The following is a 55236-nucleotide window of genomic DNA, read 5'->3' on the forward strand; positions in this document are numbered from 1 at the left end:
CTTCAGGAGCTGATTGATCGTGGCGCGGGCGTTCAAATAGCGGCGGCGCTCCTCGGTGTCGCCGAGCGTCAAAAGCACCTGGCCGGCGACGATCGCGTCGGCCGAAAGGCTTTCCGACCAGGCGCGCGCAAGCGCGATCTGGCCGACGGCCGCAGCCGCCTGGCTTTCTTCAAGCTTCAAGGCGCCCGCCGGCAGCTTCAATACGGTTCGGCCAAGCGCGATGGCGCCGGAGGAGACGACGAGAACGTCGGCGCCCTTGGCTCTGAGGGCGGCGATGTCGGCGCACATGGCATCGAGCCAGGCCTTTTTCAGCCCGGTCGCGCGGTCGACCAACAGGGCCGACCCGATCTTGATGACGACCCGGCGATACTTTTGAAGCGGCTTGCGGGTCTTCGTCATGTCAGACGTTCTCTTCTCCGGACTTTGCCGCGACAATGACGGTGCGCAGCGCCCGCAGTGCTTCGGTCATGCCCTTGCTGGTGACGGCCGAAAGCAGAAGGGGCTGCTCGCCGCAGGCCTTTGCCAGGGCCTTGGCTTTCACCTTCAGTTCGTCCTCGTCGAGCACGTCGATCTGCGCCAGCGCGACGATCTCGGGCTTGTCTTCGAGCCCGCCGCCATAGGCTTCGAGCTCGTGCTTCACGGTCTTGTAGGCCTTGGCGACGTCTTCTTCCTGGGCGGAGACGAGATGCAGCAGCACGCGCGTGCGCTCGACATGGCCGAGGAAACGGTCGCCGATGCCCACGCCTTCATGCGCGCCTTCGATCAGGCCAGGAATGTCGGCGATGATGAACTCGTTGCCGTCGATGGTGGCGACGCCGAGGTTCGGGTGCAGCGTGGTGAAGGGATAGTTGGCGATCTTCGGTCGCGCCCGGGTACAGGCGGCAAGGAAGGTCGATTTTCCGGCATTGGGCAGGCCGACGAGGCCGGCGTCGGCGATCAGCTTCAGCCGCAGCCAGATGGTCTTTTCTTCGCCTTCGAGGCCAGGATTGGCCCAGCTCGGCGCCTGGTTGGTGGCGGACTTGAAGTGGGCGTTGCCGAAGCCGCCATTGCCGCCGGCGGCAAGCCGGTAGCGCTGGCCCTCGGCGACCATGTCGACGATCAGCGTCTCGCTGTCTTCCTCGAAGATCTGGGTGCCGACCGGAACCTTCAGCGTCACATCGGCGCCGCCGGCGCCCGTGCGGTTGCGGCCCATGCCGTGCGTACCGGTCTTGGCCTTGAAGTGCTGCTGGTAGCGGAAATCGATCAGGGTGTTGAGGCCGTTGACCGCCTCGACCCAGACGTCGCCGCCGCGGCCGCCGTCACCGCCGTCCGGTCCACCGAATTCGATGAACTTTTCGCGACGGAACGACACGGCGCCTGCGCCGCCGTCGCCGGAGCGTATGTAGACTTTCGTTTCGTCGAGAAATTTCATTGGGCTGCCATCTGTTCGGTGTATTCGCGCGGTCGTATTTTGCCGCCATCGATATAGGCGGTTCATCCGGAGGTCAAAGAATATCGTGCGGTTTGCCAGCTACAACATCCAATACGGCATCGGTCTTGACGGTCAGTTTGACCTCGAGCGCATCGCGGCAACGCTCGACGGCGCCGACGTCATCGCGCTGCAGGAAGTGACGCGCGGTTTTCACCGCAATGGCCACGTCGATCTGGTTGCCCGTTTCGAGGCGCATTTCCCCGGTCATTTCGTTGCCTTCCACGCGCCTTGCGACATCGATATCGGCTCGACGGTCGAAGACGGGCGCGCCGTCAGCCGGCGCTTCCAGTTCGGCAACATGATCCTGTCGCGCTGGCCGATCCTGTCGGCCCGGATGATTTCTCTTCCCCGCACCCGGACCATCAGCCCGATGAACCTGCAGCGCGGTGCGACGGAGGCACTGATCGCCACTCCGGACGGGCCGCTGCGCGTCTATTCCGTGCATCTCGACCATGTGCTTCCCGCCGAGCGCATCGCCCAGATCCGATTTCTCAAGGAGCGGCTGCTCGGCTATCCGCTCGAAGGCGGCGGCATCACCGGTGCTGCGGATTTCGGCTTTGCCGAGCCGCCGCATCCGGAGGATTTCGTCGTCATGGGCGATTTCAACATGGAGCCGGAAACGCCTGAATATTGCGAGATGACCGGCTCCCGCGACGCCTATTATGGACGCTCGCTGAGGCTTGAAAACCCGGTCGATGCGCTCGCCCATCTCGGTCGGCTGACGCCGGAAAGCTATAGCTGGGTTCATCCCGACGATCCTCAAAGGCGCATGCATCTCGACTATTGCTTCATCAGCGCCGGCCTGGTGCCGCGTCTGAACGACGCCTGGACCGACTATGACGCCAAGGGGTCCGATCATCTTCCGATCGGCTTCGAACTCGAATGACAAAAGCCCCCCCCCCCCGCGAAGGCATGCTTCGCGGGGGGAGTTTCTTTTTCAACCATGTCTTTATCGCAAAACCGCTTCACGCTTTTGCGAGACCTGCTTCAGTGCGGCCGACGCAAATCCGCCGCGGTCAACCGCGTTTCGATATGCGCGACCATGGCATTGCGGGCGAGCGCATAGATCTGGCTGCATCCGGTGATCTGGAAGCCGAGCTTTTCCTGGACCTTGAGCGATCCCGGATTGTCCGCGAAGACGCCGGAATGCAAGGTCGTTTCCGGCATCCGCCGGAAGAAGCGCTCGATCGCGGCATAGGCGGCTTCGCTTGCCAGGCCCTTGCTCCAGTAGAACCGGTTCAGCCAGTAACCGACATGCCATTGCCCGTGCCTGAGCTCGATGCCGATGCAGCCGATATGCACGTCGTCGCCGGTGGTGATCGCCAGCGTCCAGTCGGGGGTCAGCCCCGAGGTCTGGCTCGCCAGCCAATCGAGCGCGTCCTGCTGATCGTAGGGAGCGGGCACGCGCGAAAGCATGCGCGCCACCTGGAAATCGCCGAGCGACTGGGCGATCGCCTCGGCATCGCTGCGTCGATGGGGTCGCAGCACCAGACGCCTGGTCTCGATGACCGGGCAGGGCCCGGGGCCGGGTTGGACGACGGTGCGCAACCGTTCGGAAGCAAGCGCGTTCATCGCATGCCTCCCCAGCTTCTCAGCGAAACCCAGGTCTTGCGGTCGAGCCGGTACCATTCGACGGCGATCGATCCGCCGAGCGCCAGGCTGCCGACCATGCCGCTGCCCTGGAACTGGAAGCCGCACTTCTGGATGACCCGGCGTGATGCCAGGTTCATGACCCGGCAGCGCGCATCGATCTGGTCGATGTCGCGGGTGCGGAAGGCCATGTCGGTCAGGGCCTGGGCAGCCTCGGTGGCATAACCCTGGTTCCAATAGGGTTCGCCCAGCCAGTAGCCGAGTTCTGCCGTCTTGCCATCGGGATGCGGCTCGATACCGCAGCAACCGAGGAATGCGCCATTATCCGCTTTCGTAATCGCGTAGACGCACTTGCCAATCGTGCCGGCTTTGGCGCGTCGCACGAAATCGGCGGCATCGGCCGTCGTATACGGGTGCGGCATGCGCGAAACCATGGTGGCGACATTGGCATTGTTGGCAAGATGGGCAAGGGCGTCGATATCGTCTTCATGGGGGGCACGCAGGACGAGCCGGGGTGACAACAATATCGGGCAATCGGTCCTTGACCGTTGGGGCCTCAGCCTTTGTTCGGGAGACCGTGATTGGTCTTCCCTCAGTAGCTCGGTTTGCATGGTTCGTCCTCCAGAAACGAAAAAAAGGGGAGTTGGGTATTGCCCCATCTCCCCTTTTTAGGTCTGGCTTGGAACCGTTAGGTGCGTCAGCCGGGTCGATGAGACGCCGGCTGTTTTAGAGCGCTACCGGCTTATTCCGCTGCTTCCGCTTTCGGCATTACAGACACGTACACGCGGCCATTGGCCTTCGTACGGAAGTCCACGTTACCTGCCGTAAGCGCAAAAATCGTATGGTCCTTGCCGAGGCCGACATTGGCGCCCGGATGCCACTTGGTGCCGCGCTGACGCACGATGATGTTGCCGGCGATGACGTTCTCGCCGCCGAACTTCTTCACGCCAAGGCGCTTGGACTCAGAATCGCGACCGTTGCGCGACGAACCGCCAGCTTTTTTGTGTGCCATTGGTGTTCTCCTTTAAACCTTCGATCCCAAAACTCAGTTTGCAGCTTCAGCGGCGGCTTCAGACTTCTTGGAAGCCTTCTTTGCCTTGCCACCGGCAGCAGCGATGTCCAGGATGCGGACGGTCGTCTGGTGCTGGCGGTGACCGCGCGAGCGCTTGGAGTTCTGGCGGCGACGCTTCTTGAAGGCGATGACCTTCTTGGCGCGGCCCTGTTCAACGACTTCGGCGCTAACAACGGCACCTTCGACAAACGGAGCGCCGATGGTTGCATCGGCGCCGACGCCGACCATCAGGATCTCGGTGAATTCAATCTTGTCGCCTGCAACGCCTTCCAGCTTTTCGATGGTTACGACGTCGTTGGCTGCCACGCGGTACTGCTTACCGCCGGTCTTGATGACTGCGAACATTCTTTATCCTTTCATGTTCGGGCCGGCTCTTTGCCCGTGGGCAAGGCCGTCTTTTTGTCAGTCGACATTTTGAGCAGAATTCCGGGATCATTCCCGAGGCCCTGCCGGTGAATGGGCGCAAATCACACCCGCTGCGGTGAGGGCAAGCCACACCACTTCATTGCGCGAATTACGGGAAACGCTGCCGTCTGTCAAGAAGAAGGCATTCGCCTCATTGGATATTCTTCAACGAGGCACTTGCCAGCACCCGAATCTGCCGCTATGAACCCGACCGCGCCGAACAAGCGCCGACCGACTATGCGGAGAGGTGGCAGAGTGGTCGAATGCACCGCACTCGAAATGCGGCATACCTGCAAGGGTATCGTGGGTTCAAATCCCACCCTCTCCGCCATTGGCTCTTTATTGCCTCGATAGTTGCAATCACATTGCAGTTCGTCAAACAGACCAAAGACGGCGTTGCGAATTTCGCAAGGACGGCGATGGCCCGATTGACGGTGTGTCTTGTTCCAGCGGTGCGGCCGCTGCGCTAAGCGACTTTCAACGCCGCCGATATTTCCGACAGGGTTGCCTTCTCCGCCTCGCTCACCGCGACCCCGCCGAAACCCATGAAGCCACCTTCCTTGGCGGCTTCCGCGACACGCTGGCTGATCTGGTAAAGCCATGCGGTAAAGGCGCCGGCGTCGGTCGGCGCCTTGGTCTCGACGACCGTTCGGGCCTGCTGCAGTGTTTCGATGCATCTGGCCTTCATGTCCTCAGGCTTGGCGCCCTTGAGCTTTGCCTGCAGGCCGTCGCGTGCGGCTGCACGCCCTTCCGAGGTTTCGAAGTCGCCGACGAGCGCTTTGACAAGCGGATTTGCAGTGGCGTCGGTTTTTGCCTGCAGCAGCGCGCTGCTGTTGGCGAGGCCCTCCTTGAGCATGCCCCACAGGCCGCTCGGCTCCGCCGCGGTCACGGCAATGCCGGCCATCATCACGCTCTCCAGAAGCAACGTCCATTCTTCCGGGGTGAATGTCGATTTGTCAGCCATGGCCGACCCTCCTTCGTTCGATTTCTTGACCAAGACAGGTATTGCCGATCCCCCGAGGGGCGCCGGCTGCCAGCGATTGCTCGCAACGTCAGGAAGACAGGGCCGTCAGCTTCGTCTTCAACGCATCGATCGTGGGTTTCAGGATTTCGGAAACGCCGGGGATGGCCAAAGCCTTGTCGAACAACCCATTGAGCGTCGACATCATCGGTGTGATCAGGGCGGTGAGTGCTGCCTTTTGCCCGGCTGATAATTGCCCGGCGACACCGCTGACCTTGTCGAGCTGGCTCGCGACGTCTTCCAGCTTCGGCAGGGCTGCCGTGGCGGAGGCGGCATCGGTAATGCCGGTCAGTGTCGTCTGCAGGCTGGCCATGCTGTCCTTGATCTGCTGGCCGATATCAAGCCCGCCAACCGTCAAGCTCTGTTCTGGCGTGCCGGCCTGCGGCGCGACCTGTTCGCTTTGTCTACCGAACAGGTAGAAAAGCACGCCTGCAAGCACGAGGGCGGCAATCACCCAATAGAGCCAATTGCGCGATGAGGTAGGAACGGTGGCTGCGGCTGCGCGTTGGCCGGCACCGCCGACCGTGGAGGCCGTCGCCGCAGCGCTGCGGGCGGCTTGGCTGGCGGAGGCTGCAGCGGCTTGCGCCGAAGCGCCGAGCGAGCCGAGCAGGCCCGTGCCGGCAAGCAGGTCCCTGACGCCGGACGGCAATGCGGCGGCGATGTTGTCCTTCTGACTGGCGAGCAATCCGGCGATGCCGTTGGCGCTCAGGTCTCCACCGCTTTGCCGGGCAAGACCGCCCATGACAAGTGGAGTAAGCGTTGCAAGCAGCGAGCCGCTCGCCCTTTGATCCATGCCGGAAACCCCGCCTATGGCACTTGCCAGCGCACTGCCGTCCTTGGCTCCAAACAGCGATGAGATGATCTGTGACCCGTTCTGGGCAAGCGATGGCTGGTCGCCGCCCGCCAGCATTCCCATGAGATTGTCGAGCGATCCGCTCTGTTGCTTGGCAGTGTCGGCGATCCTTTGGGCGCCGCCCGGTTGCGCGGCGATGCCGGCCAGTCCCGCCAGGACTGCGGGGACTGCTGCGCCGACAGCGCTCTGCACCTTGCCGCTATCGAGGCCCAGTGCCGAAGCGATGCGTGCGATCATGTCAGGGGTAAGCATCTGCGCGATGTAGGAAACAAGATTGCTGGCCATTGGCTTTTCCTCCACGTTGATGTCGTCGAAAAACGACTCTGCTCGTCGAGCGGGGCTCGACGGCGCGGCAATTGGCTGCAAGCAATTCGCGTTATCTGATTATCGACTGCGAGATTTGTTCGCCAGGAACCCTAGGCGCCAAAATATTAGCACCTGTGGATGTATTGCGCCAGTCTTGGCAACCTTTGGAAACAATGGTGCCGGGTTGGCTGCAGCCGGGAACGGAAAGGCAATGGCCGACCCAGCCAGGAACGCCGTCGTGCACCGATGCCTGAACAAGGCGACAGAGCGATGCTTCAGTCAGTCTTCATGCGTGCGTAGCCACGCCTCCAGTCCGGCAATCACCGCAAGTCTCAGGCTTGCATTCTTGGCAAGCGCACGGGCGAGAGACTGCCCATCGGACGAGAAGCCCATTTCGAGCATGACATCGCCAGGTTTCAGCCGGCGCTTGACCATGACCGCCCTGATGCGGGTAATTGTGGAAGGAAGCAGGTAGCGGCCGCTGGCAATGGCAGTGCCTGCAGGCAAGGGCTCGGGAGAGAGGGCTGTGGCGGACGATGGTGCCGAGGCGATGGGCAGCGCGCCCGTTATCGTCAACCAGGTCAGAAAACCGTCGCGCTCGCCGGGCGTTGCCTTCGCCCACGAATTCTTGAGTTTTTCGAGGCGGGTTCGCTGCGGCTTCAGGCCGGCGATGACCAGAGCCTTGCGCAGGGAGGAGATCCTGCCGGCGAGCACATCGCCGTAGACGTCCGGGAACTCCGCCTTCAATCGCTGCTCATAATGGGCGTTATCGCGTTTCGGCTTCTTCGACATTTTCAGTTCCGACGTTCATCTCCCACGTCCTCTAACCTGCCGAGCGGGCAAGGGCGAGCAAAAAGGCGAGGACGCCGCGCTGTGCATATCGGGCCACCTGTTTCGAGAGGGCGAGGCCCGAACGAAGCGGAAAGTGGCCGGGATGCGGGAGACCACGCCGCGACAAGAGTGTCATGTGCGGTTTGTCCGTCAAGCTTTGCGCAAGTCGGCCTTTATACCATCGCGCCAAGAGCCGGGATGTGACGCGGCGAACAAAGGACGATGATATGTCAAACGATGTCGAGCACTATGCCGATCCGCAGGATAAGGCCGTTGCCCTCTTCCTCATGAACAACGACGGTGAAGAGCTGACCAATGTGCTGGTGGCAGCACTCGAGGATGCGTTCCGCATTCTTCGCGACGAAATTTCCGGCGAAACGATGCATTGAGGCGGGTCAGCGAAGCCCCCGTTCGCCACGAAGGCGTACTCATGTGCTTTGCCGGTGGAAACGGGCCGCAACGCCGTTCGATTCGCCAGCCACATTTCATGGCCATACGACATGGGCGCCCCGATGCGGAGCGCTCGAGACGGTTCAGATTTTGGGGCTGCACCGATCGAACTTGGGTGTGGTCTGCCGCCTCAGTTGTCCCGCAACAGCGCCTCCACCGATGCGGCAACCGCCAACAGCGTTTTGTCCATTCCGTTTCTCCCCACCAACATGAGGCCCGCGGGGCGCGTCTGTCCCGGCATCGGCAGGGTGATGGCGGTCAGGTCGAACTGATTGGCGACCTGGCAGTTGCGCAGCAGCAGACCCTCGACACGATCGTACTCCGCCTCATCCGCCTCCACGGAAACGATAGGGACTGCGGCGATCGGCGTCGTCGGCAAGACGATAAGGTCGTAGGCGGAGAGCCGTGCGTCCATGTCGCCGACCAAGCCTGCTCTCGTCTCCAGCAGCGCATCGAGTGCAGTCTGCGGCGTCAGCATGCGACGCCGGAGCGTCGATGAAACCCTGACGTCCACCGGCGCATCCTGGTCCGAAAGCCAGTCGGCATGCAGACGGCTTGCCTCGAGGCCGGCGATCGAACCGATAGCGGTCGCCTCCCTCAAGCGGTCGATCAGATCGTCGATGGTGCAATCGACAAGGACGGCGCCGGCAGCAGTGAGGCGGTCGAGACTGGCTGAAAAGGCTGCGGCAATCTCGGCAGAGAGCTCGGCTAGAAGCTGGCCGCGTGGCACCCCGATGCGCAGGCCGGCAACCGGGCGTGGCGCCAGTGTCGTTGCCGGCTCGCCAGCCAAAACCGCATCGGCAAGCGCGCAGTCGCTGACCGTGTGGGCGAGCGGGCCGATCGAATCGAGGCTCGGCGCAAGCGCAAAGGCGCCGTCGAGGGGCACGCGACGGGCGGTCGGCTTGAAGCCGACAAGGCCGTTCAGCGCCGCCGGGATGCGCACGGAACCGCCGGTGTCGGAGCCGATGGCGATGTCGCAGGTGCCTTCGGCCGCCGACACCGCCGCGCCCGAGGACGAGCCGCCGGGGATCAGGCTCTCATCCGTGGCATTGCCGGGCACCGGATAATGGGGATTGAGGCCGACCGCGGTGAAGGCGAATTCGGTCATATGGGTCTTGCCGACGATCACGGCGCCGGCGGCGCGCAATCTCTTGACGACGACGGCGTCCTGTTCCGGCACGGCCGCCGTGCGCTTGATGATCGAGCCGGCGAGCGTTGGTTCTCCGGCAACGTCGAAAAGATCCTTGATCGAAACGATCTTGCCGTCGAGCGGTCCCAGCGTGGCGCCGATCTGCCGGCGGCGATCGGCAGCATCGGCCTCGATACGGGCACTCTCGGCGTAGAGCCTGACATAGGCCTTCTCGTTGTCCCGGCGGGCATCGAGCCGGCTCAGGATCTGTTCGAGGTGATCACGCGCGGGAGTGTTCGATTGGGACACGTTGAGGGACCTGCCGATATCTGACGTCGCCGGGCGGCGAGATGAAGCGTTTCGTCCGTCGCCGGGCGCGAAGGTCGCTGTCGGCAAAGACGGCAATCTTCATAGCAGGGCTATCGGCAAATGCCATCAGGTCGGATCCGGTGCGCACCTCGGTGCAACATGGCCATTCAGACGGGTTTATGTGCGCAGAGAATGAAGCGGCGATAGGCGAGGTGCGCAGGCAGTTTCGCAGGTTTGCGGTTTTTCGCTGTGCGGCGGCGATCGGTTGGTGGGGCGTCTGCTCGATGGTCTCGAAGCCGGCAGCCTGTTCCCTATTAATCCCCGTCGGAGTCATCCTTCGGGGAACCGTCGCCGCTACCCTTACTGCATAATTCCTTAAATCGGGATCGATTTAAGGAATTATGCAGTAACTCAAAGTGTTACAGCGACCTTTGCGCGTCTAAATAGACGCGCGGCGCTGTAGTGTCCCGGTCGGCCCGGCGTCAAGCCGACAGGTTGCGGAAACAGCACTGCTGCGATCGCGCGGGGCGGCTTACCGTAAAGCGTGCGAAGGCGCTCTATTCACCGAACTGTCGCGAAACCGTTCAAATAGTTTCACGCCGCTGTTAAGTCGCTGACATGCGAATAACCAAAGGTCCGGCACGCGAAATCCCGCTTTCGCAGGGCTCGAACCGGAGGCTTGTTTGGCCGAAATCCTCACCACGCTGTCCCGCCGTTCCTTCCTTCTGTCTGCCGGCGCCGCCGGCCTTGTCGCGTCCTCCGGCCTTGCAACGCCGTTTTATGCCCGCGGCCACGGTCGGCCGGAATTCATCCATGGCGTGCAGTCGGGCGATGTCGACACAAGTTCCGGCATGGTGTGGACGCGGGTCGACAGGCCGTCGCGGGTGACGCTCGACTATTCGACGACCGAGAGCTTTTCCAATCCGGTTCGCCTTGCCGATCTTACCGCGACGCCGCAGACGGATTGTGCGGTGAAATGTTCGCTTGAGGATCTGCTGCCCGATCAGGACATCTTCTATCGCTTCACCGCGGCCGATCTTTACGACGTCAATCGGGTGTCGGAACCGGTGATCGGCCGGTTTCGCACCGCGCCCTTGCGCAGGCGCTCGGTCCGCTTCGTCTGGTCCGGCGACACGGCCGGCCAGGGCTGGGGCATCGACGATGTCGGCATGAAGACCTATTCCACCATGCGCCTGCATGAGCCGGACTTCTTCATCCATTCCGGCGACACGATCTACGCCGACAATCCCATTCCCGACGAGATCACATTGCGCGACGGCGGCATCTGGAAGAACCGGGTGGTGACGCATGAGAAGCGCGACGTGGCGCGCACGCTCGAGGAGTATCGCGGCCAATGGAAGTACAATCTGCTCGATGAGCATGTCCGTGACCTCAATGCCGTCTGTCCGACCTTCTATCAATGGGATGACCACGAAGTTCTGAACAACTGGTCGGCCTCGACGGACCTGAGCGACGATCCGCGCTATCCGGAAAAAAATGTCGCGGTCTACGCCGCGCGCGCGGCGCGGGCGTTCAATGAGATGACGCCGATCCGCACGCCGCCGACGCAGCCCGGCCGCATCTTCCGCAAGATCGCTTACGGCCCGCTGCTTGATGTCTTCTTCGTCGATCTCAGATCCTATCGCGGTCCCAACCAGGGAGAGGGGGATAACGGCCTGTTCGGCTGGCGACAGGCGGACTGGCTGAAGCGGGAGCTGGCGTCTTCGCGCGCCGTCTGGAAGGTGATCGCCTGCGACATGCCGATCGGTCTCGTCGTCTGGGACGATTATGCCAACAGGCGCGGCTCCGATGCCATCGCCGATGGCGACAACGGCCCGCCGACCGGGCGCGAGACGGAATTTGCCGACCTGCTCCGCTTCATCAGGGACAATGCCATCGACAACCTCGTCTGGCTGACGGCGGACGTGCATTACACGGCGGCGCACCACTACGATCCGTCGCGGGCGGCTTTCAAGGATTTCCTGCCGTTCTGGGAGTTCGTTTCCGGTCCCTTGCATTCCGGCACCTATGGTCCGAAGGAGCTGGACATGACCTTCGGCCCGGACGTGCGCTTCATCAAGGCGTCGGGCGGAGGCGTCGACAGCAACCTGCCGCCTTCTGCCGGCCTGCAGTTCTTCGGCATCGTCGATATCAACGGACAGACGAAGCAGATGACCGTGCGGCTGATGGATCGGCAGGACCAGGAACTGTGGCGGGTGACGCTCGATCCGGCGGCGATCGCATGAGCATTCTGGCCGTGGCCGATACCTTTCCAGAGCTAGCTGGCGGGACCCTTCCCGGTTGCAAACCCATGGCCTGTCGGGGCTTTGGCGTCGGGCTCTTGCGCGCGCCCCCCTTTCGCAATCGCAAAAAAACCTGTATGAGCGCGACCATTGAAAAAGCGGCGTGGCCCATTGGGGCGTGCCCTAAACCTTCCGAGACGAAAAATGAGCATTCGTAACATCGCGATTATCGCGCACGTCGACCATGGGAAAACGACCCTCGTCGACGAGCTTCTGAAGCAGTCGGGCTCGTTCCGCGAAAACCAGCGCGTTGCCGAACGCGTCATGGACTCCAACGACATCGAAAAAGAGCGCGGCATCACCATTCTTGCCAAGGCGACGTCGGTCGAGTGGAAGGGAACGCGCATCAACATCGTCGACACCCCCGGCCACGCCGACTTCGGCGGCGAAGTCGAGCGCATCCTGTCGATGGTGGACGGCGCCATTGTTCTCGTCGATGCCTCCGAAGGCCCGATGCCGCAGACGAAGTTCGTCGTCGGCAAGGCGCTGAAGGTCGGCCTGAAGCCGATCGTCGCGATCAACAAGATCGACCGTCCGGACGGCCGCCACGAAGAAGTCATCAACGAGGTCTTCGACCTTTTTGCAAACCTCGACGCCAGCGATGAGCAGCTCGACTTCCCGATCCTCTACGGTTCGGGCCGTGACGGCTGGATGAACGTTGCGCCTGAAGGTCCGAAGGACCAGGGCATGGCGCCGCTTCTCGACCTCGTGCTCAAGCATGTTCCCGAGCCGACGGTTGCCGAAGGCCCGTTCCGCATGATCGGCACGATCCTCGAAGCCAACCCCTTCCTCGGCCGCATCATCACCGGCCGCGTTCATTCCGGCTCGGTCAAGCCGAACCAGGCCGTCAAGGTCCTCGGCCAGGACGGCAAGCTGCTCGAAACCGGCCGTATCTCGAAGATCCTCGCCTTCCGCGGCATCGAGCGTCAGCCGATCGAAGAAGCGCAAGCAGGTGATATCGTCGCCATCGCCGGCCTGACCAAGGGCACCGTCGCCGACACCTTCTGCGACCCGTCGGTCTCCGAAGCGCTGACCGCACAGCCGATCGACCCGCCGACCGTCACCATGTCCTTCATCGTCAACGACAGCCCGCTTGCCGGCACCGAAGGCGACAAGGTGACGAGCCGCGTCATCCGCGACCGTCTGTTCAAGGAAGCCGAAGGCAACGTTGCGCTGAAGATCGAGGAATCCTCCGAGAAGGATTCGTTCTTCGTGTCGGGCCGTGGCGAATTGCAGCTCGCGGTTCTGATCGAAACCATGCGCCGCGAAGGCTTCGAACTGGCCGTCTCGCGTCCGCGCGTCGTCATGCACAAGGATGACAACGGCCAGCTGCTCGAGCCGATCGAAGAAGTGGTCATCGACGTTGACGAGGAGCATTCCGGCGTCGTCGTTCAGAAGATGTCCGAACGCAAGGCCGAGATGGTCGAGCTTCGTCCTTCCGGCGGCAATCGCGTCCGTCTGGTGTTCTTCGCTCCGACCCGCGGCCTGATCGGCTACCAGTCGGAACTGCTGACGGATACGCGCGGCACGGCGGTCATGAACCGTCTGTTCCACGCCTACCAGCCGTACAAGGGCGAGATCGGTGGCCGCGTCAACGGCGTGCTGCTTTCCAACGACGCCGGCGAGTCGGTCGCCTATGCCATGTTCAACCTGGAAGACCGCGGCCCGATGATCATCGATGCCGGCGAGAAGGTCTATGCCGGCATGATCATCGGCATCCACACGCGCGACAACGATCTCGAAGTCAACGTGTTGAAGGGCAAGAAGCTCACCAACATGCGCGCTTCCGGCAAGGACGAAGCCGTCAAGCTGACGCCGCCGATCCGCATGACGCTCGAGCGCGCACTGTCCTGGATCCAGGACGACGAGCTCGTCGAAGTGACGCCGAAGTCGATCCGGTTGCGCAAGCTTTACCTCGACTCGAACGACCGCAAGCGCTTCGAGAAGTCGCGTACGGCCGGCGCCGCTTAAACGTCAGCCGACAAAAGCAGGCAGTTTGCGAAACCCCGGAGCAATCCGGGGTTTTTTGCTGTGTGTGCCAGCAGGGGGCGGCTTGCGGATAAAGTTAAAAAGGCGTTAACCTTCCATAGGATGCCGTTAAAGTTGCCTGTGGGTTAACGCGACGCGGCTCCCGGGCGGGATTCCTGTTCGCCCTGTGTGTGTTTAGAGTCGTGAGTCATGAAGACTGTTTCGATCGAGGTCAGGCCTGGAGAACCGCAAGAGGCGGCGGCGATTGCCGACGTGCATCGCGTTTCATGGCTGCAGGCCTATGGCGGCATCATTCCGCACCGCCCCCTGATCCAGATGGTCAATCGTCGAGACGAGGTCTGGTGGCGCAAGGCGACGCGGGGTCCGGCGACGTTGCTGGTCGTCGACGTGGCGGGAACGATTGCCGGCTATGCGACGCTTGGCCTTAGCCGCGCCAAGGCGCTGCCGCAGGAAGGCGAAATCTACGAGATCTACCTGCGTCCGGAATATCAGGGCGTCGGCCTGGGGCGGGTTCTCTTCGGCGAAGCCAAGAGCCTGCTGCGGTCGCTCGGCTGCAGGGGGCTGGTCGTCTGGTGCCTCGAAGACAGCGATCACGCCTATCATTTCTTCCAGGGCGCCGGCGGCAGCGATATCGCCGAAGGCATGGAAGATTTCGGCGACAAGCACCTCAAGAAGGTCGGCTTTGCCTGGAACTGACGCCTGCTGCCATCCAGGTCTTCTCTGGTTGTTGCGGTAGCCGCAGCCAGCCTTCCCGAAATCACTCCATTCGGCAACGACAAAAACGCCCGGTTGAATCTGTGCTGCGGACGAAAGTTATATTGCATCGCGGCATGTTTCCCTTTATCCGACGGGCAAACTTCCAAACTGACCCTGGAGTAGTCCATGCGCATTGACGCGATTTCCATCGGAAAGAATCCACCAGAAGATGTCAACGTGATCGTTGAGGTTCCCGTTGGCGGCCATCCCATCAAGTACGAGATGGACAAGGAAGCCGGCACGCTGGTCGTCGACCGTTTCCTCTACACGCCGATGACCTATCCGGGGAACTACGGCTTCGTGCCGCACACGCTTTCCGACGATGGCGATCCGATCGACGTTCTGATCTGCAACACCCGTCCGCTCGTTCCGGGCTGCGTCATCAATGTCCGCCCGATCGGCGTGATGATGATGGAGGACAACTCCGGCCAGGACGAAAAGATCATCGCGGTTCCGTCGGGTCACCTGACGCAGCGCTACGACAAGGTGCATGAGTACACCGACCTGCCGGAAATCACGCTCAAGCAGATCGAGCACTTCTTCGAGCACTACAAGGATCTGGAGCCCGGCAAGTGGGTGAAGATTTTCGGCTGGAAGGATGCCTCCGTCGCCAAGCAGCTGATCAAGGAAGCTGTCGAGCGCGCCAAGGGCGAAAAGAAGTAAGTACTGCATAATTCCTGAAATCGAGATCGATTTAAGGATAAAATTATGCAGCAACTTTAAGGTGTTACAGCGTCCTTTGCGCGTCATGTTTGACGCGCGGCGCTGTAGCTTAATCGCCGATCAGCTCGGCAAGCCGTTTCAAAACATCCTCCGGGTCGGCGTCGATCCGGAGGATTTTTTTGCGCTGCGTTTCGCCCGAGATAAAAGAAATGCGGTTCTTGGCGACGCCGATCTCTTTCGAGAGCACGGCAATCAGGGCCTGGTTGGCCTTGCCCTTTTCCGGAATGGCGCGCACGCGGACCTTGAGATGGTCCTGTCCGTCGGCGCCACTCTCCACCCCATCGATCCCGTCGCGTCCGCCGTTCGGTGTCAGTCGAACGGTGACGCGCACGTGATCGCCGTGGGCGGTGAACGCTTGGCTCGTCAATGGATCAGCGCAACAGCGCCGACGCGATCGTCGTGTTCAGGAACAGCTGGATGAAATAGAGGATCACCAGTACGACCAGCGGCGAAAGATCGACGCCACCCATGTTGGGCAGGACCCGGCGGATCGGACGATAGAGCGGCTCGGTCAGCTGGTAGAGCGAGCGGCCGATCATGTTGATCGCCTGGTTGTTCACGTTGATGACGTTGAACGCGTAGAGCCAGGAAAAGATGGCTGACGCGATGATCAGAAACCACGCGATGTTGATAATAAAGTTCAAGGTGCCGATGACAGCAATCATGCCGGTCTCCAAATCGTTATTGACAGACATGTAGACATTGAGACCTAAACGAGCAAGTACGCCGATTTGCCGTGCGCGATCATGTTTAACACGGATCGGACAAAGATCGGTACCATCGAGGAGCGTCTCCCCAATGTCGGCCGTTCATGTCACCCACCGTTTCGGCGCCTTCCGGCATGTCGGTTATCGTCGTTATTTCTTCTCGCGCTTCCTTGCCTACTTCGCCATCCAGATCATCTCCGTTGCTGTCGGTTGGCAGATCTACGACCTGACGCGCGATCCGTTCGATCTCGGGCTTATCGGGCTCTTCCAATTCCTGCCGTCCCTGGTGCTGATCCTGGTCACCGGATCGGTTGCCGATCGCTACAACCGGCGCATGATCATGGGCATCTGCATGGTAATCAGCACGCTTTGCGCCGTGGCGCTGCTCATGCTGACGGTCATGGGCCTTTTCTCGCCCTGGCCGGTCTATGCCATCCTGATCGTCTTCGGCATCGAGCGCGCGTTTCTGGCGCCCGCCTCGCAGTCGCTGGCACCCAATCTGGTCCCGCCCGAAGACCTGCCCAATGCGATCGCCTGGAATTCGACATCGTGGCAGACGGCGATGATCGTCGGTCCGGTCGCAGGCGGCCTGATCTATGGCTTCGGCCCCGTCGCGCCCTATGCCGTCGGCGTCTGCTTCTTTGCCGCTGCGGCGCTGATGGTGTTTGCCATTCCGAAGCCGGCGGCGCGCTCCAAAGCGTCGGCACAGAGCTGGGAGACAATCACCGCCGGTTTCCGCTATATCAAGGCGGAGAAGGTGGTGCTGGGTGCGATCTCGCTCGATCTCTTCGCCGTGCTGCTCGGCGGCGCCGTCGCGCTGATGCCGGTCTTTGCCCGCGATATCCTTGATCTTGGCCCATGGGGTCTCGGCTTGCTGCGCGCCGCCCCCGGCGTTGGCGCCGTCGGCATGGCGGTGTGGCTGGCCGCCCACCCCATCCGTCACCGCGCCGGTTTCTACATGTTCACCGGCGTTGCTCTCTTCGGCCTCGGCACCGTCGTCTTCGGTCTGTCGGCAACGCCGTGGGTATCGATCGCAGCACTCGTCGTCATGGGCGCTGCCGACATGATCTCGGTCTATGTGCGCGAGATCCTGATCACGCTGTGGACGCCGGACGAGCTTCGCGGTCGCGTCAATGCGGTCAACATGGTGTTCGTCGGCGCCTCCAATGAGCTTGGCGAATTCCGGGCAGGCATGATGGCCTCCGGCTTCGGCGCGGTCTTTGCTGTTGCTTTCGGCGGCGCGGGCACGCTTCTGGTGTCGGCGCTCTGGGCGCTCGGCTTCCCGCAGTTGCGCAAGATCGACACGCTCGACGTGCCAAAGCACCACCGCTAAAACCCTTCCAGGAAAGCTGCGGTTTTCAGCCAGAAAATGCGCAGGTTCTCCCGGCCGAGGCTTGCCGTCAGGCCGTCTTCCTGTCGCCGGCGTGCAGAAAGATGAGATCGAGGAAATTCTCCATCCAGGTGCGCAACGGCGCATCGTGCTGCATGCGACCGTCGAGATGGGCCTTGCCCATCTGGGCGCCAGGCAGCTCGAAGCGGTGCGCGCCGTGCACGACCCAGCGATGCATCATGGCGCGCGTCAGTTCGCCGTGAAACTGGATGCCCCAGGCATTGTCGCCATAGCGGAAGGCCTGGTTCGGATAGGTTTCGCCGGTCGCCAGCAGTTCGGCTCCAGCCGGCAGATCGAAACCCTCGCGATGGAAATGGTAGACCATGGCCGGCCAGTCCATCAGCGCCCGGCCGGCTTCGGTGGCCACCAGCGGATACCAGCCGATTTCCGTCATACCTTCATGATGCGGCGCAACCTTGCCGCCGAGATTGCGCGCCAGCATCTGTGCGCCGAGGCAGATGCCGAGATAGGGCTTGTTTTCGCTCAGCGGCACCGACAGCCAGTCGATCTCGCGACGGACGAAATCCTCCTCGTCATTGGCGCTCATCGGGCCGCCGAAGATGATCGTGCCGCCGTGGTGTTCGAGCGTCGAAGGCAGCTCGTCGCCAAGCGCCGGACGACGGATGTCGAGGGGAAAACCCTTCTGCGTGAGGATCTGGCCGACACGGCCGGCGCTCGATCGCTCCTGGTGCAGGACGATGAGGATGGGTTTCCTGTCGATCTCGGCGGGTATCGGCATTTCAGCTTTCCTGTTGCGGTTCGCTTTCTTCCGCCGCATCGATCCTTGCCGCGACCTCCCGTCGCTTCAAGACCCGGTCCCGTCCGGACACGCCGAGAAGATCGGCGATCCGCCAGATCACATGGTCTTCCATCTCGCTGCGCTCGCCGTCGGCGTAGACGATTTCCCAGAGCATGCCGATCAATTCGATGCGCTGCTCCTCGGAAAGGTGCCGCTTCACTTCGGCGGTGAACTGATAGAAGTCGATCGCCTCGCTCTCGGCGGATTTACCGGCTTCGACCAGCGCGCCGAGTGCCGCATCGTCGAGTGCATAATGCTGCTTGATGATCGTGCGCATCTTGCGCTGCTCGGAGGCGAGGATCTTGCCGTCCGCCTCCATTACCTGAATGCAGAGTGCGATGACCGCCACGCGCGGGTCACCCCTCTCGATCCGCGTCGTCGGGCCGGTCAGGCCCTCGAGAAACGTCCGGAACCGTTCAAACATGTTTTCGCCCACAGCCCCTCAAAAACTCAGAACAATCGGAAACTGGTCTTTTCCGGCATTTTTTCGCCGGCAGCCGGTTCCCGCACGCCAGGATCGTCCGGAGGACGGCCGAAGAACGGGTCGGCGACCTGCTCGCCATTGGACGCACCTTCCTTCTCGCGTGTCTTCTCGACGATCGGGGCCGGCTTCCTGGCCTCCACCACCTTGATCGGCTCCGCGCGCTCCCGCGGCGTTTCGGGCGCTGCTTCGATGATCACCGGCGTATCGACAACCTGTTTCGTCGGTGCCGGACCGTGGGCTACGGGATGGTGCTCGGCCACCACTGGCGGCAGGCTGCGGATGGCTTCATCGGCGCTCAGATGGCCATCCTCGACCTGTGCGGCAAGCTGCAGGGCCGGTGCTTTCCATTCGAAGGCGTCGAGCCGCCCGCTGACGGGCGAGACCGGCAGCCAGGTGGGCGAGGTCACGCCGTCGGCGGTCCAGGCGGGATCGCGCGGGCTCTTCAGGGCCTGGGCCATCCAGTGGCGGATGCGGCCCTCGTCACCGGTGTCGGCCTCTTCGATGTCGGCGAGCAGCAGAAAGATGCTCTCGGTCGGCTCCAGCCGGGCTGCCGCCTCTGCCTTGGTACGGGCAAGCAGAAGCTCGCGCGCCTCGAGTGCGGCCTCGGCGACGGCTGCCATGGCGACAGCATTGTTTGGACGCAGCGATTCGAGCTTTCTCGCGCGCTTCAGCCGGTCGACCGCCGTGTCGCCGCCGCGCGCCCGCACGTAGAGGCGGGCGACATCGGGATGCGGCTCGTGCTTCCACGCCTTTTCGAGGATCGACGCTCCCTTGCGCAGATTATCCTCGCGAAACAGCGCCTTTGCCGCGACGAGGGCGGCAGGCACCAGGTGTTCGTCAAGCTTGAGCGCGGCAAGCGCATCGTCGCGGGCAGCCTTGGCATCGCCGTCAAGGCGGCTCATGGCGCGGGCGGTCAGAAGCACGGCCTTCTTGCGGTCGGCCTCCTTGCGTTCAAGCACATGGGCTGTCCGGCTTTGGTCAAGCAGGCGCAGCGCGTCGTCCCATTGTCCGGCCTGGCTCTGGCTGTCGAGCGTCGCAAGCGTCGCCCAGGGCAGGTGCGGCGCCTTTTCGGCCGCCCGCTCGGCATATTGGCGCGCTGCCTCGTGCGCGCCGAGGCGCTTGGCTTCGAGATAGAGACCGCGCAGGCCGAGCTCGCGCGTCTCCGGATCGTCGGCCATCAGTTCGAACTTCTTGCGCGCGTCGTCGTACTTGCCCTCGATCAGGAAGGTCTGGGCTTCGAGCAGGTGGATCAACGGTTCCTGGTCGGCGCTGATCAGGCCGCGGGTGCGGGCCGTCATCTTGCGTGCCTGATTGGCGTCGCCGGCGCCGGCAGCGATCAGGCCGGTCGATAGCGCCTGATAGCCCCTGTCGCGCTTTCGGGCGCGGAAATAGCGGGTGACGGTGTGCGGCGACAGCCAGATTGTGCGTACCAGCCAGATGGCGATCAGCACGGCTGCAATCAGCGAGATCAGCAGCGATGCCGCGCGCATCAGGCTCATTTCGATGAGCTGCCCCTGCCAGACGAGCGAGAGTTCGCCCGGCCGATCCGCGAGCCACGCAAAGCCGAGGCCAAGGCAAAGGACGATCAGGATGAAGATCAAAATGCGGATCATGTCTGTCTTCCTCAGCCCTGGGTGCCGGACTTGTCCATCGTCGCCGCGACGGCAGCATCGATGATGCCTTCGACCCGGAGACGCTGGTCGAGCTTGGCCTTGAACGCTTCGCCGGCGGTTTTGGCCGCTGCCGGAAGACCGTCCCATTCCAATGCGGCCCCCTTGAGGTCGCCGTTGTTCAGCTTGTCCTCGATGCGGGCGACGACGGCCTCCGGCGTGTCGCCTTCGACGCTGCCGACGGGGCGCACGCGGATGCCCGACATGGCGCTGGACACGAGGCGGTCGAAGATGCCCTCGTTCGGGTCCGGCTGATCAAGCGCGTCGAGCATTGTTCCCGATACCGTTGCAAAGTCCCGGCGAAGGTCCGTCCGCGTTGCCACGCCTGTCGTTGCATCCTGGGCGAGGCCGGTCACCGCGGCCTCATCAGGGGCAATGCTGCGGAGCGCATCGAGCTCAGCCAGGAACGGCCCGCCGCGATCGATCGCGGTCTTGAGCGCGGTGACGGCGACGGCCTTGGCGACCTGGATATCGTTGGCAGGCTCGTTGAGTTTCTGTTCGGCGGAATCGATGCGGCTTGTCAGTTCGGCCCTGGCCGCCGTTGCCGATTGCCGCGCTTCGGCAAGGCCTGATTTCAGCGCGGCGATCTCCTTGGTCAGGTTCGACACTTCGGCTTGGAGCGCTGTCACCTCGGCGGTTGCCGCTCCGCCGGCCCCCGGTTGTGCAGTTGTCTGCTCCAGTGCGGCGAGGCGGTTCTCAAGCGGTGCGATGTCGACGGTTGCTGTTGGCACCTGCATGCCGGCCACCTGATCGCGCAGGGCCTGGATTTCGCTCGAAAGCGTCATGTCCGTGGTCGATGCGCCGCGGTCGGGGCCGAGCGGGGGGATATAGCCGGCATATTGCAGCACGCCGAAGCCGAGCAGCGTGACCAGGCCGCCGAGGATGCCGGCCGCCAATGAGCCGGCATTGGACGGCGGCTTTTGCACGGCGGTTGCCTCAGGCTCGCGGCTGATATGCGGCGGCTCCTCGGTGAAGGCGGCTGCTGCCGCATCGGCGCGCTGCTCCTCGATTTCCTCTTCGAGCCGGGCTTCCGCTGCGCCATCGGTCTCGGAGACTTCGGTAGGTTCATCGGCGGTTGCCGCGCGGCCGGCCGTTGCTTCGGCGTCTTCCGTCACGGCTTTTTCCGCTTCAAGGTCGATCGTCAGCGGCTCTTTCTCGGCTTTCGAGCGGCGCGGCGGGTTTTCCGATACCATGGTGACCTCTTACCGTTGTTGCCTGTCGGTTCTGGCAACAAACCTAGTCAGGCTGGCCGGTGAGGGAAAGCCCCCTTGCTTCCGTTTTTGATCGAAATAGCATTAGAGAAGCCTGAAAAGGCTTTCTTCGTCGGGTCTTGAGGCGACCTCGACCGGTGTCCCGTCCGGCAGGGCTCCGGCAACGGCGGCGCTGAGGCAGAGGTAGCGCGGCGAGAAGGCGGCGGCCTTAAGGCCGGCTTCGACAAGAAGCGCGGCGAAGCGTCGCGCGGTGTCATGGGAATAGAGCAACACAGCCTCCGGCTGGCCGGCGGACAGCAGGCGCGCCAAAGCCTCGGGCGGGTGCGCGATCGGCTGCATGCGGTAGCATTCAACAGTGACGTGCTCGACTTGAAGCCGCCGCAGCGTGGCTTCAAGTCCGTCGGAGCGGGGCGATCCGGCGAGATAGAGCAGGGGTGTTTCAGATGCAGCAGGGGTTGCCGCGATCAGGTCCGCGAGGCTCTTGCCCGTTCCGGCTCCCGTGTGGACCGAGGTGAAGCCGAGGTCGCGTGCCGCACGGGCCGTCGCCTCGCCGACGCAGAAGCAGGGTTCCGTCTTATGCGCCTCCAGTTCAGCGCCAAGTTCGGCGAGCACCCGAACGGCTTCGGCGCTGGTGAGGGCGATCGCGGTATGCGGCTTTTCGAGCGCTCTTCGCGCCGCCTCAGGCAAATGTTCTGCTCGTGCCAACGGCAGCAGCAGCGGCCGATGACCCATGGCCTCCAGCCGGCTGACCGTCGCCTCGGCGGCGGGCTGCGGCCGGGTCACGAGCAGCCGCATGGTTCAGGTCCAGCTCGCGAAGAAGCCGGGTCCCGCCTGCGCGCGGATGTCTTCGCCGGCCTTTTGCCCAAGGGCTTCGGCATCGGTAGCCTTGCCTTCGACAGCGATGCGGTGATGGGTGCGACCATCAGGCGTCAGGATCATGCCGGAGAAACGCAGATGGGTGCCGTCGGAGATCGCCAGACCGGCGATCGGGGTGCGACAGGAGCCGTCGAGCGTCGCGAGGAAGCCACGTTCGCAGGCGACCGCCTCATGGGTTCGTGCATCGTCGATCGCGGCGAGCAGGTCGTTGACGCGTTTGTCGGCCATCCTGCTCTCGATACAGATCGCGCCCTGGGCCGGTGCCGGCGGAAACTCTTCCGGATCAAGCAGCTCGGTCGGCACGTCGGTCATGCCGAGCCGCTTCAGGCCGGCATAGGCAAGCAGCGTCGCATCGACCTGGCCCTCGGCGAGCTTGCGCAGCCGCGTCTCGACCTGGCCGCGATAGGTGATGACGTTGATGTCTGGCCGCAGCCGGCGGATCAGCGCCTGGCGGCGCAACGACGACGAGCCGACGGTCGCGCCTTGCGGCAATTCCATCAGCCTCGGTGCGGTGCGGCCGACGAAGGCGTCACGGATGTCTTCACGCGGCAGGAAGGCCGAAAGAAACAGGCCGTCGGGAAGTCTGGTCGGCATGTCTTTCGACGAATGCACGGCGAAATCGAGTTCGCCTGACAGCAACTGCTGTTCGATTTCCTCGGTGAACAGGCCCTTGCCGCCGATCTCGGCGAGCGACCGATCGGTGATGCGATCGCCCTTGGTGGAAAGGATGACGATCTCGAACATTTCCAGCGACAGACCATGCACTGCCGCGAGGCGATCACGCGTTTCATGGGCTTGGGCGAGCGCCAGCGGGCTGCCGCGCGTGCCGATCCGGAAAGGTTTTGTTTGCATCAAAGGCTATCCATTGTTACCGGAGTTCCGTGTACCCACCTTTCGGTGCCACCGCAATCTTTGAGTAGTTCCTGATGTCCCCGCCCTTGCGCATCCTCGGCATAGAAACAAGCTGCGATGAAACCGCCGCTTCCGTCGTGCTGCGCGACGAAAACGGCAGAGGAAGCATCCTCGGCGATGTCGTTCTCAGCCAGCTGGAAGAGCATAGCGCCTATGGCGGCGTCGTTCCAGAAATTGCCGCGCGCGCCCATGTTGAGGCGCTCGATGCCCTGATCGAGGAGGCGCTGCTGCGCGCCGGCGTGACGCTCCAGGACATCGACGCGATTGCTGCGACAAGTGGTCCCGGTCTGATCGGCGGCCTGATCGTCGGGCTGATGACCGGCAAGGCGATCGCCCGGGCGACCGGCAAGCCGCTCTACGCCGTCAACCATCTCGAAGGCCATGCACTGACCGCGCGGCTGACCGACGGCCTTTCCTTTCCCTATCTGATGCTGCTCGTTTCCGGCGGCCACACGCAGCTGATCCTGGTCAAGGGCGTCGGCGACTACGAGCGCTGGGGCACGACGATCGACGACGCGCTCGGCGAGGCCTTCGACAAGACGGCGAAGTTGCTCGGCCTTCCCTATCCGGGCGGGCCGGCGGTCGAGCGGGCGGCGGTGAGCGGTAATCCCGGGCGTTTCGATTTTCCCCGCCCGCTGGTCGGCGACGCCAGGCTCGATTTCTCGTTCTCGGGGCTGAAGACCGCGGTCCGCCAGGCGGCGCAATCGCTGGAGCCGGTGACGGAGCAGGACATCGCCGACATCTGCGCCTCCTTCCAGCGTGCGATCTCGCGCACGCTGAAGGATCGGATCGGGCGCGGATTGAAGCGGTTCAAGGCGGATCACGCGTCGGTGGAAAAACCGGCGCTGGTCGTTGCCGGCGGGGTAGCCGCCAATCAGGTGCTGCGCGCGACGCTCCAGGAACTCTGCGACAAGAACGGCTTCGATTTCATCGCACCGCCATTGCAACTGTGTACCGACAATGCCGCGATGATCGCCTGGGCGGGTGCCGAACGGTTTGCCGCCGGTTTGCCGGCCGACGGTCTCGATGTCGCGCCGCGGTCGCGCTGGCCGCTCGACCAACAGGCGCAAACCTTGCTCGGTTCGGGCAAGCGTGGCGCCAAGGCATGATGGACAGGATATGAACGCCAACCCGAAGATCGTGGTGGTCGGTGCGGGTGCCTTCGGCACGGCACTTGCCGCCGTCGCCGCATCGGCCAACGGCAGCGATGTGACCCTTCTCGCCCGGCGCGAGGAGATTGCGGATGAATGTCGGCGAACCGGTCGCAACGAGCGGGCGCTTCCGGGCATCGACCTGCCGGCGGGGCTCAAGCACAGCGCGGATGCCGCGGTGCTCGGCGATGCCGAGATCGTGCTGTTCGTGATGCCCTCGCAGGCCCACAGGGAGGCCGCGCGGCAATATGGCCCGTCGATCAATGCCGCGGCGACGATCGTTACCTGCGCCAAGGGCATGGAGCAGGCGACGGGCCGTCTGCTGACCGATGTGCTGGCGGAAGAACTGCCGGGCCACGGCATCGGCGTGCTCTCCGGCCCCGGCTTCGCGGCCGACATCGCCAAGGGGCTGCCGACGGCGATGGTGGTCGCTGCCGCCGACAATGACACGGCGACGCTGCTCGCCGAGGCTCTGTCCGGCCCGACCTTCCGTCTCTATCCTTCAGAAGATCGCATCGGCGTGCAGCTTGGCGGCGCGTTGAAGAACGTGCTTGCCATTGCCTGCGGCATCGTCGAGGGCGCGGGTCTGGGCGATAGCGCCCGGGCGGCGCTGATCTCGCGTGGTCTTGCGGAAATGTCTCGTTTTGTCGTCGCCGAAGGTGGCGATGCCGATACCGTTCGCGGCCTCTCGGGGCTCGGCGATCTCGTGCTGACGGCGACAAGCCATCAGTCGCGCAACCTGCGCTTCGGCATTGCGCTCGGCAAGGATGGCCGCGCCAGCGGACGCCAGGGCGAACTTGTCGAGGGTGCTTTTGCCGCCTCGGTCGCCGCCCGCGTCGCGTGCGATCTCGGCGTCGAGATGCCGATCACGGAAGCGGTTGCCGCCATCATCGACGGCAGGCTCGATGTGCGCACGGCCCTTGAACAATTGATGTCCCGTCCGATCACCCAGGAATGAACTGGTCGGCGGGATGAGGAAAAGTGCTAAGCGGTTTTCCGCCCGCATCCCGCGCCAAACGAAAACTCAGGAGGAAGCATGCTCTTCGCACTTCAATGCACCGACAAAACAGGCGCGCTGCAACTTCGGCTCGACACGCGCCCGGATCATGTCGCCTATCTCAACGATCTCAATGCCAAGGGCATTCTGAAAATGGCCGGCCCCTTCCTCGGCGACGACGGCAAGCCGACCGGCAGCCTGGTCATCGTCAAGGCGGAGACGATCGACGATGCGCGCGCCATCGCCGAAGCCGATCCCTATGCCAAGGCTGGCCTGTTCTCCAACGTCGAAATCAAGGCCTTCAACTGGGTCTTCAACAACCCGGAGGCTTGAAGCGCGATGGCGTTCTGGCTTTACAAATCCGAACCCTTCAAGTGGTCCTGGCAGATGCAGAAGGACGTTGGCGCGAAGGGCGCCGAATGGACCGGCGTTCGCAACTACCTCGCACGCAACAACATGCGGGCGATGCAGATCGGCGACAAGGGCTTCTTCTACCACTCGAACGAAGGGCTCGAAATCGTCGGCATCACCGAAGTGTGCGCGCTGTCGCATCCGGATTCGACCGCCGAGGGTGATGCCCGCTGGGACTGCGTTGATATTCGCGCCGTTTGCGACGTGCCGCGGCCGGTGACGCTGAAGGAGATCAAGGATAACCCGAAGCTCGCCAACATGGCCCTGGTCACCAGCATGCGCCTGTCTGTCCAGCCGGTCACCGAAGACGAGTGGATCGAGGTCTGCTGCATGGCCGGGTTCGACAATCCGCCACGGTAGCTTTGTTTTCCGCGTGATTTATCCGAAAATCGGTTCCCACTTTTCGGATCACGCTTGGAGCGTTTCTTGAAGACCGATCCCGAAAGCTTCATCCGCGCCAATACCGGCGTTCTGTCGCCGCCGCATGTGCCGGAAATCCGGCTGCATCTGGCGACGGAAGCGCACGAGCTCTGGCTGAAAACGGAGGAGGAACTGGAGGAAATCGGTCTGCCGCCGCCGTTCTGGGCCTTTGCCTGGGCCGGCGGCCAGGGGCTGGCGCGTTATATCATCGATCATCCGGAGGTGGTGCGCGGCCGGCGTGTCGTCGACTTCGCCTCGGGTTCCGGGCTGGTCGCCATCGCCGCGATGAAGGCCGGTGCGGCTTCGGTGCTTGCCGCCGATATCGATCCCTGGGCCGAGACGGCGGTGCGGCTCAATGCCGACCTCAACGGCGTCGAGATTGCCTATACTGCAGAGGATATCACCGGCCGCGACCTGGCCGCCGACATCTACCTTGCCGGCGACGTCTTCTACGACAAGTCCTTTGCCGAGCGCCTGCTGCCGTGGTTCACGGCGATCGTTTCCGGCGGTGCGACGGTTATCGTCGGCGATCCCGGTCGCGCCTATTGTCCGCGCGACAGGATGACGGCGCTGGCGACCTACGAGGTGCCGGTCACAAGGGCGCTTGAAGACAGCGAGGTCAAGCGCACGACGGTCTGGCGGTTCGGCGCGTCCGCGCCTGCGGTGGTTCAGGATTGACGGGTGGCTCGGTTGCGATCGGCCTTCGATCGAAGGCGTGCACCGGTTGTTGGGCGCTGAACGCGATTCAGCCTGGCTGTCATTGATGAGTGACGTTCAAGGCCTTCGCTCAGCTTGTCGCAAAGCTACCGCCGGATCACGCAGACACCATGTTCCCAGGCGCAGGAGTGGTTGAACGTTTTCGGCGACACGACGATGATCTTTGCGCGCTTCACCGGCTGCGGCGGCGCAAACTGACCGTCGTCATAGTAGCGGTAGTTGCCTTCCTGGCTGAAATAGATGCCGTTGCCCGGATCCCTATAGGCTGAAATGCCGCCGACATAGGTGCCGATGCTGCCGATCGTGTCGGGCAAGCCATCGCCGCCGTAGATATCCGGGCGATAATCGTAGCGGTCGCCTGATGTCCAGATGTTGCGCATTGCCTGGTCACGCCCCCAGCCGTCGCGGTAGTGCCGCCGCTCGGTATAGTGCCTGTCATATGGACGGTATCGGGGAAGGCGGATATGCCGGCCGCGGGTCTCGACTTCCGGCGGTCCGTTCTGGGCGGTCCAATCGTTGCGCGGTACCTGATTGCGGCCGTACGTTGCGCGATAACCCATGCGCTCGAACTGGTGGCGGGTAAAGGAGCGATGCGAATGCAGCCGGATATGCCGGCTGCGCGTCTGCACTTCCGGCGGCCCGCCCCAGTCTCCTGCCCTGACCGGCAGGCAGGCAGTGGCGACAAGGAGGCCGGCAAGTGCTAAAACTTTGGTCGCATGGATTGCTCGCAACAGAGTCATTCTGTCCGCCCTCCGCAAAACGCTTAACAAATCGTTAAGTCCACTCTGGGGCAATTTCGCCTGAAAGTCACGGATTTGGTTGTGTTTTTCGTGCGTATCGTTAATCGGGCGCGGTGTCTCGGTCGGACCTGAAAATGCCGCTTTTCGTCTAATCGATTAAATTGATTTTGCACTGCAAACACACTTGTCGTTAAGCAATATGGTGATTAAAGGTCCGAAGGACTGAATTGCGCACAATCAGGTGCGATACCGGACTAAAATCGTCCACTTTTTGGGCGTAAATCCGGGCATTTCCGTGAGGTTCCGATGACGGATGTCACAAGAAGCCGGCCGCTCTCGCCGCATCTTCAAATCTATAAACCAATCCCGACAATGGTGATGTCCATTGTGCACCGCATTACCGGCGGCGCGCTCTATTTCGGCACCATCCTCGTGGCCTGGTGGTTGATCGCCGCCGCGTCCGGCGAAGCATATTATGACTGGGTCAGCTGGCTGTTCGGCACGCTCCTCGGCAAGCTGGTGCTCTTCGGCTACACCTGGGCCCTGGTGCATCATATGCTCGGTGGCCTGCGCCACTTCATGTGGGACCTCGGCTATGGCTACGAGAAGCATTTTGCCACGAAGGTGGCCAAGGCAACGATCGTCGGGTCGGTAGCGCTCACCGTGCTGATCTGGGTGGTCGGCTATCTCGTGCGATACTGAGGGGACAAGACCATGAACATGCGCACACCTCTCAGCAAGGTCCGCGGCTACGGCTCCGCCAAGGAAGGCACCGATCACTTCTGGCGCCAGCGCGTCACGGCGGTCGCCAACGTGCCGCTGCTGATCTTCTTCGTCATCTTCCTCGTTCGTTATGCCGGCGCTCCCTACGCGGACGTCGTCGCAGCTCTTTCGAACCCCTTCGTCGCCGTCGTCATGGGACTGGTCCTGCTTTCGGGCCTGATCCACATGAAGCTCGGCATGCAGGTGATCATCGAGGACTACGTGCACGGCGAGGGCGCGAAGATCGCCCTTCTCATGCTCAACACATTTTTCGCGATCGCGGTTGGCGGACTCTGTCTTTTCGCCATCCTGAAGATCGCTTTTGCAGGGTAATTTCGTCATGGCATCGATCAGTTCACCCGCTGCAAACGGCAAGGCCTATCAGTATGTCGATCACGCCTTCGACGTCGTCGTCGTCGGCGCCGGCGGTGCCGGTCTGCGCGCCACGCTCGGCATGGCGGAGCAGGGCCTGAAGACGGCCTGCATCACCAAGGTCTTCCCGACCCGTTCGCACACCGTCGCGGCCCAGGGCGGCATCGCCGCCTCGCTGCAGAACATGACGCCGGACAGCTGGCAGTGGCACCTTTACGATACCGTCAAGGGTTCTGACTGGCTCGGCGACGTCGACGCCATGCAGTACCTCGCCATGGAAGCGCCGAAGGCGGTCTATGAGCTCGAGCACTATGGCGTGCCGTTCTCGCGCAACGAGGAAGGCAAGATCTACCAGCGGCCGTTCGGCGGCCACATGCAGAACTATGGCGAAGGCCCGCCGGTGCAGCGCACCTGTGCTGCGGCCGACCGCACCGGTCACGCCATCCTGCACACGCTTTACGGCCAGGCGCTCAGGAACAACGCCGAATTCTTCATCGAGTATTTCGCGCTCGACCTGATCATGTCGGATGACGGACGCTGCACCGGCGTCGTTGCCTGGAACCTCGACGACGGCACCATCCATCGCTTCTCCGCCAAGATGGTGGTGTTGGCGACCGGTGGTTACGGCCGCGCCTATTTCTCGGCAACCTCGGCTCACACCTGCACCGGCGACGGCGGCGGCATGATCGCCCGTGCCGGCCTGCCGCTGCAGGACATGGAATTCGTCCAGTTCCACCCGACCGGCATCTACGGCGCAGGCTGCCTGATCACCGAGGGTGCGCGCGGCGAAGGCGGTTATCTCGTCAATTCCGAAGGCGAGCGTTTCATGGAGCGCTATGCGCCGTCGGCCAAGGACCTTGCGTCGCGCGACGTCGTTTCGCGCTGCATGACGATGGAAATCCGCGAAGGCCGCGGCGTCGGCAAGAACAAGGACCACATCTTCCTGCATCTCGACCATCTCGATCCGGCCGTGCTGCATGAACGCCTGCCGGGCATCTCGGAATCGGCGAAGATCTTTGCCGGCGTCGACGTGACCCGCGAGCCGATCCCGGTCCTGCCGACCGTGCACTACAACATGGGCGGCGTGCCGACCAACTATTGGGGCGAAGTGCTCAACGCCGACAGCCAGAACCCCGAGCGCATCGCGCCCGGCCTGATGGCCGTGGGTGAAGCCGGCTGCGCTTCGGTGCACGGTGCCAACCGTCTCGGCTCGAACTCGCTGATCGACCTGGTCGTCTTCGGCCGGGCCGCTGCCATCCGCGCCGGCCAGGTCATCGACCGCAACGAGGCGGTGCCGGCGCTCAACGTCGCCGCCTGCGACAAGATCATGGCCCGCTTCGACGCCCAGCGTCACGCCAATGGCGGCACGCCGACGGCGGTGCTGCGTGAAAAGATGCAGCGCGCCATGCAGGAAGACGCCGCCGTGTTCCGCACGCAGGAATCGCTGGAATCGGGCTGCAAGCGCATCTCGGCGATCTGGCAGGAATTGCCAGACGTGAAGGTTACCGACCGGTCGATGATCTGGAATTCCGACCTCGTCGAGACACTGGAGCTGCAGAACCTGATGGCCAACGCCATCACCACGATCTACGGCGCCGAAGCGCGCAAGGAGAGCCGTGGCTCGCACGCCCGCGAAGACTATACCGGCGGGGCGCTTGGCGGCCGCGACGACGTCAACTGGCGCAAGCACACGCTCGCCTGGGTCAACGAGGCTGGCGACGTCAAGCTCGACTATCGCCCGGTTCACACCGACCTGATCGCCGAAGGCATCGATCCGAAAAAGATCGAGCCCAAGGCCCGCGTCTACTGATCTTGAGGAATAAGGCACATGGTTGAACTCGCTCTCCCCAAGAACTCGCAGATGACCGAAGGCAAGGTCTGGCCGAAGCCGGAAGGCGCGACCAATGTTCGCGAATACCGCATCTACCGCTGGAACCCGGATGACGGCAACAATCCGCGCATCGATACCTTCTATATCGATATCGACGATTGCGGCCCGATGGTGCTCGACGGTCTGCTCTACATCAAGAACAAGATCGATCCGACGCTGACGCTGCGCCGCTCCTGCCGCGAAGGCATCTGCGGCTCCTGCGCGATGAACATCGACGGTACCAACACGCTGGCCTGCACCAAGGGCATGGACGAGGTGAAGGGTGCGGTAAAGGTCTATCCGCTGCCGCACATGCCCGTCGTCAAGGACCTGGTGCCGGACCTCACCCACTTCTATGCCCAGCACCGCTCGATCGAGCCCTGGCTGAAGACGGTGACGCCGACGCCGGCCAAGGAATGGAAGCAGAGCCACGAGGACCGCCTTAAGCTCGACGGCCTCTACGAATGCATTCTCTGCGCCTGCTGCTCGACCTCCTGTCCGAGCTATTGGTGGAACGGCGACCGTTACCTCGGTCCGGCGGTTCTGCTGCAGGCCTATCGCTGGCTGATCGACAGCCGCGATGAAGCGACCGGTGAACGTCTCGACAATCTCGAGGATCCGTTCCGCCTCTATCGCTGCCACACGATCATGAATTGCGCCCAGGCCTGTCCGAAGGGCCTCAACCCGGCCAAGGCGATCGGCGAGATCAAGAAGATGCTGGTCGAGCGTCGGGTCTGATCCGACGCTCTTTAAGAGTTATCGCACATCGCGGCGGGCCCTGTGCCCGCCGTTTGCGTTTCCTCTCGGTGGAGCGAGGAAGCGCCCTCAAACGGCCCAGTCGGCCCATCCGACAATCGTTGATTGTGCCGGCGCAAGACGGTCATTTCGGTCACCCGAAGCAACACGCGGCCGGGCAAGAATTCGCGATTGTCCCGTTCGCGCGGACGTTTCAATCCTGCAACAGGTCTCCATGAATCGTCGTCCCTTGATTTGACAGGTGGATTTGCTGTATTTCGGCCTATATTATCGCGTTGCATCATGGTTCGCGGAACACATCGGGAGTAAAGATATGCGGGTTATTCATGCGGCGGCGGGGCTGGCGGTTGTGCTTGCGCTGACCGGATGCCAGCGGACATCGATGGGTGGCTTCAGCTCCCAGGATTCTTCACCTGCTCCCCTCCAGGCTCAGCCCGTGCCGTCGGTCTCGTCGAACCAGCTCCCCGATCCCACTGGCAACACGTCGCAATTCCCGGCTGCACCGACGGCTGGAACGGCGGTAGCGGGTGGCGCGCAGCAAGCCGGCACGCAGGTTGCCGCAGCCACCAACGCACTCGATGTGACCAAGGAATCGATGGTCGGCAACTGGCGCGTTTCCAGCGCCGGCAGCTCCTGCGACATGTTCCTGACGCTTACCAACCTCGGCAGCGGTTCGCGCGGCGGCACGCGCGGCTGCGCCGGCGAGCTCACGGCCATGGGCTCCTGGGAAGTGGCCGGCAAGCAGGTTGTCCTGAAGGACCGTACCGGCAACGCCATCGCCCGCCTCTACAAGACGGCCGATGCGCGCTTCGACGGCTCGACCAATGGTGGCCAGCCCGTCAGCCTCAGCCGCTAATGGCATGGTCCAGCCCGGCTTACCGCCGGGCTTCCTGTTTTCCGGTCCACCTCGGGTGAGACGTGCTCAATCCTGACGACAGCATCTACCGCAAGCTCGAAACGCTCGTTCAGAGCGGCGAGCGCAAACGCGATCCCGCCCAGTTCGCGATCGCCCGGCGATTCGACCACCTTTCGGCCGAGTTGCTCGCGAGCAGACCGTCGCGCAAGACCAATGCGCTCGGCTGGCTTTTTGCCTCGCGCAAGAAGGATCATCCGCCGGTCAAAGGGCTCTACATCCATGGCGGCGTCGGCCGCGGCAAGACCATGCTGATGGACATGTTCTTCGAGGCCGTGCCGATCCAGCGCAAGCGCCGGGCGCATTTTCACGAGTTCATGGCTGACGTGCATGAGCGGATCTACAAGCACCGCCAGAAGCTGAAGAATGGCGAGACGAAGCAGGCCGATCCGATCCCGCCGGTCGCCTCCGAGCTTTTCGGCGAGGCGCGGCTTCTCTGCTTCGATGAGTTTACGGTCACCGATATCGCCGATGCGATGATCCTTGGCCGCCTTTTTGGCGAGCTGTTCGCCAAGGGCTGCGTGCTGGTGGCGACGTCAAACGTGGCGCCTGACAATCTCTATCGCGACGGGCTGAACCGCGGCCTCTTCCTGCCCTTCATCGATCTCCTGAAGGCCAATGCCGAGATCATCTCGCTGGATACGGATACCGACTATCGCCTGACCAAGACGGACGGCAGCCCGGTCTGGCTGTCGCCGCTCGGAGCGGAAGCAGAAGCCGCCATGGATCGCGCCTGGTACTGCGTGACGGCCGGCGCACCGGTCGCTGCTGCGGAGGTGGCGCGCAAGGGCCGCAAGATCCCTGTGCCGGTCGCTGCCGGCAAGAGCGCCCGCTTCACCTTCGCCGACCTCTGCCAGCAGCCGCTGGGGGCCGCCGACTATCTGGCGATCCTCGCGCGCTACACGACGATCTTCGTCGATCACGTGCCGCATCTGGGGCCCCACATGCGCAACGAGACCAAACGCTTCATTCTTCTGGTCGACACGCTTTACGACAACGGCGCCCGTCTCTTCGCCTCGGCGGCCTCGGCGCCGCAGGATCTCCTGACCCAGAAGAAGGGTACCGAAGGCTTCGAATTCGACCGCACGGTTTCGCGGCTGATCGAGATGCAGAGTGAAGAATACGCCGCCGCGCACCCCGCCAACAGTGCTGTTTCGTGACGCAGGCATGACGGAAATTCTTACGTTTACGTAAGAATTTTATGATCTAACCGATTGAAATTGTTCCATCCAAAAGTATCGTTTGATATTTTAACGATTGCCGTTTAATGGCTTCCGGCGAAGGTTTGGCGTTTGCGGCGTTTCAGGCCTCGATCAGTTTGGGATCACAAAGGAAGCACTTTCATGGCGCGCAACAAGATCGCACTTATCGGTTCAGGGATGATTGGTGGCACGCTGGCGCATCTCGCCGGCCTGAAGGAACTGGGCGACATCGTCCTCTTCGACATCGCCGACGGCATCCCCCAGGGTAAAGGCCTCGACATCGGCCAGTCCTCCCCGGTCGAAGGCTTCGACGCGAACCTGACGGGTGCCAGCGACTATTCCGCCATCGAAGGCGCTGACGTGTGCATCGTCACCGCCGGTGTTGCCCGCAAGCCGGGCATGAGCCGTGACGACCTTCTCGGCATCAACCTCAAGGTCATGGAACAGGTCGGTGCAGGCATCAAGAAGTATGCCCCGAACGCCTTCGTGATCTGCATCACCAACCCGCTCGACGCCATGGTCTGGGCGCTGCAGAAGTTCTCCGGCCTGCCGAAGAACAAGGTCGTCGGGATGGCCGGCGTTCTCGACAGCGCGCGCTTCCGCCTGTTCCTCAGCCAGGAATTCAACGTTTCGGTCCAGGACGTCACCGCCTTCGTTCTCGGCGGTCATGGCGACACCATGGTGCCGCTCGCCCGCTACTCGACCGTCGCTGGCATTCCGCTGACCGACCTCATCGAGATGGGCTGGGTCACCAAGGAGCGCCTCGAAGAAATCATCCAGCGCACCCGTGACGGCGGCGCCGAAATCGTCGGTCTGCTCAAGACCGGCTCTGCCTACTACGCGCCGGCCGCTTCCGCGATCGAGATGGCCGAAGCCTACCTCAAGGACAAGAAGCGCGTTCTGCCCTGCGCTGCGCACCTGACCGGCCAGTACGGCGTCAAGGACATGTATGTCGGCGTTCCGACCGTCATCGGCGCCGGCGGCGTCGAGCGCATCATCGAGATCGACCTCAACAAGACCGAGAAGGAAGCTTTCGACAAGTCGGTCGCTTCGGTCGCCGGCCTCTGCGAAGCCTGCATCGGCATCGCGCCGAGCCTGAAGCAGTAATCGCGCCGGTGGAGCGGACGCTTACATCCGCTCTACCTCTTTGTTTTTGCCGCATTTGTGCGACGACAGGTGTCCCACCTGTCTGCAAAATGCTCCAGACAGGAAAAACACCATGAACATTCATGAATATCAGGCCAAGGCTCTGTTGAAGAGCTACGGCGCGCCGGTCGCGGAAGGTGTCGCGATCTTCTCCGCCGCCGAAGCCGAAGCTGCTGCAAAGAAGCTCCCGGGCCCGCTCTATGTCGTCAAGAGCCAGATCCATGCCGGTGGCCGCGGCAAGGGCAAGTTCAAGGAGCTCAACGCCGACGCCAAGGGCGGCGTGCGCCTGGCCAAGTCGGTCGAAGACGTCGTCGCCAACGTCAAGGAAATGCTCGGCAACACGCTGGTGACCAAGCAGACCGGCCCGGCCGGCAAGCAGGTCAACCGCCTGTACATCGAAGATGGCGCCGACATCGATCGCGAGCTTTACCTCTCGATCCTCGTCGACCGCGCCGTCGGCCAGGTCGCTTTCGTCGTTTCGACCGAAGGCGGCATGGACATCGAAGCCGTTGCCGAACACACGCCTGAAAAGATCGTCACCGTCGCGATCGACCCGGAGACGGGTGTGACCGCCGCCAACCTGAAGACGCTCGCCGACGCGCTGAAGCTCGAAGGCGAAGCCCGCGCCGATTCCGAGACGCTGTTCCCGATCCTCTACAAGGCCTTCGTCGAGAAGGACATGAGCCTTCTGGAAGTGAACCCGCTGATCGTCATGACCAACGGCCGCCTGCGCGTTCTCGACGCCAAGGTCTCGTTCGACGGCAATGCGCTGTTCCGCCACGACGACGTCGTTGCGCTCCGCGACACGACCGAGGAAGACGAGAAGGAAATCGAAGCGTCGAAGTACGACCTCGCCTATGTCGCCCTCGAAGGCAACATCGGCTGCATGGTCAACGGCGCCGGCCTTGCCATGGCGACCATGGACATCATCAAGCTCTACGGTGCTGAGCCGGCGAACTTCCTCGACGTCGGTGGCGGCGCCTCCAAGGAAAAGGTCACCGCGGCCTTCAAGATCATCACCGCCGATCCGGCTGTCGAAGGCATCCTGGTCAACATCTTCGGCGGCATCATGAAGTGCGACGTCATTGCCGAAGGCGTGATCGCCGCCGTCAAGGAAGTGGGCCTCAAGGTTCCGCTCGTCGTTCGCCTCGAGGGCACCAACGCCGAGCTCGGCAAGAAGATCATCAATGAAAGCGGCCTGAACACGGTTTCGGCCGATGATCTGGACGACGCCGCCCAGAAGATCGTCGCAGCGGTTAAGGGAGCCTGACATCGTGACCGATCAGGGCAAACCTATCGCGCGTCAACCGTTTGGCCCGAGCCAGACCGACCTCGATCTGTGCTATTTCGTTTGCTGGGACAGGTCTCCTGAACCTGAAGACGGGGTTGCCGAGCGTTGGGCGCACTTCACCGACAACGAAGACGCCGTGGCCTACTTCAAGGAAAAGTCGAAAGACGAAACCTTGTTTGTCTGGAAGGGCGAACTCGGGATCTCCAAGGTGGATAGCCAGTTCGACTGGTTCCATACGAACTGGTCCAAAAATCTACGAAGCCATCTCGTTGAGCCGGAAACGTCTGGCAAAGGCTACCGCTGGTCGCGCGATGCTTTTGAGGAATTCGATTCCCTCGATATCGAGGAAGAGGAAAGCTGATCCATGTCCATTCTGATCAACAAAGACACAAAGGTTCTCGTACAGGGCCTGACCGGCAAGACCGGCACCTTCCACACCGAGCAGGCGCTTGCCTATCACGGCACCCAGATGGTCGGCGGTATCCACCCGAAGAAGGGCGGCGAGACCTGGACCGGCTCCAAGGGCGAAAGCCTGCCGATCTTCGCTTCGGTTGCCGAAGGCCGTGACGTCACCGGCGCCAATGCCTCGGTAATCTATGTTCCGCCGGCCGGTGCCGCGGCTGCGATCATCGAAGCCATCGACGCCGAGATCCCGTTGATCGTCTGCATCACCGAAGGCATCCCGGTTGCCGACATGGTCAAGGTCAAGGCTCGCCTCGACAAGTCGTCGTCGCGCCTGATCGGCCCGAACTGCCCGGGCGTGCTCACCCCGAACGAGTGCAAGATCGGCATCATGCCGGGCAACATCTTCCGCAAGGGTTCGGTCGGCGTTCTTTCGCGCTCCGGCACGCTCACCTATGAAGCGGTGTTCCAGACCTCCAACGAAGGCCTCGGCCAGACCACGGCTGTCGGCATCGGCGGCGACCCGGTCAAGGGCACCGAGTTCATCGACATGCTGGAAATGTTCCTCGCCGACGACGAGACGAAGTCGATCATCATGATCGGTGAAATCGGCGGCTCGGCCGAAGAAGAAGCGGCTCAGTTCCTGAAAGACGAAGCCAAGCGTGGCCGCAAGAAGCCGATGGTCGGCTTCATCGCCGGCCGCACGGCTCCTCCCGGCCGCACCATGGGCCATGCCGGCGCAGTCATTTCCGGCGGCAAGGGTGGCGCGGAAGACAAGATCGCCGCCATGGAATCGGCCGGCATCCGCGTCTCGCCGTCGCCGGCACGCCTCGGCAAGACGCTGGTCGAAGTCCTCAAGGGCTGACCTCACGTTCGCGTCGTCGGGGCCGGCCGTCCGGGCCGCTCCCGACGAACGCACCGCTTGCATGATTCCTTCGGTCGGCATCGATCTAAGGACAAAATTATGCAGCAAGTAGAAGGTGTTACGGTGGCCCTTGCGCGTCATGTTCGATGCGTGCCGCCGTAAAGACGCAAGCAGGGCGCACAGGATGTGCCCGGTAATGATGAACGACCGGGAAAACCCGGCATCCCAACTTAAGTCAGGAGGCGGACCAAAACGTCCGCGAGAACCCATGGCAAGGCAAGAGGCCAACGAGCAATTCCAGCTCACATCGTTTCTGGACGGCGCGAACGCCGCCTATATCGAGCAGCTCTATGCACGCTACGAAACGGATCCGTCGTCCGTCTCGGCTGAATGGCAGGCCTTCTTCAAGGCACTCGCCGACAAGCCGGAAGATGTGGTGAAGGCTGCCAAGGGCGCCTCCTGGAAGAAGCCCAACTGGCCGATCGTCGCCAATGGCGAACTCGTCTCTGCGCTCGATGGCGACTGGGGTACGGTCGAAAAGGTCATCGAGAAGAAGGTCAAGGCGAAGGCGGAAGAAGCCGCTGCCGTCACCGGCACCGCCGTGAGCGCCGCAGATATCCTTCAGGCGACGCGCGATTCCGTTCGCGCCATCATGATGATTCGCGCCTATCGTGCTCGTGGCCACCTGCATGCCAAGCTCGATCCGCTCGGCCTTGCTGCCCCGGTAGATGACTACAACGAGCTTTCGCCCTCGAACTACGGGTTTGAGGAGAAGGATCTCGACCGCAAGATCTTCATCGACAACGTGCTCGGCCTCGAATACGCGAGCATTCGCGAAATGGTCGAAATCCTCGAGCGGACCTACTGCTCGACGATCGGCGTCGAATTCATGCACATGTCCAACCCGGAAGAGAAGGCCTGGATTCAGGAACGCATCGAAGGTCCGGACAAGGGTGTCGAGTTCACGCCCGAGGGCAAGAAGGCGATCCTGCAGAAGCTGATCGAGTCGGAAGGCTTCGAACAGTTCATCGACGTCAAGTACAAGGGCACCAAGCGCTTCGGTCTCGACGGCGGCGAATCGTTGATCCCGGCGCTCGAGCAGATCATCAAGCGCGGCGGCCAGGAAGGCCTCAAGGAAATCGTTCTCGGCATGGCTCACCGCGGCCGCCTGAACGTACTCTCGCAGGTCATGGCCAAGCCGCACCGCGCCATCTTCCACGAATTCAAGGGCGGTTCCTACGCCCCTGACGACGTCGAAGGTTCGGGCGACGTGAAGTACCACCTCGGCGCTTCCTCCGACCGCGAATTCGACGGCAACAAGGTTCACCTGTCGCTGACGGCAAACCCGTCGCACCTGGAAATCGTCAACCCTGTGGTCATGGGCAAGGCCCGGGCCAAGCAGGACCAGATGGCGACCGTGTTCGAAGGCGACATCATTCCGTTGCGCGAACGCTCCAAGGTCATGCCGCTGCTGCTGCATGGCGACGCAGCCTTTGCCGGTCAGGGCGTCATTGCCGAAATCCTCGGCCTTTCCGGTCTGCGCGGTCACCGCGTTGCCGGCACGGTCCACTTCATCATCAACAACCAGATCGGCTTCACCACGAACCCGGCCTTCTCGCGCTCGTCGCCCTATCCGTCGGATGTGGCCAAGATGATCGAGGCGCCGATCTTCCACGTGAACGGCGACGATCCGGAAGCGGTCGTCTACGGCGCCAAGATCGCCACCGAGTTCCGGATGAAGTTCCACAAGCCTGTTGTGGTCGACATGTTCTGCTACCGCCGCTTCGGCCACAACGAAGGCGATGAGCCTGCGTTCACGCAGCCGAAGATGTACAAGGTCATCCGCGCCCACAAGACCGTCGTCCAGCTCTACTCGGACCGCCTGATCGCCGAAGGCCTGATCACCGAAGGCGAAGTCGAGAAGATGAAGGCCGATTGGCGCGCCCATCTCGAGCAGGAGTTCGAGGCTGGCCAGTCCTACAAGCCCAACAAGGCCGACTGGCTGGATGGTGTCTGGTCGGGCCTGCGCTCGGCCGACAACCAGGACGAACAGCGTCGCGGCAAGACCTCCGTGCCGATGAAGCAGCTCAAGGAAATCGGCCGCAAGATCGCCGAGATCCCGGCCGGCTTCAACGCCCACCGCACGATCCAGCGCTTCATGGAAAACCGCGCCAACATGGTTTCGACCGGCGAGGGCATCGACTGGGCGATGGCCGAAGCGCTCGCGTTCGGCACGCTCGTCACGGAAGGCACGAAGATCCGCCTGTCCGGCCAGGACTGCGAACGCGGCACGTTCTCGCAGCGTCACTCGGTTCTCTACGATCAGCAGACCGAAGACCGTTACATCCCGCTTGCCAACCTCGCTCCGACCCAGGCGCGCTACGAAGTCATCAACTCGATGCTTTCGGAAGAAGCGGTGCTCGGCTTCGAATACGGCTACTCGCTGGCCCGCCCGAACGCGCTGACGCTCTGGGAAGCCCAGTTCGGCGACTTCGCCAACGGCGCGCAGGTCGTCTTCGACCAGTTCGTCTCGTCGGGTGAACGCAAGTGGCTGCGCATGTCGGGCCTCGTCTGCCTGCTGCCGCACGGTTACGAAGGTCAGGGTCCGGAGCACTCGTCTGCCCGCCTCGAACGCTTCCTGCAGCTCTGCGCGGAAGACAACATGCAGGTCGCCAACGTCACGACGCCGGCGAACTATTTCCATATCCTGCGCCGCCAGGTGAAGCGCGACTTCCGCAAGCCGCTGATCCTGATGACGCCGAAGTCGCTGCTGCGTCACAAGCGTGCGGTTTCGAGCCTGTCGGAGATGGCCGGCGAAAGCTCGTTCCACCGGCTGCTGTGGGATGACGCCGAGGTCATCAAGGATGGCCCGATCAAGCTGCAGAAGGATTCGAAGATCCGTCGCGTCGTACTGTGCTCGGGCAAGGTCTACTACGATCTGCTCGAAGAGCGCGAAAAGCGTGGCATCGACGACGTCTATCTGCTGCGCGTCGAACAGCTCTATCCGTTCCCGGCCAAGGCGCTGATCAACGAACTCAGCCGCTTCCGCAACGCGGAGATGGTCTGGTGCCAGGAAGAGCCGAAGAACATGGGCGCCTGGTCGTTCATCGACCCGTACCTGGAATGGGTGCTCGCCCATATCGACGCCAAGTATCAGCGCGTGCGCTACACCGGCCGTCCGGCTGCCGCTTCGCCGGCAACGGGCCTGATGTCGAAGCACATGGCGCAGCTGGCCGCCTTCCTCGAGGACGCGCTGGGGGGCTGATCCTGCCCCCTTGGCGCCGAGCCAATCGATAGAAACAGATATCTGATCAACGGAACAAAAATCATGGCAACAGAAATCCGCGTTCCCACCCTTGGCGAGTCCGTCAGTGAAGCGACCGTCGGTACCTGGTTCAAGAAGGTCGGCGATGCCATCAAGGCAGACGAACCGCTGCTCGAACTCGAAACCGACAAGGTGACGATCGAAGTTCCGGCTCCCTCGGCCGGCGTTCTCTCCGAAATCGTCGTCCAGGCCGGCGAAACCGTTGGCCTCGGCGCCCTGCTCGGCCAGATTGCTGCCGGTTCGGGTGCTGCTGCGGCTCCCGCCGCTACTGCCGAGAAGAAGGCAGAGCCGGTTGCCGCCGCTCCGGCCGTTGCTACAGCGCCGCAGGCTGCCTCGTCGATGCCACCGGCTCCGTCCGCCGGCAAGCTGCTTGCCGAAAGCAACCTCTCGGCCGATCAGGTCGATGGGTCGGGCAAGCGTGGCCAGGTCTTGAAGGGCGACGTGCTTGCCGCTGTCGCCAAGGGCGTTTCGGCACCGGCCGCTTCCGAGCCGGTCAAGGTCCAGGCCCGCGCGCCGTCGACGGCCGAGGACGTCGTTCGCGAAGAGCGCGTCAAGATGACCCGCCTGCGCCAGACGATCGCCCGTCGCCTCAAGGACGCGCAGAACACTGCGGCCATGCTCACCACCTACAACGAGGTGGACATGAGCGCGGTCATGAGCCTGCGCAACAAGTACAAGGACATCTTCGAGAAGAAGCATGGCGTGAAGCTCGGCTTCATGGGCTTCTTCACCAAGGCCGTTACCCACGCGCTGAAGGAAATCCCTGCTGTCAACGCCGAGATCGACGGCACCGACGTCATCTACAAGAACTTCTGCCACATCGGCGTCGCCGTTGGCACCGACAAGGGTCTTGTCGTGCCGGTCGTTCGCGATGCCGACCAGATGTCGATCGCCGAGATCGAGAAGGATATCGGCCGCCTGGGCAAGCTTGCCCGTGACGGTCAGCTCTCCATGGCCGACATGCAGGGCGGTACCTTCACCATCTCCAACGGCGGCGTCTACGGTTCGCTGATGTCCTCGCCGATCCTGAACGCGCCGCAGTCGGGCATTCTCGGCATGCACAAGATCCAGGACCGCCCGGTCGTGGTCGGCGGTCAGATCGTCATCCGTCCGATGATGTACCTGGCGCTGTCCTACGACCACCGCATGGTCGACGGCAAGGAAGCGGTTACCTTCCTCGTGCGCGTCAAGGACAGCCTCGAGGATCCGGAGCGTCTGGTTCTCGATCTCTAGGGGCTCGATCTCCAAGGCAATGGCGGGGGCGCGATCGCAGCCCCCGTTTCCTTCTCCGGCCCGTTCATTCCGGATCGCACGATGTCGCTGGAACTGACCTACCTGCTCTGGAGCGCCATTCTCGCCTTCGTCTATGTGATGGCGCAGGCGGGGACCTATCGGCTGCAGAACGGGATCATCGAAGCCGACACCAATCGCGATGTCGCGCCCGAGCCGAACATCTTCACAGGCCGGGCCACCCGGGCCTTGCGCAACTTCCATGAGACCTATCCGGTCTTCATAGCGCTCGCCGTTGTGATCGAGTTTTCGGGCCGGAGCGACGCGCTCACCCAATGGGGCGCGATGATCTGGTTCTGGGCAAGGGCGGCCTATCTGCCGATCTATATCGGCGGTCTGGGGCTGGTCCGCTCGGCTGTGTGGACGGTTTCCGCCGCCGGGCTCATACTGATGCTGGCAGGTATTCTCGTCTAGAGCGTTTCCGTTTTTACACGGAGTCTTGGAAGCGCTCTATCTATTTGTTTTTACGCATTTCCTGACGGAAAACCGCTTCGCACTTTTCCTGGAAATGCTCTAGACGGAGGCGCACGACATGGCATTCGGGTCCGACGTACCACCTATCCAGGCACACATCTGCGTCAGCGACGGGTTGGCGGCAATCGCCTTCTACGAGAAGGCATTCGGTGCGGTGAACACGTTCCACCAGATGGCGGAAGACGGCAAACGCGTGATGCACGCCAACCTCGCGCTGTTCGGCGGCGAGATCATGATGCATGACGAGTTTCCCGAGTTTGGCGGCAGCGTGCTGTCGCCGCTGACCGTCGGCGGCACCGGCGTGGCGATCAACATCAATCTGCCAGCGGCGGCCGATGTCGATGCGGCCTATGCAAGGGCCATGGCGGCCGGGGCATCGACAGTGCTGGAGCCGCAGGATACGTTCTGGCAGGCGCGTTATGCGCGCATCAAGGATCCCTTCGGCCACGTCTGGGCCTTCAACGCACCGGTCGCACAATCATGAGTCAATATCTTCTCGAACTCGCATCACTGATGGCGATCTTCGCCTTCGCCATCGTTTCGCCCGGCGCCGATCTGGCGATGGTGATGCGCCAATCGATCGTCCATGGCCGCCGTCCGGCGATCATCACGTCCTTCGGCATCGGCACCTCGCTGATGTTCCACGTCACCTATACGATCCTTGGCCTCGGCCTGATCATTTCGCAGTCGATCTATCTGTTCAACATCGTCAAATGGTGCGGTGTGGCTTACCTGATCTACATCGGGATCAAGGCGCTGCGGGCGGGCCAGACGGAGATTTCGGTCGACGCGGCACCTTCCGGCGAGCCGGCAAAAAGCCAGTCCGCGGTCAAGGCATTCGGCCTCGGCTTTGCGGCCAATGCGCTCAATCCGAAGCCGGTGTTCTTCTTCCTGTCGATCTTCTCGACGGTCGTCGGCGCCCATACGCCGATCATGATCAAGTTCGGCTATGGGGTCGTGATGGCGACCTGCCTCATCCTGTGGTTCGTCGGCGTCAGCCTGTTCATGACCACGCCGCGCATGCGCGCCGCCTTCACCCGTGCCAGCAAGTGGATCGACCGCGCCAGCGGCCTGGTGTTCATCGCGCTCGGACTGAAGCTTGCGACCGAGAAGGCCGCCTGATGGTGTTTGCCCGCTCCTTGCTTGTTGCTGCAATCGGTGCCGTGGCTGCCACGCCGGCGTTTGGCCAGGAGTGCAGCCAGGCCCGCGCCATCTACGGCGACCGTGATGGGGGGTACGAGCTGCGCTTCGAGCCGGTGGGATCGGAAAGCGCGGTGACGAGCAATCATTTCAAGATCGCGGTTTTGAAGCCGGGCCTGCTGCTCGACGGCGTCGTCATGCCCTCCGGCGAACCGGAACGCGCGACCGGCATCGTCATGCACAATTGCCCTACCGGTGACGTCACCGGCGAAGAGCTTCGGACCTGCACCGTCTGGCAGGGGCCGGTCTATTCCGTCGACAAGGCCGGTGCGATCGCCGAAATCCCGGCCGAAGACGCGCCGGCCGCACACCAGATCCTGCTGCCCGATTTCGGTCCGTCGCTGCGTGCCTCCAGCGCCTGGGGCAAGGGCAAGGCGGAGGTCGACAGCTGGGATGCCTTCACCCTCAAGGGGTGCGCCGCATGAGTGCTGCGCCCGTTGTTCTCGTCACCGGCGGCAGCCGTGGCATCGGGGCAGCCGTCTGCCTTGGCGCCGCCAGGGCCGGGTGGTCCGTCGTCGTGAACTACGCATCGAACGCCGAGGCGGCCGATGCCGTCGTGGCCGCAATCCGGCAAGGCGGCGGTTCGGCGATCGCGGTCAAGGGCGACGTCGGGTCCGATGCGGATATCAAGTCGATCTTTGCGGCTGTCGACAAGGCCTTCGGCCGGCTCGACGGGCTGGTCAACAATGCCGGCATCGTCGGCCCGACCCAACGCGTCGACGAAATGTCGGTCGAGCGGCTCGAGCGGATGTTCCGCATCAATGTTACCGGCTCCATCCTGTGCGCGGGCGAAGCGGTTCGCCGCATGTCGACACGCCATGGCGGCAAGGGCGGCGTCATCGTCAATATCTCGTCGGTTGCGGCCGAACTCGGCTCGCCGGCGCAATATGTCGACTATGCCGCCTCGAAGGGTGCGATCGACACGTTCACCATCGGCCTTGCGCGTGAAGTCGCGACCGAGGGCGTGCGCGTCAATGCGGTTCGCCCCGGCATCATCGACACTGAAATCCACGCGTCCGGCGGCCTGCCGGACCGGGCACGCGATCTCGCGTCAACCATCCCCGTCCAGCGACCCGGCACGGCCGAGGAAGTGGCGGATGCGGTTCTTTATCTCCTGTCCGATAAGGCGACTTACGTGACGGGAGCCATTCTCAATGTCAGCGGCGGACGGTAACCGTCCTGAAGGAAGGATAATCCAATGGCTTATGATCTCATCGTTATCGGCAGCGGCCCCGGCGGCTATGTCTGCGCTATCAAGGCGGCACAGCTCGGCCTGAAGGTTGGCGTCGTTGAAAAGCGCGCCACCTATGGCGGCACCTGCCTCAACATCGGCTGCATTCCGTCGAAGGCATTGCTGCATGCTTCGGAAATGTTCCACCAGGCTGGCCACGGCCTGGATGCGCTCGGCATCGAAGTCGGCGCGCCCAAGCTCAACCTCGAAAAGATGATGGCGCACAAGGATGCGACCGTTAAGTCCAACGTCGAGGGTGTTTCCTTCCTATTCAAGAAGAACAAGATCGACGGCATCCAGGGCACCGGCAAGGTGATCGGCCAAGGCAAGGTTTCCGTCACCAACGACAAGGGCGAAGAGCAGGTTCTGGAGGCGAAGAACATCGTCATCGCCACCGGCTCCGACGTTGCCGGCATTCCCGGCGTGTCGGTCGAGATCGATGAGAAGGTGATCATCTCGTCCACCGGCGGCATCGCGCTCGAAAAGGTGCCGGCGAACATGATCGTGGTCGGCGGCGGCGTCATCGGCCTCGAACTCGGCTCGGTCTGGGCCCGTCTCGGCGCCAAGGTGACCGTTGTCGAATATCTCGACGCCATCCTCGGCGGCATGGACGGCGAAGTCTCCAAGCAGGTCCAGCGCATGCTGGCCAAGCAGGGCATCGAGTTCAAGCTCGGCGCCAAGGTGACCGGCGTCGTCAAGGACGGCAAGGGCGCCAAGGTGACGTACGAGCCGGTCAAGGGCGGTGACGCCGTCACGCTCGACGCCGACGTCGTCCTGATCGCCACCGGCCGCCAGCCCTATACCGACGGCCTTGGCCTTGCCGAAGCCGGCGTCGTCATGGACCAGCACGGCCGCGTCGAGATCGACAATCACTTCCAGACGAGCGTTGTCGGCGTCTACGCCATCGGCGACGTCGTGCGCGGCTCGATGCTGGCGCACAAGGCCGAAGACGAAGGCGTTGCGGTTGCGGAAATTCTCGCGGGCCAGGCCGGTCACGTGAACTACGACGTCATCCCGAGCGTCGTCTACACCCAGCCGGAAGTTGCCTCCGTCGGCAAGACCGAGGAAGAGCTGAAGGCTGCGGGCGTCGCCTACAAGGTCGGCAAGTTCCCGTTCACGGCAAACGGCCGTGCCCGTGCGATGCTGGCGACCGATGGTTTCGTCAAGATCCTGGCGGACAAGGAAACCGACCGCGTTCTCGGCGGCCACATCGTCGGCTTCGGCGCCGGTGAGATGATCCACGAGATTGCCGTTCTGATGGAATTCGGCGGCTCGTCGGAAGATCTCGGCCGTACCTGCCACGCGCACCCGACCATGTCGGAAGCCGTCAAGGAAGCGGCGCTGTCGACCTTCTTCAAGCCGATCCATATGTGACGATTTGCGCAGGGGGCTGCGACAAGCGGCCCCCTGTCTTGCGCCGGGTTTCGGCGCGATCATCGACCCCATGCGCTTGCGACGGAGAGCCCGTCGCTTCTAGCAATTGCGCAATTCCGGACGGAAAACCGTTTCACACCTTTCCTGGAATTGTTCTAGCTGCCGCCACGAGGGATCATGAAACCCAGAGCCGCCACCGTTGTCCTGCCGAGCCCGCATCTGCCCGACGCCGATTGGGCAGATCGCTTCGAACTCGCCCTGAACGGAAAGGGGCTGACGGCGGTCGAGGCGGCCGAGCGCTCGCTCGGAAATTCCCCCGCCTGGGTTCGCACCTTGTTGCAGCTTCGAAACCGGCTGGTATCGGTGGTCGGCCTCAAGTCCGAGGCGCCCTCAGCGGGCAAGTATGGCCTGATCGGCCCGTTTCCAGTGTTGTCTCGGAGTGACGACGAGGTCGTACTCGGCTTCAACGACGCCCATCTCGATTTCCGCATTGTTGTCGACGTCAGGGCGGGGTCGGCCGTCAACCAGATCATCGGCATGACGACGCTCGTCCGACGCCACAACGCGCTCGGACGCGTCTACCTGGCGGCGGTCATTCCGTTTCACAAGGTCATCGTGCCCACGCTTCTGGCCGGCGCTACCCGTTCGGGCGATTGAGCGAGGCTCCGCAACCAGCCGATCAATTGACCGGTGTGACGGAAAACCCCTGACGCTTGAGCAGTTCGACCAGGCCTTCGTCGCCGGCAAGATGCAGGGCACCGACCGCCATGAAGGCGTTGCCACCGCCAAGGATCGGCCCGGCGCGGGTCGCCATCGTCTTGTTGCGGTCGATGATGATGCGCTGTTCGAAGTCGGCGTAGCTGGCGTCCTCGCTTGCCACATCTTCGGACACGGCCTTCATCATCGGCATGATCATGCCGGTGTCGCCGGAGAGGTAGAGATCGGTGGTGGTGGCGAGCACGTCGTCGATCGTCTTGCCAAGGGCGAGCGTCTCGATGAGGGCGCGCAGGTGCAGTTCCGTCGGCAGCGAATCCATCGCGGACAGTTGTTCAACGAGGGTCTCGAGCCCCCTCAGCGTCTTGCCTTGGCTGACGGCATCTTCGGCGAGCTTCTTGTCGAGGAAGGACGCGCCGGCGGCCTTGCGCGTCATCTCGCAGGCGGGCAGCGCGACGAAACTCGCGATCATCCACGGCTTCATCTTCGCGACCAGCGTCAGCGGTATGCCGCGCTCCTTCAGCCCGCGCTCGAGCCGCTCGCGGTCTTCGGCACTCAGAAAATCGTTGATGGTCTTGTTGTCGGCAAACATGGTGAGGTCGGGCCGCATCAGGATGGCGGCGGCCGACTTCTTCTCGTCGATGATCTCGTCGGATTCGACGATGACAGTCGATGCCTTGGCGAAGGCATCGGACGCCCCCGTCGGCATGGCGAGCACACGCGGGTCGGTGACATGCATGGTGCCGAGAAGAAAGGAGGGGGCGATGCCGTCCTTCTCGATCTTCCAGAAAATGCCCTTGCCGTTCGGTATGGCGTCGGCTTCCGCTTTCAGCCTGGCGAGTTTGGCGGGGTCGGTTTTTTCGAGACCGGCGATGATGTTCGTGCCGCCACAGACGGCTTCGGTCGCGGCGTGCGCCTGCGAGATCGAGACGATGGCCGCTATGAGGCTTGCCGCGAGCAGCAGATGGATGAGCGCGATCAGCCACAGGGCCATATCGGCGGCCCTGGCCGCGAGGTTACGGGCGGGCTTGGCGATCGAATACATGATCACTTCCTAATGTTCTGCCGAGTTTAGCGGACCCTACGCTTTGTCGGTCACGGCTTCCTTAATGCATATGGTTAACCCGACCCTTCGCCCAAATTCAGGCGCGCGGGTGCGCCCGGTCGTAGATCTCCAAGAGCCGCGCGGAGTCGACGCCGGTATAGACCTGGGTCGTCGACAGGCTGGCATGGCCGAGCAGTTCCTGGATGGTTCTGAGATCGCCGCCGCCGGCAAGCAGATGCGTGGCGAAGGAGTGGCGCAGCGCATGCGGCGTGGCGGTATCGGGCAGGCCGAGGGCGCCGCGCAGCTTCTGCATCTCGCGCTGGATGATGGCCGGCTGAAGCTTCGCCCCGCGAGTGCCGCGGAACATCGGCTCGTCGGCGCCGGGATGGTAGGGGCAGAGCTTGAGATAGGTGGCGACCGCGTCGCGCGCCACGGCCATCAGCGGCACGATGCGGGTCTTGCCGCCCTTGCCGGTGATCCGCAACGAGGTTGGAGCGCCGGCGAAATCGCCTGGCGTCAGGTCCAGCGCTTCGGAAATGCGCAGGCCGCAGCCGTAGAGCAGCGTCAGCACGGCCGCGTTGCGCGCAGCCACCCACGGCTCTTCGGCAAGCTGCGCATCCGTGGTGACGACGTTGAGCGCCTCACGGTCCGTCAGCGGCTTCGGCAAGGATTTCGGCTGTTTCGGCGAACGGACGGCGGCGGCTCCGGCAGCGTTGGCAAGCCCGCTGCGCTCGAGATAGCGCAGGAACGAGCGCAGGCCGGCAAGGCCCCGGCCGAGCGTGCGCGCACCCGCGCCGCCCTTGCGACGCTGGGCGAGAAAGCCGCGAAGGTCGGCGGGCCGCAAGGTGCTGATATCGGAAAGGCGCGGCGGGCCGGCGAGATGGCCGGTGAGGAATGTCAGGAATTGCCGCGTGTCGCGCTCATAGGCGTCGACGGTGTTGTCGGACAGGCGGCGCTCCTGCATGAGCCCCTGCAGCCAGCGCTGGCGCTCTGCAAGCAGGTCCGGATGGCCGATGACGAGCAGCTCGTTCATTGTCGCTTTCCAAGGTGGTCGGTCATCGACAATGCCCTGACGCCTCTTATGTTTTTGCTAACGTGCCCTTGGAATTTGTCATCCTTCGATCATATTGAATTGCGATGTTCAGCCGTAAAGAATCGGATGAGGCCATGGCGGGACGGGATTCGGTGAACGGATTCGCGCATTTTGCTGAAGTGATCGCCCTGGTCTCGCAAGGGCAGCCCGGCCACATCGTCGATACACTCATTGCCGAGCGCGGCCAGCGGATCGTCAGGAGCCCGATGTGGCCCGTTATCCGGCCCTTTCTCTACACACTTCTGAACTATCGCAAGGCGCTGGAATTCGCCGATGCGGTGGCCAACGTGCCGGGCTTCCAGGCTTTCGAGCACCTGAGTTCGCTTCTGTCGCTCGACGTGCGCGTCGATAGGGTCGAGCGTATTCCTGATAAGGGCGGATTCCTGCTGGTGAGCAATCACCCGACCGGGATTGCCGACGGCATCGCCGTCTTCGATCTCCTGAAGACTCGGCGGCCAGACATGATGTTCTTCGCCAACCGCGACGCGATCCGCGTCAACCCGCGCTTCGTCGAGATGGTCATTCCGGTCGAGTGGCGCGAGGAGCACAAGAGCAAGCTCAAGGCCCGCGAAACGCTGCAGGTCACCAACCGGGCGATCGGCGAGGGCAAGGCGACGGTTCTTTTTCCTTCCGGCCGCATCGCCTACTGGGCGGATGGTCGTCTCAACGAGCGGCCATGGAAAACATCGGCTGTCGGTTTTGCGCGCAAGTACGGCCTGCCGATCCTGCCGGTGCATATGAGCGCGCGCAACTCAGGCCTGTTCTACTGGTTTGCCAAGTGGTCGACCGAGCTGCGCGACATGACGGTGTTCCACGAGCTGCTCAACAAAAAGGGCGACCTCTTCGATTTCCGCATCGGCAATCTCATTGCGCCGGAGGCTCTGGAGGGTGACGCCGCCGACGTGACGAAGGCATTGGAACGCCACACGGTGTTCGACTTGGCGCGCGACGCCGATGCGATGTTCCGTCCCGTGGCGCGCGCTTCCGTGGCCTGCTGATCGCTTCATGTGATGACGGGAATGAGCTAAAGCAGAGCGATGCTGCTTCGCTCGATGTTTGCCGAAAACTACCGTTCCCTGAAGTCGATCCGCATGGATCTGACCGGTGTCAACCTGTTCATCGGCGAGAACGGGGTGGGCAAATCCAACCTCTATCGCGCGCTGCAATTGGTGCAGGCTGCCGTGCGCGGCAGCCTTGCCTATGAGATCGCCAGGGAAGGCGGCATGTCCTCGGCGCTCTGGAGCGGCCGGCGACGTGCCGACAAGCCTGTGCGCATCCGGCTCGAGACCGAGCTGATGGACGAGGAGCGCGCCATCACATTCCACTACCGGATAGAGGCCGGGCTGCGTCCGCCAAAAGCGGCAGCGGGCTTCGCCTATGAGCCGCAGGTCAAGGAAGAGGAACTGAGCGTCGAGACCGGACGGCGTCCGGTGACGATGATGAAACGCGCCGGTCCCGGCATTTTCGTGCGCGGCGACCGCGGACGGATGGAGGACTACCCCGAGCAGGCGCTGCAATCGGAGACGGCGATCGCGCTCTTGGGTGATGCCGGACACTATCCCGAGATCGGCACCTTTCGCAGGGCCGTCGATCAATGGCGGTTCTTTCACGGCTTCCGCACCGATCGCGATTCGCCGTTGCGCCAGCCGTGCCTTGCGGTAACGGCACCGATGTTGGACGAAGAGGGCACCAACATGGCGGCTGTCTTCGCGACGCTGCGGCACACGCGGCAGGACACCGTCGATCTCGACCGCGCCATCGCCGATGCCTTCGGCGGCGCCTATCTGGACGTTCCGCATCCCGGCCAGTTCGCCGAATTCTCGCTCGTCTTTCCCGATTTTCCGCAACGGCCGTTTTCGACGCGTGAGCTGTCCGACGGGCAGATGCGCTTCCTGGCGCTGGCCGCCGCGCTGCTTTCCTACCGCCGCCCGCCGTTCATCGCGCTCAACGAGCCGGAAACCAGCCTGCATCCGGATATGCTGCCGGCGCTTGCCGACATGATCGCCAGTGCGGCGCGCGACAGCCAGATCTGGATCGTCACCCATTCGGAGCGGTTGGCGAATGCCATCCGCGAGCGCTGCGGCGTGCGCGCGCGCCGGGTGATCCGCAAGGACAGCGCCACCTGGATCGACGGCATGCGCCTGACCGGCCTGATGGACGACGATGACGAATAAAAAAGGCCCCGCATCGCTGCGGAGCCCTCGAATGTCTATTCCGAAAAGATCAGGCGATCTTCTGGCCGGTCTTTGCCCAATCGGCGAGGAAGGTTTCGAGACCCTTGTCGGTCAGCGGGTGCTTGACCAGTGCCTTCAGCGTTGCCGGCGGTGCGGTGACGACGTCGGCGCCGATGAGGGCCGCTTCCTTGACATGGTTCACGGTGCGGATCGAGGCGGCGAGAATTTCGGTCTCGTAGCCGTAATTGTCGAAGATGTGGCGGATTTCGCGGATCAGGTCCATGCCGTCGAACGCGATGTCGTCGAGGCGGCCGACGAAGGGCGAAACGAAGGTCGCGCCAGCCTTGGCGGCAAGGAGCGCTTGGTTGGCCGAGAAGCACAGCGTCACGTTGGTCTGGTGACCGTCCGAGGTCAGCGCCTTGCAGGCCTTGAGGCCGTCAAGCGTCAGCGGCAGCTTGATGCAGATGTTGTCGGCGATCTTCGAAAGAACGGCCGCTTCCTTCATCATCTCGGCGTATTCGGTCGCGGTCACTTCGGCCGAAACCGGGCCTTCGACGATGCCGCAGATTTCCTTGGTGACTTCGGTGATGTCACGGCCCGACTTGAGGATCAGCGAAGGGTTGGTAGTGACGCCGTCGAGGAGGCCGAGATCGTTCAGCTCGCGGATTTCCTTGACGTCGGCGGTATCAACGAAAAATTTCATGGGGTCACTCCCTTGGGGCACGATTGCCGTTCGGGCGCATATCTACCGGGAGGAATTCCTTTGGCAGAGATCGCGCGCGTTGAAACTCTGGTGGAACCGTGAGAAACCCTGCGCCGGCAAGGCTGCGGTTCGCAGCGCAGTTTTCTTTAACCGAAACACGTGGCAAGGTCACGGCAAAATGACTCGCGATTCAACCGATTTATTCGGGCCTGTTTCCGACCGTCGCGTGGTGCCAGTTCTGGTGCCGATGCCGGCGCCGAAGGCCTATTCCTACGCGGTGCCGGATGGCATGGCGGTCGAGCCCGGCTCGATCGTCCAGGTGCCGCTCGGCCCGCGTCTGGTCGTGGGCGTCGTCTGGGATGGGGACGACGGCAGCGTCGATCCGAAGAAGCTCAAAGCCATCGAGAAGGTCTTCGACTGCCCACCCCTGACGCCTGACATGCGCACATTTCTCGACTGGGTGGCGACCTATACGGTGACACCGCCGGGGCTGGTGGCCCGCATGGCGTTGCGCGCGCCTGCCGCCTTCGACCCGGAGCCGATGGTGGAGGCTCTGCGACTGACCGACATGCGCCCGGAGCGCATGACGACGGCGCGCGAGCGTGTCATCGCCGCTGCCGGCGACGGTTTTGCCTGGACGCGTTCGGGCCTTGCCCATGCGGCCGGCGCGTCGTCGAGCGTCATCGACGGTCTCGCCCAGCAGGGCGTGTTCGAGACCGTCTTCATGGCGCCGCCGCCCGTGGTGGCCGCCCCCGACCCTGAATTCGCCGCACCCCGGCTCGAAGGCCCGCAGAAGGATGCGGCCGCCGATCTCCTGACCGCCGTCGAACAGGGTGGGTTTTCGGTGTCGCTGATCGACGGCATCACCGGCTCGGGCAAGACCGAGGTGTATTTCGAGGCGATCGCCGCGACACTCAGGGCCGGCAAGCAGGTGCTGATCCTGCTACCGGAAATCGCGCTGACGGCGAGCTTCCTCGAACGCTTCCAGGATCGCTTCGGCTCGAAGCCGGCCGAGTGGCATTCGGATCTTGCACCGCGAACGCGCGAAAAAGTCTGGCGGCAGGTGACGACGGGCACGGTGCGGGTCGTCGCCGGTGCCCGCTCGGCGCTGTTCCTGCCGTTCGAAGAATTGGGACTCATCATCGTCGATGAAGAACACGACCCGGCCTACAAGCAGGAGGACCGGGTGTTCTACAATGCCCGGGACATGGCCGTCGTGCGCGGGCGCATCACCGGCTTTCCCGTGGTGCTGGTTTCGGCGACACCGTCGGTCGAAAGCCGGGTCAATGGCGAGGTCGGCCGCTATAAGCCGATCCATCTGCCGACCCGCTTCGGCGATGCGGCGCTGCCGCGGCTCGGCGTCGTCGACATGCGCCAGCATCCGCCGGCCCGCGGTGGGTTCCTGTCGCCGGTTCTCGTCAACCAGATCGGCAAGGCGGTCGAGCGCGGTGAGCAGGCGCTGTTGTTTCTCAATCGGCGCGGTTATGCGCCGCTGACGCTTTGCCGCGTCTGCGGTCATCGCTTCCAGTGCCCGGACTGCGCGAGCTGGCTCGTCGAGCATCGGTTCCGCGGGCAGATCCAGTGCCACCACTGCGGCTATGCGGAAAAGACGCCCGAGGCCTGCCCGGAATGCGGCACCTTCGATCACCTCGTTGCCTGTGGTCCCGGCGTCGAGCGCATCGCCGAGGAGGTCGAGCGCCATTTTCCAGAGGCGCGCACCATCGTGCTCTCCTCCGACCTGATGGGCGTCAAGCGGTTGCGGTTGGAACTGGAGGCCATCGCGCGGGGCGAAGCGGATATCGTCATCGGCACGCAGCTTGTCGCCAAGGGGCACAACTTTCCGATGATGACGCTGGTCGGCATCATCGATGCCGATCTCGGACTTGCCAACGGCGATCCGCGGGCGGCGGAGCGCACCTTCCAACTGCTGTCGCAGGTGACCGGCCGCGCTGGACGAACCGGCCTGAAGAGCCTTGGCCTGCTGCAGACCTACCAGCCGCAGCACCCGGTGATGCAGGCGATCGTCTCGGGCGACGCCGATGCCTTCTACGAGCGCGAGATCGCCGAGCGGGAAAAGGCGCTGCTGCCGCCGTTCGGCCGCCTGGCGTCGCTGATCGTATCGGCCGATACGCGCCAGGATGCCGAGACCCATGCCCGTGGACTTCGAAGTGCAGCACCCCGCACCGACGGCATTTCGATCCTCGGTCCGGCCGAGGCGCCGCTGGCGCTGATCCGCGGCCGTCATCGGTTTCGGCTTTTGGTGCACGGGCGCCGCAACAGCGACATGCAGGCCTTCGTCAAGGCGATGATCGCCGCCGGTCCGAAGGAGCGCGGCTCGATCAGCGTCCAGCTCGACATCGATCCCCAGAGCTTCCTCTGATCGCAAGTTTCTTGTGATCGCGGCCGTGATCGGGTCTTGGGCGATTCACAACCGCTGCGACATGCGCTAGAGGTCAGAAACGCGTCGCACCCAGGCATGGCCTAAAGGCGATGTGATCGAGATCGGCGCTCATCTGCGGGAACGGGCATGGAGTTCTACATTCCGACGGAAACCGGCGAGTTCCTCGCCTTCTGTGCGGCGGCGGTAGCGGCGCTGATCGGTGTCGTCATGCTGTTTGCGCCGCGGCTTACCTTTCGCGCCGCCGGCATAGGCATTGCCGAAGGTCGCCGTGGCGGTCTGGCCGAGGCGCGCTCGACCATGGGCGGCATGCATGCCGGCCTTGGCCTCGCCGCCATCCTCCTGGCACAGCCGATGGTCTATCTTGCCGTCGGGGCCGCTTTTGCGCTCGCCGCCTTCGGTCGCATCCTGTCGATGATGAGCGACAACGGCGCCACGCTCTACAACTGGGTTGCGCTGCTGGTGCAGGCAGCACTTGCCATTCTTCCGCTCGCCTATGTCTTCGGAATAATCTGATCGCCGCCCGCGCGTTTTCGCGATTCACATCCTCAGAAACCAATTTACGGCAAAATTCGGCCAATCCGGGTCGACTTATGCCGCATTCCTGCCGTTCGCGTGTTGCGAGTCCAAACATCCTATGCTAGACGAACCGCGAATTGCGGGGGAAGTGGGTCGCCAGGCCTCGATATCCTGCAAATTATTGCAGCAAATTCAAGACGTTAAATTGACGGCTCGCCGCCACCACCGTTCTTGGATGAAATTGAGAGAAGCTTGTGCCCGTGGCAGACACATCCCAGCTTATTTCCGGTGTTGCAGAAAGGTATGCGTCCTCGCTTTTTGACCTCGCTCTTGAAGCGGGTTCCGTCGAGGCGGTCGGTGCGGATCTTACCCGCGTCCAGGCCCTGATCGACGGCAGCGACGACCTGAAGCGGCTGATCGTAAG

General features: G+C 63.0%; 58 protein-coding genes, 1 tRNA gene and 1 pseudogene (2 of these 60 cut by a window edge). 37 read left to right on the forward strand and 23 right to left on the reverse strand.

The annotated features are described in order from the left end of the window. Together proB and obgE are read right to left on the reverse strand one after the other, a co-directional pair. Positions 1-399 carry the start of a glutamate 5-kinase gene (proB, locus tag BC363_RS28385; RefSeq protein WP_065780605.1) on the reverse strand. Its footprint begins 771 nt before the window's first position, so only the first 399 of its 1170 coding nucleotides appear in the window; its start codon is at positions 397-399; its stop codon lies off the left edge, out of view. 1 nt (position 400) lies between these two features. Continuing rightward, positions 401-1411 carry a GTPase ObgE gene (gene obgE, locus BC363_RS28390; protein ID WP_065780607.1) on the reverse strand — a complete coding sequence of 337 codons (1011 nt, stop codon included), beginning with the start codon at positions 1409-1411 and terminating at the stop codon, positions 401-403. 85 nt (positions 1412-1496) lie between these two features. On the opposite strand from obgE, the gene BC363_RS28395 reads away from it, so the two are divergent. Then, complete coding sequence (locus BC363_RS28395; protein WP_065780609.1) at positions 1497-2357, forward strand: endonuclease/exonuclease/phosphatase family protein; 861 nt, start codon at positions 1497-1499, stop codon at positions 2355-2357. Positions 2358-2458: 101 nt separating this feature from the next. Here the strand turns inward: BC363_RS28395 and BC363_RS28400 are convergent, their stop codons facing one another. From BC363_RS28400 to rplU, 4 genes are all read right to left on the reverse strand, one after another. Further along, on the reverse strand, positions 2459-3043 hold the full coding sequence (locus BC363_RS28400) for a GNAT family N-acetyltransferase (RefSeq protein ID WP_065780612.1): 585 nt from the start codon (positions 3041-3043) through the stop codon (positions 2459-2461). Continuing rightward, positions 3040-3672, reverse strand: coding sequence for a GNAT family protein (locus tag BC363_RS28405; RefSeq protein ID WP_065780613.1), 633 nt, complete (start codon positions 3670-3672; stop codon positions 3040-3042). The genes BC363_RS28400 and BC363_RS28405 overlap by 4 nt, the downstream gene beginning before the upstream one ends. A 131-nt stretch (positions 3673-3803) precedes the next feature. Further along, complete coding sequence (gene rpmA, locus BC363_RS28410; protein ID WP_034802646.1) at positions 3804-4073, reverse strand: 50S ribosomal protein L27; 270 nt, start codon at positions 4071-4073, stop codon at positions 3804-3806. Between the two features lie 33 nt (positions 4074-4106). Beyond that, positions 4107-4478, reverse strand: coding sequence for a 50S ribosomal protein L21 (gene rplU, locus BC363_RS28415; RefSeq protein ID WP_025425118.1), 372 nt, complete (start codon positions 4476-4478; stop codon positions 4107-4109). Positions 4479-4779: 301 nt separating this feature from the next. Here rplU and BC363_RS28420 point away from each other — a divergent pair. Further along, positions 4780-4869 (forward strand) — tRNA-Ser (locus tag BC363_RS28420). A 135-nt stretch (positions 4870-5004) separates the two neighbouring features. Here BC363_RS28420 and BC363_RS28425 read toward each other — a convergent pair. The 3 genes from BC363_RS28425 to BC363_RS28435 form a co-directional block, all read right to left on the reverse strand. After that, on the reverse strand, positions 5005-5502 hold the full coding sequence (locus tag BC363_RS28425) for a hypothetical protein (protein WP_065780615.1): 498 nt from the start codon (positions 5500-5502) through the stop codon (positions 5005-5007). An 88-nt stretch (positions 5503-5590) separates the two neighbouring features. Continuing rightward, positions 5591-6697 (reverse strand): DUF937 domain-containing protein, encoded by a 1107-nt coding sequence (locus BC363_RS28430; protein ID WP_065780617.1) that lies wholly within the window; start codon positions 6695-6697, stop codon positions 5591-5593. 300 nt (positions 6698-6997) lie between these two features. Next, on the reverse strand, positions 6998-7510 hold the full coding sequence (locus BC363_RS28435; protein WP_065780619.1) for a hypothetical protein: 513 nt from the start codon (positions 7508-7510) through the stop codon (positions 6998-7000). A gap of 266 nt (positions 7511-7776) precedes the next feature. On the opposite strand from BC363_RS28435, the gene BC363_RS35640 reads away from it, so the two are divergent. Beyond that, the gene (locus tag BC363_RS35640; protein WP_167590803.1) at positions 7777-7938 is read left to right on the forward strand and encodes a hypothetical protein; all 162 of its coding nucleotides are present in this window, start codon (positions 7777-7779) and stop codon (positions 7936-7938) included. Positions 7939-8129: 191 nt separating this feature from the next. Here the strand turns inward: BC363_RS35640 and BC363_RS28440 are convergent, their stop codons facing one another. Together BC363_RS28440 and BC363_RS36410 are read right to left on the reverse strand one after the other, a co-directional pair. Next, complete coding sequence (locus BC363_RS28440; protein WP_065780821.1) at positions 8130-9437, reverse strand: amidase; 1308 nt, start codon at positions 9435-9437, stop codon at positions 8130-8132. Positions 9438-9604: 167 nt separating this feature from the next. Further along, positions 9605-9744, reverse strand: a pseudogene (locus BC363_RS36410) (SAM-dependent methyltransferase); the annotation flags it as partial. Positions 9745-10120: 376 nt separating this feature from the next. Between BC363_RS36410 and BC363_RS28445 the strand changes: the two are divergent. From BC363_RS28445 to ppa, 4 genes are all read left to right on the forward strand, one after another. Beyond that, positions 10121-11683 carry an alkaline phosphatase gene (locus BC363_RS28445; RefSeq protein WP_065780621.1) on the forward strand — a complete coding sequence of 521 codons (1563 nt, stop codon included), beginning with the start codon at positions 10121-10123 and terminating at the stop codon, positions 11681-11683. 201 nt (positions 11684-11884) lie between these two features. Then, positions 11885-13711: a translational GTPase TypA gene (typA, locus tag BC363_RS28450; protein WP_065780623.1), complete on the forward strand. Its 1827-nt coding sequence runs from the start codon at positions 11885-11887 to the stop codon at positions 13709-13711. 207 nt (positions 13712-13918) lie between these two features. Further along, positions 13919-14425 (forward strand): GNAT family N-acetyltransferase, encoded by a 507-nt coding sequence (locus BC363_RS28455; RefSeq protein WP_065780625.1) that lies wholly within the window; start codon positions 13919-13921, stop codon positions 14423-14425. A gap of 186 nt (positions 14426-14611) precedes the next feature. Continuing rightward, positions 14612-15148, forward strand: coding sequence for an inorganic diphosphatase (ppa, locus tag BC363_RS28460; RefSeq protein ID WP_025425109.1), 537 nt, complete (start codon positions 14612-14614; stop codon positions 15146-15148). A gap of 109 nt (positions 15149-15257) precedes the next feature. Here ppa and BC363_RS28465 read toward each other — a convergent pair whose 3' ends face one another. Both BC363_RS28465 and BC363_RS28470 read right to left on the reverse strand, forming a co-directional pair. Further along, the gene (locus tag BC363_RS28465; protein WP_065780627.1) at positions 15258-15575 is read right to left on the reverse strand and encodes a DUF167 domain-containing protein; all 318 of its coding nucleotides are present in this window, start codon (positions 15573-15575) and stop codon (positions 15258-15260) included. Between the two features lie 4 nt (positions 15576-15579). Further along, the gene (locus BC363_RS28470) at positions 15580-15873 is read right to left on the reverse strand and encodes a YggT family protein (RefSeq protein WP_139109914.1); all 294 of its coding nucleotides are present in this window, start codon (positions 15871-15873) and stop codon (positions 15580-15582) included. A 133-nt stretch (positions 15874-16006) separates the two neighbouring features. Between BC363_RS28470 and BC363_RS28475 the strand changes: the two genes are divergently transcribed. Beyond that, a complete protein-coding gene (locus BC363_RS28475; protein WP_065780630.1) occupies positions 16007-17248 on the forward strand; it encodes an MFS transporter in 1242 nt (413 codons plus the stop codon). A gap of 67 nt (positions 17249-17315) precedes the next feature. On the opposite strand, the gene BC363_RS28480 is transcribed toward BC363_RS28475, so the two are convergent. From BC363_RS28480 to hemC, 6 genes are all read right to left on the reverse strand, one after another. After that, the gene (locus BC363_RS28480; protein WP_065780634.1) at positions 17316-18044 is read right to left on the reverse strand and encodes a glutamine amidotransferase; all 729 of its coding nucleotides are present in this window, start codon (positions 18042-18044) and stop codon (positions 17316-17318) included. 1 nt (position 18045) lies between these two features. Continuing rightward, the gene (locus BC363_RS28485; RefSeq protein ID WP_065780643.1) at positions 18046-18528 is read right to left on the reverse strand and encodes a TerB family tellurite resistance protein; all 483 of its coding nucleotides are present in this window, start codon (positions 18526-18528) and stop codon (positions 18046-18048) included. Between the two features lie 26 nt (positions 18529-18554). Then, positions 18555-20201, reverse strand: coding sequence for a heme biosynthesis protein HemY (locus BC363_RS28490; protein WP_065780646.1), 1647 nt, complete (start codon positions 20199-20201; stop codon positions 18555-18557). Between the two features lie 11 nt (positions 20202-20212). Beyond that, positions 20213-21451 carry a COG4223 family protein gene (locus BC363_RS28495; RefSeq protein ID WP_065780649.1) on the reverse strand — a complete coding sequence of 413 codons (1239 nt, stop codon included), beginning with the start codon at positions 21449-21451 and terminating at the stop codon, positions 20213-20215. A 102-nt stretch (positions 21452-21553) separates the two neighbouring features. Beyond that, positions 21554-22264, reverse strand: coding sequence for a uroporphyrinogen-III synthase (locus BC363_RS28500; protein WP_065780652.1), 711 nt, complete (start codon positions 22262-22264; stop codon positions 21554-21556). A gap of 3 nt (positions 22265-22267) precedes the next feature. Continuing rightward, positions 22268-23197, reverse strand: a complete 930-nt coding sequence (hemC, locus tag BC363_RS28505; protein WP_065780655.1) for a hydroxymethylbilane synthase — start codon at positions 23195-23197, stop codon at positions 22268-22270. Positions 23198-23271: 74 nt separating this feature from the next. On the opposite strand from hemC, the gene tsaD reads away from it, so the two are divergent. From tsaD to BC363_RS28530, 5 genes are all read left to right on the forward strand, one after another. Continuing rightward, on the forward strand, positions 23272-24366 hold the full coding sequence (gene tsaD / locus BC363_RS28510) for a tRNA (adenosine(37)-N6)-threonylcarbamoyltransferase complex transferase subunit TsaD (protein WP_065780658.1): 1095 nt from the start codon (positions 23272-23274) through the stop codon (positions 24364-24366). A 10-nt stretch (positions 24367-24376) separates the two neighbouring features. Continuing rightward, positions 24377-25366, forward strand: a complete 990-nt coding sequence (locus tag BC363_RS28515; protein ID WP_065780663.1) for an NAD(P)H-dependent glycerol-3-phosphate dehydrogenase — start codon at positions 24377-24379, stop codon at positions 25364-25366. Positions 25367-25444: 78 nt separating this feature from the next. Further along, entirely contained in the window at positions 25445-25738 is a 294-nt protein-coding gene (locus BC363_RS28520) for a YciI-like protein (protein ID WP_065780666.1), read from the forward strand. Positions 25739-25744: 6 nt separating this feature from the next. After that, positions 25745-26176: an EVE domain-containing protein gene (locus BC363_RS28525; RefSeq protein ID WP_065780668.1), complete on the forward strand. Its 432-nt coding sequence runs from the start codon at positions 25745-25747 to the stop codon at positions 26174-26176. Positions 26177-26242: 66 nt separating this feature from the next. Continuing rightward, the gene (locus BC363_RS28530) at positions 26243-26914 is read left to right on the forward strand and encodes a methyltransferase (RefSeq protein ID WP_065780822.1); all 672 of its coding nucleotides are present in this window, start codon (positions 26243-26245) and stop codon (positions 26912-26914) included. Between the two features lie 125 nt (positions 26915-27039). Here BC363_RS28530 and BC363_RS28535 read toward each other — a convergent pair whose 3' ends face one another. Next, the gene (locus BC363_RS28535; protein WP_065780670.1) at positions 27040-27693 is read right to left on the reverse strand and encodes a hypothetical protein; all 654 of its coding nucleotides are present in this window, start codon (positions 27691-27693) and stop codon (positions 27040-27042) included. Between the two features lie 306 nt (positions 27694-27999). On the opposite strand from BC363_RS28535, the gene sdhC reads away from it, so the two are divergent. From sdhC to BC363_RS28630, 19 genes are all read left to right on the forward strand, one after another. Next, positions 28000-28395, forward strand: coding sequence for a succinate dehydrogenase, cytochrome b556 subunit (sdhC, locus tag BC363_RS28540; RefSeq protein WP_053249235.1), 396 nt, complete (start codon positions 28000-28002; stop codon positions 28393-28395). Positions 28396-28407: 12 nt separating this feature from the next. Further along, the gene (sdhD, locus tag BC363_RS28545; protein ID WP_065780672.1) at positions 28408-28788 is read left to right on the forward strand and encodes a succinate dehydrogenase, hydrophobic membrane anchor protein; all 381 of its coding nucleotides are present in this window, start codon (positions 28408-28410) and stop codon (positions 28786-28788) included. Positions 28789-28795: 7 nt separating this feature from the next. Beyond that, the gene (sdhA, locus tag BC363_RS28550) at positions 28796-30637 is read left to right on the forward strand and encodes a succinate dehydrogenase flavoprotein subunit (protein WP_065780674.1); all 1842 of its coding nucleotides are present in this window, start codon (positions 28796-28798) and stop codon (positions 30635-30637) included. A gap of 18 nt (positions 30638-30655) precedes the next feature. Further along, positions 30656-31435 carry a succinate dehydrogenase iron-sulfur subunit gene (locus BC363_RS28555; RefSeq protein WP_065780680.1) on the forward strand — a complete coding sequence of 260 codons (780 nt, stop codon included), beginning with the start codon at positions 30656-30658 and terminating at the stop codon, positions 31433-31435. A 331-nt stretch (positions 31436-31766) separates the two neighbouring features. Beyond that, positions 31767-32309, forward strand: a complete 543-nt coding sequence (locus BC363_RS28560) for a protease inhibitor Inh/omp19 family protein (protein ID WP_065780682.1) — start codon at positions 31767-31769, stop codon at positions 32307-32309. 62 nt (positions 32310-32371) lie between these two features. Continuing rightward, the gene (gene zapE / locus BC363_RS28565; RefSeq protein ID WP_065780684.1) at positions 32372-33526 is read left to right on the forward strand and encodes a cell division protein ZapE; all 1155 of its coding nucleotides are present in this window, start codon (positions 32372-32374) and stop codon (positions 33524-33526) included. 183 nt (positions 33527-33709) lie between these two features. Next, entirely contained in the window at positions 33710-34675 is a 966-nt protein-coding gene (mdh, locus tag BC363_RS28570; RefSeq protein ID WP_065780687.1) for a malate dehydrogenase, read from the forward strand. Positions 34676-34787: 112 nt separating this feature from the next. Continuing rightward, a complete protein-coding gene (gene sucC / locus BC363_RS28575; protein WP_065780690.1) occupies positions 34788-35984 on the forward strand; it encodes an ADP-forming succinate--CoA ligase subunit beta in 1197 nt (398 codons plus the stop codon). A gap of 4 nt (positions 35985-35988) precedes the next feature. After that, positions 35989-36366, forward strand: coding sequence for a hypothetical protein (locus tag BC363_RS28580; protein WP_065780692.1), 378 nt, complete (start codon positions 35989-35991; stop codon positions 36364-36366). A gap of 3 nt (positions 36367-36369) precedes the next feature. Next, positions 36370-37272, forward strand: coding sequence for a succinate--CoA ligase subunit alpha (sucD, locus tag BC363_RS28585; RefSeq protein WP_065780694.1), 903 nt, complete (start codon positions 36370-36372; stop codon positions 37270-37272). Positions 37273-37540: 268 nt separating this feature from the next. Further along, positions 37541-40537, forward strand: a complete 2997-nt coding sequence (locus tag BC363_RS28590) for a 2-oxoglutarate dehydrogenase E1 component (protein WP_065780696.1) — start codon at positions 37541-37543, stop codon at positions 40535-40537. 63 nt (positions 40538-40600) lie between these two features. Beyond that, positions 40601-41830 (forward strand): 2-oxoglutarate dehydrogenase complex dihydrolipoyllysine-residue succinyltransferase, encoded by a 1230-nt coding sequence (odhB, locus tag BC363_RS28595; RefSeq protein ID WP_065780699.1) that lies wholly within the window; start codon positions 40601-40603, stop codon positions 41828-41830. A gap of 81 nt (positions 41831-41911) precedes the next feature. Continuing rightward, complete coding sequence (locus BC363_RS28600; RefSeq protein WP_065780701.1) at positions 41912-42301, forward strand: MAPEG family protein; 390 nt, start codon at positions 41912-41914, stop codon at positions 42299-42301. A gap of 118 nt (positions 42302-42419) precedes the next feature. Further along, positions 42420-42845, forward strand: a complete 426-nt coding sequence (locus tag BC363_RS28605) for a VOC family protein (protein ID WP_065780703.1) — start codon at positions 42420-42422, stop codon at positions 42843-42845. Beyond that, entirely contained in the window at positions 42842-43483 is a 642-nt protein-coding gene (locus BC363_RS28610) for a LysE family translocator (protein ID WP_065780707.1), read from the forward strand. Before BC363_RS28605 ends, BC363_RS28610 begins: the two co-directional genes overlap by 4 nt. Continuing rightward, entirely contained in the window at positions 43483-43986 is a 504-nt protein-coding gene (locus BC363_RS28615; protein WP_065780709.1) for a hypothetical protein, read from the forward strand. Before BC363_RS28610 ends, BC363_RS28615 begins: the two co-directional genes overlap by 1 nt. Then, the gene (locus BC363_RS28620; RefSeq protein WP_065780823.1) at positions 43983-44735 is read left to right on the forward strand and encodes an SDR family oxidoreductase; all 753 of its coding nucleotides are present in this window, start codon (positions 43983-43985) and stop codon (positions 44733-44735) included. Before BC363_RS28615 ends, BC363_RS28620 begins: the two co-directional genes overlap by 4 nt. Before the next feature lie 24 nt (positions 44736-44759). Further along, positions 44760-46166, forward strand: coding sequence for a dihydrolipoyl dehydrogenase (gene lpdA, locus BC363_RS28625; protein WP_065780711.1), 1407 nt, complete (start codon positions 44760-44762; stop codon positions 46164-46166). Positions 46167-46343: 177 nt separating this feature from the next. Further along, the gene (locus BC363_RS28630; RefSeq protein WP_065780713.1) at positions 46344-46823 is read left to right on the forward strand and encodes a DUF2867 domain-containing protein; all 480 of its coding nucleotides are present in this window, start codon (positions 46344-46346) and stop codon (positions 46821-46823) included. Between the two features lie 22 nt (positions 46824-46845). Here the strand turns inward: BC363_RS28630 and BC363_RS28635 are convergent, their stop codons facing one another. Next, complete coding sequence (locus tag BC363_RS28635) at positions 46846-47925, reverse strand: TraB/GumN family protein (RefSeq protein WP_065780728.1); 1080 nt, start codon at positions 47923-47925, stop codon at positions 46846-46848. Positions 47926-48022: 97 nt separating this feature from the next. Beyond that, positions 48023-48958 carry a tyrosine recombinase XerC gene (locus tag BC363_RS28640; RefSeq protein ID WP_065780730.1) on the reverse strand — a complete coding sequence of 312 codons (936 nt, stop codon included), beginning with the start codon at positions 48956-48958 and terminating at the stop codon, positions 48023-48025. A gap of 134 nt (positions 48959-49092) precedes the next feature. On the opposite strand from BC363_RS28640, the gene BC363_RS28645 reads away from it, so the two are divergent. Beyond that, positions 49093-50016 (forward strand): GNAT family N-acetyltransferase, encoded by a 924-nt coding sequence (locus tag BC363_RS28645; RefSeq protein WP_065780732.1) that lies wholly within the window; start codon positions 49093-49095, stop codon positions 50014-50016. 39 nt (positions 50017-50055) lie between these two features. Then, positions 50056-51192 carry an AAA family ATPase gene (locus BC363_RS28650; RefSeq protein ID WP_065780734.1) on the forward strand — a complete coding sequence of 379 codons (1137 nt, stop codon included), beginning with the start codon at positions 50056-50058 and terminating at the stop codon, positions 51190-51192. Between the two features lie 49 nt (positions 51193-51241). On the opposite strand, the gene fsa is transcribed toward BC363_RS28650, so the two are convergent. Then, positions 51242-51895: a fructose-6-phosphate aldolase gene (gene fsa, locus BC363_RS28655; RefSeq protein WP_025425070.1), complete on the reverse strand. Its 654-nt coding sequence runs from the start codon at positions 51893-51895 to the stop codon at positions 51242-51244. Between the two features lie 178 nt (positions 51896-52073). Here fsa and BC363_RS28660 point away from each other — a divergent pair, with 178 nt between their 5' ends. From BC363_RS28660 to BC363_RS28670, 3 genes are all read left to right on the forward strand, one after another. Then, positions 52074-54275, forward strand: coding sequence for a primosomal protein N' (locus tag BC363_RS28660; protein ID WP_065780740.1), 2202 nt, complete (start codon positions 52074-52076; stop codon positions 54273-54275). Positions 54276-54422: 147 nt separating this feature from the next. Continuing rightward, positions 54423-54809, forward strand: coding sequence for a DUF4345 domain-containing protein (locus BC363_RS28665; RefSeq protein WP_065780742.1), 387 nt, complete (start codon positions 54423-54425; stop codon positions 54807-54809). Positions 54810-55066: 257 nt separating this feature from the next. After that, positions 55067-55236, forward strand: partial view of a F0F1 ATP synthase subunit delta gene (locus BC363_RS28670; RefSeq protein WP_065780744.1) — the 5' portion only. 397 nt of this gene lie beyond the right edge of the window; the window shows 170 of its 567 coding nt (coding positions 1-170); its start codon is at positions 55067-55069; its stop codon lies off the right edge, out of view.

Origin of the sequence: Ensifer sp. LC384, from assembly GCF_001695865.1 — a bacterium.
Lineage (GTDB): Bacteria > Pseudomonadota > Alphaproteobacteria > Rhizobiales > Rhizobiaceae > Ensifer.

Excerpts from the sequence above, each read along its gene's own strand:
- BC363_RS28425 (WP_065780615.1), bottom strand. The coding sequence starts at position 5,502 with ATGGCTGACAAATCGACATTCACCCCGGAAGAATGGACGTTGCTTCTG.
- sdhD (WP_065780672.1), top strand. The coding sequence starts at position 28,408 with ATGAACATGCGCACACCTCTCAGCAAGGTCCGCGGCTACGGCTCCGCC.
- BC363_RS28485 (WP_065780643.1), bottom strand. The coding sequence starts at position 18,528 with ATGTTTGAACGGTTCCGGACGTTTCTCGAGGGCCTGACCGGCCCGACG.
- BC363_RS28615 (WP_065780709.1), top strand. The coding sequence starts at position 43,483 with ATGGTGTTTGCCCGCTCCTTGCTTGTTGCTGCAATCGGTGCCGTGGCT.
- BC363_RS28645 (WP_065780732.1), top strand. The coding sequence starts at position 49,093 with ATGGCGGGACGGGATTCGGTGAACGGATTCGCGCATTTTGCTGAAGTG.
- ppa (WP_025425109.1), top strand. The coding sequence starts at position 14,612 with ATGCGCATTGACGCGATTTCCATCGGAAAGAATCCACCAGAAGATGTC.
- BC363_RS28610 (WP_065780707.1), top strand. The coding sequence starts at position 42,842 with ATGAGTCAATATCTTCTCGAACTCGCATCACTGATGGCGATCTTCGCC.
- BC363_RS28400 (WP_065780612.1), bottom strand. The coding sequence starts at position 3,043 with ATGAACGCGCTTGCTTCCGAACGGTTGCGCACCGTCGTCCAACCCGGC.
- BC363_RS28605 (WP_065780703.1), top strand. The coding sequence starts at position 42,420 with ATGGCATTCGGGTCCGACGTACCACCTATCCAGGCACACATCTGCGTC.
- BC363_RS28475 (WP_065780630.1), top strand. The coding sequence starts at position 16,007 with ATGTCGGCCGTTCATGTCACCCACCGTTTCGGCGCCTTCCGGCATGTC.
- BC363_RS28490 (WP_065780646.1), bottom strand. The coding sequence starts at position 20,201 with ATGATCCGCATTTTGATCTTCATCCTGATCGTCCTTTGCCTTGGCCTC.
- sucC (WP_065780690.1), top strand. The coding sequence starts at position 34,788 with ATGAACATTCATGAATATCAGGCCAAGGCTCTGTTGAAGAGCTACGGC.
- BC363_RS28640 (WP_065780730.1), bottom strand. The coding sequence starts at position 48,958 with ATGAACGAGCTGCTCGTCATCGGCCATCCGGACCTGCTTGCAGAGCGC.
- BC363_RS28405 (WP_065780613.1), bottom strand. The coding sequence starts at position 3,672 with ATGCAAACCGAGCTACTGAGGGAAGACCAATCACGGTCTCCCGAACAA.
- sucD (WP_065780694.1), top strand. The coding sequence starts at position 36,370 with ATGTCCATTCTGATCAACAAAGACACAAAGGTTCTCGTACAGGGCCTG.
- sdhA (WP_065780674.1), top strand. The coding sequence starts at position 28,796 with ATGGCATCGATCAGTTCACCCGCTGCAAACGGCAAGGCCTATCAGTAT.
- BC363_RS28665 (WP_065780742.1), top strand. The coding sequence starts at position 54,423 with ATGGAGTTCTACATTCCGACGGAAACCGGCGAGTTCCTCGCCTTCTGT.
- BC363_RS28600 (WP_065780701.1), top strand. The coding sequence starts at position 41,912 with ATGTCGCTGGAACTGACCTACCTGCTCTGGAGCGCCATTCTCGCCTTC.
- fsa (WP_025425070.1), bottom strand. The coding sequence starts at position 51,895 with ATGAAATTTTTCGTTGATACCGCCGACGTCAAGGAAATCCGCGAGCTG.
- typA (WP_065780623.1), top strand. The coding sequence starts at position 11,885 with ATGAGCATTCGTAACATCGCGATTATCGCGCACGTCGACCATGGGAAA.
- BC363_RS28495 (WP_065780649.1), bottom strand. The coding sequence starts at position 21,451 with ATGGTATCGGAAAACCCGCCGCGCCGCTCGAAAGCCGAGAAAGAGCCG.
- BC363_RS28500 (WP_065780652.1), bottom strand. The coding sequence starts at position 22,264 with ATGCGGCTGCTCGTGACCCGGCCGCAGCCCGCCGCCGAGGCGACGGTC.
- BC363_RS28455 (WP_065780625.1), top strand. The coding sequence starts at position 13,919 with ATGAAGACTGTTTCGATCGAGGTCAGGCCTGGAGAACCGCAAGAGGCG.
- BC363_RS28430 (WP_065780617.1), bottom strand. The coding sequence starts at position 6,697 with ATGGCCAGCAATCTTGTTTCCTACATCGCGCAGATGCTTACCCCTGAC.
- BC363_RS28590 (WP_065780696.1), top strand. The coding sequence starts at position 37,541 with ATGGCAAGGCAAGAGGCCAACGAGCAATTCCAGCTCACATCGTTTCTG.
- lpdA (WP_065780711.1), top strand. The coding sequence starts at position 44,760 with ATGGCTTATGATCTCATCGTTATCGGCAGCGGCCCCGGCGGCTATGTC.
- BC363_RS28635 (WP_065780728.1), bottom strand. The coding sequence starts at position 47,925 with ATGTATTCGATCGCCAAGCCCGCCCGTAACCTCGCGGCCAGGGCCGCC.
- tsaD (WP_065780658.1), top strand. The coding sequence starts at position 23,272 with ATGTCCCCGCCCTTGCGCATCCTCGGCATAGAAACAAGCTGCGATGAA.
- BC363_RS28520 (WP_065780666.1), top strand. The coding sequence starts at position 25,445 with ATGCTCTTCGCACTTCAATGCACCGACAAAACAGGCGCGCTGCAACTT.
- BC363_RS28620 (WP_065780823.1), top strand. The coding sequence starts at position 43,983 with ATGAGTGCTGCGCCCGTTGTTCTCGTCACCGGCGGCAGCCGTGGCATC.
- BC363_RS28650 (WP_065780734.1), top strand. The coding sequence starts at position 50,056 with ATGCTGCTTCGCTCGATGTTTGCCGAAAACTACCGTTCCCTGAAGTCG.
- obgE (WP_065780607.1), bottom strand. The coding sequence starts at position 1,411 with ATGAAATTTCTCGACGAAACGAAAGTCTACATACGCTCCGGCGACGGC.
- BC363_RS28525 (WP_065780668.1), top strand. The coding sequence starts at position 25,745 with ATGGCGTTCTGGCTTTACAAATCCGAACCCTTCAAGTGGTCCTGGCAG.
- BC363_RS28555 (WP_065780680.1), top strand. The coding sequence starts at position 30,656 with ATGGTTGAACTCGCTCTCCCCAAGAACTCGCAGATGACCGAAGGCAAG.
- BC363_RS28560 (WP_065780682.1), top strand. The coding sequence starts at position 31,767 with ATGCGGGTTATTCATGCGGCGGCGGGGCTGGCGGTTGTGCTTGCGCTG.
- rplU (WP_025425118.1), bottom strand. The coding sequence starts at position 4,478 with ATGTTCGCAGTCATCAAGACCGGCGGTAAGCAGTACCGCGTGGCAGCC.
- hemC (WP_065780655.1), bottom strand. The coding sequence starts at position 23,197 with ATGCAAACAAAACCTTTCCGGATCGGCACGCGCGGCAGCCCGCTGGCG.
- mdh (WP_065780687.1), top strand. The coding sequence starts at position 33,710 with ATGGCGCGCAACAAGATCGCACTTATCGGTTCAGGGATGATTGGTGGC.
- BC363_RS28535 (WP_065780670.1), bottom strand. The coding sequence starts at position 27,693 with ATGACTCTGTTGCGAGCAATCCATGCGACCAAAGTTTTAGCACTTGCC.
- rpmA (WP_034802646.1), bottom strand. The coding sequence starts at position 4,073 with ATGGCACACAAAAAAGCTGGCGGTTCGTCGCGCAACGGTCGCGATTCT.
- BC363_RS28515 (WP_065780663.1), top strand. The coding sequence starts at position 24,377 with ATGAACGCCAACCCGAAGATCGTGGTGGTCGGTGCGGGTGCCTTCGGC.
- odhB (WP_065780699.1), top strand. The coding sequence starts at position 40,601 with ATGGCAACAGAAATCCGCGTTCCCACCCTTGGCGAGTCCGTCAGTGAA.
- sdhC (WP_053249235.1), top strand. The coding sequence starts at position 28,000 with ATGACGGATGTCACAAGAAGCCGGCCGCTCTCGCCGCATCTTCAAATC.
- BC363_RS28470 (WP_139109914.1), bottom strand. The coding sequence starts at position 15,873 with ATGATTGCTGTCATCGGCACCTTGAACTTTATTATCAACATCGCGTGG.
- BC363_RS28480 (WP_065780634.1), bottom strand. The coding sequence starts at position 18,044 with ATGCCGATACCCGCCGAGATCGACAGGAAACCCATCCTCATCGTCCTG.
- BC363_RS28435 (WP_065780619.1), bottom strand. The coding sequence starts at position 7,510 with ATGTCGAAGAAGCCGAAACGCGATAACGCCCATTATGAGCAGCGATTG.
- BC363_RS28630 (WP_065780713.1), top strand. The coding sequence starts at position 46,344 with ATGAAACCCAGAGCCGCCACCGTTGTCCTGCCGAGCCCGCATCTGCCC.
- BC363_RS28660 (WP_065780740.1), top strand. The coding sequence starts at position 52,074 with ATGACTCGCGATTCAACCGATTTATTCGGGCCTGTTTCCGACCGTCGC.
- BC363_RS35640 (WP_167590803.1), top strand. The coding sequence starts at position 7,777 with ATGTCAAACGATGTCGAGCACTATGCCGATCCGCAGGATAAGGCCGTT.